The sequence below is a fragment of the Bradyrhizobium sp. genome (assembly GCF_004799405.1).
Lineage (GTDB): Bacteria > Pseudomonadota > Alphaproteobacteria > Rhizobiales > Xanthobacteraceae > Bradyrhizobium.
The window spans coordinates 1-47627 of record NZ_SSMW01000028.1 but is presented as its reverse complement, the minus strand read 5'-3'; the positions used below and the strand labels follow the sequence as shown (position 1 = coordinate 47627).

The 47627-nt window shown below is 59.6% G+C and carries 44 protein-coding genes, 1 tRNA gene and 2 pseudogenes; 18 read left to right on the top strand and 29 right to left on the bottom strand.

Annotation, left to right across the window (positions count from 1 at the left end; translation table 11 throughout):
- Nucleotides 1–289 precede the first annotated feature (289 nt).
- The 4 genes from E7813_RS05080 to E7813_RS05065 all read right to left on the bottom strand — a co-directional run bounded on the left by E7813_RS05080 (nt 290) and on the right by E7813_RS05065 (nt 3816).
- Nucleotides 290–1345, bottom strand: coding sequence for a tyrosine-type recombinase/integrase (locus E7813_RS05080; RefSeq protein ID WP_291571484.1), 1056 nt, complete (start codon nt 1343–1345; stop codon nt 290–292).
- Between the two features lie 6 nt (nt 1346–1351).
- Nucleotides 1352–3073: a tyrosine-type recombinase/integrase gene (locus tag E7813_RS05075; RefSeq protein WP_291571483.1), complete on the bottom strand. Its 1722-nt coding sequence runs from the start codon at nt 3071–3073 to the stop codon at nt 1352–1354.
- Between the two features lie 161 nt (nt 3074–3234).
- Nucleotides 3235–3408, bottom strand: coding sequence for a helix-turn-helix domain-containing protein (locus tag E7813_RS05070; RefSeq protein WP_291571482.1), 174 nt, complete (start codon nt 3406–3408; stop codon nt 3235–3237).
- Between the two features lie 36 nt (nt 3409–3444).
- Nucleotides 3445–3816 (bottom strand): helix-turn-helix domain-containing protein, encoded by a 372-nt coding sequence (locus tag E7813_RS05065; RefSeq protein WP_291571481.1) that lies wholly within the window; start codon nt 3814–3816, stop codon nt 3445–3447.
- 105 nt (nt 3817–3921) lie between these two features.
- Between E7813_RS05065 and E7813_RS05060 the strand changes: the two genes are divergently transcribed.
- From E7813_RS05060 to E7813_RS05050, 3 genes are all read left to right on the top strand, one after another.
- Entirely contained in the window at nt 3922–4527 is a 606-nt protein-coding gene (locus E7813_RS05060) for a hypothetical protein (protein WP_291571480.1), read from the top strand.
- Complete coding sequence (locus E7813_RS05055) at nt 4524–5681, top strand: tyrosine-type recombinase/integrase (protein WP_291571479.1); 1158 nt, start codon at nt 4524–4526, stop codon at nt 5679–5681. Before E7813_RS05060 ends, E7813_RS05055 begins: the two co-directional genes overlap by 4 nt.
- Before the next feature lie 68 nt (nt 5682–5749).
- Nucleotides 5750–5839 (top strand) — tRNA-Ser (locus E7813_RS05050).
- Nucleotides 5840–5863: 24 nt separating this feature from the next.
- Here E7813_RS05050 and E7813_RS05045 read toward each other — a convergent pair.
- Nucleotides 5864–6238 carry a cation-transporting P-type ATPase gene (locus E7813_RS05045; protein WP_291571478.1) on the bottom strand — a complete coding sequence of 125 codons (375 nt, stop codon included), beginning with the start codon at nt 6236–6238 and terminating at the stop codon, nt 5864–5866.
- Between the two features lie 152 nt (nt 6239–6390).
- Here E7813_RS05045 and E7813_RS05040 point away from each other — a divergent pair, with 152 nt between their 5' ends.
- From E7813_RS05040 to E7813_RS05030, 3 genes are read left to right on the top strand one after another with little or no spacing between them, the layout of a single operon-like run.
- Nucleotides 6391–7398, top strand: coding sequence for an HlyD family efflux transporter periplasmic adaptor subunit (locus tag E7813_RS05040; RefSeq protein WP_291571491.1), 1008 nt, complete (start codon nt 6391–6393; stop codon nt 7396–7398).
- Nucleotides 7395–10127: a ribosome-associated ATPase/putative transporter RbbA gene (gene rbbA, locus E7813_RS05035; RefSeq protein WP_291571477.1), complete on the top strand. Its 2733-nt coding sequence runs from the start codon at nt 7395–7397 to the stop codon at nt 10125–10127. The genes E7813_RS05040 and rbbA overlap by 4 nt, the downstream gene beginning before the upstream one ends.
- Before the next feature lie 10 nt (nt 10128–10137).
- Nucleotides 10138–11262: an ABC transporter permease gene (locus tag E7813_RS05030; protein WP_291571476.1), complete on the top strand. Its 1125-nt coding sequence runs from the start codon at nt 10138–10140 to the stop codon at nt 11260–11262.
- A 63-nt stretch (nt 11263–11325) separates the two neighbouring features.
- Here E7813_RS05030 and E7813_RS05025 read toward each other — a convergent pair whose 3' ends face one another.
- A complete protein-coding gene (locus tag E7813_RS05025) occupies nt 11326–11628 on the bottom strand; it encodes a hypothetical protein (protein WP_291571475.1) in 303 nt (100 codons plus the stop codon).
- A gap of 121 nt (nt 11629–11749) precedes the next feature.
- Here E7813_RS05025 and E7813_RS05020 point away from each other — a divergent pair, with 121 nt between their 5' ends.
- Both E7813_RS05020 and mgtA read left to right on the top strand, forming a co-directional pair.
- Nucleotides 11750–12310, top strand: coding sequence for a hypothetical protein (locus tag E7813_RS05020; protein WP_291571474.1), 561 nt, complete (start codon nt 11750–11752; stop codon nt 12308–12310).
- 167 nt (nt 12311–12477) lie between these two features.
- Nucleotides 12478–15024 (top strand): magnesium-translocating P-type ATPase, encoded by a 2547-nt coding sequence (gene mgtA, locus E7813_RS05015; protein WP_291571473.1) that lies wholly within the window; start codon nt 12478–12480, stop codon nt 15022–15024.
- Between the two features lie 17 nt (nt 15025–15041).
- On the opposite strand, the pseudogene E7813_RS05010 reads toward mgtA, so the two are convergent.
- From E7813_RS05010 to E7813_RS04955, 12 genes and pseudogenes are all read right to left on the bottom strand, one after another.
- A pseudogene (locus E7813_RS05010) lies at nt 15042–15740 on the bottom strand (VIT family protein).
- A complete protein-coding gene (locus E7813_RS05005; protein WP_291571472.1) occupies nt 15737–16963 on the bottom strand; it encodes an acetate/propionate family kinase in 1227 nt (408 codons plus the stop codon). The pseudogene E7813_RS05010 and the gene E7813_RS05005 overlap by 4 nt, the downstream one beginning before the upstream one ends.
- Before the next feature lie 20 nt (nt 16964–16983).
- Entirely contained in the window at nt 16984–19398 is a 2415-nt protein-coding gene (locus E7813_RS05000; RefSeq protein WP_291571471.1) for a phosphoketolase family protein, read from the bottom strand.
- A 157-nt stretch (nt 19399–19555) separates the two neighbouring features.
- On the bottom strand, nt 19556–20392 hold the full coding sequence (locus tag E7813_RS04995) for a trypsin-like peptidase domain-containing protein (protein WP_291571470.1): 837 nt from the start codon (nt 20390–20392) through the stop codon (nt 19556–19558).
- Nucleotides 20393–20470: 78 nt separating this feature from the next.
- A complete protein-coding gene (locus E7813_RS04990; RefSeq protein WP_291571468.1) occupies nt 20471–21220 on the bottom strand; it encodes a CBS domain-containing protein in 750 nt (249 codons plus the stop codon).
- 163 nt (nt 21221–21383) lie between these two features.
- Nucleotides 21384–23774, bottom strand: coding sequence for an endopeptidase La (gene lon, locus E7813_RS04985; protein WP_291571466.1), 2391 nt, complete (start codon nt 23772–23774; stop codon nt 21384–21386).
- A gap of 2 nt (nt 23775–23776) precedes the next feature.
- Nucleotides 23777–24184, bottom strand: coding sequence for an Hsp20/alpha crystallin family protein (locus E7813_RS04980; protein ID WP_291571464.1), 408 nt, complete (start codon nt 24182–24184; stop codon nt 23777–23779).
- 148 nt (nt 24185–24332) lie between these two features.
- A complete protein-coding gene (locus tag E7813_RS04975) occupies nt 24333–24815 on the bottom strand; it encodes a hypothetical protein (protein ID WP_291571463.1) in 483 nt (160 codons plus the stop codon).
- Entirely contained in the window at nt 24812–25075 is a 264-nt protein-coding gene (locus tag E7813_RS04970) for a hypothetical protein (RefSeq protein WP_291571492.1), read from the bottom strand. The genes E7813_RS04975 and E7813_RS04970 overlap by 4 nt, the downstream gene beginning before the upstream one ends.
- Nucleotides 25076–25137: 62 nt before the next feature.
- Entirely contained in the window at nt 25138–25827 is a 690-nt protein-coding gene (locus E7813_RS04965) for a helix-turn-helix domain-containing protein (protein ID WP_291571462.1), read from the bottom strand.
- A 436-nt stretch (nt 25828–26263) separates the two neighbouring features.
- On the bottom strand, nt 26264–26668 hold the full coding sequence (locus E7813_RS04960) for a translational machinery protein (protein ID WP_291571460.1): 405 nt from the start codon (nt 26666–26668) through the stop codon (nt 26264–26266).
- A 24-nt stretch (nt 26669–26692) separates the two neighbouring features.
- Nucleotides 26693–27421, bottom strand: coding sequence for a CBS domain-containing protein (locus E7813_RS04955; RefSeq protein WP_291571458.1), 729 nt, complete (start codon nt 27419–27421; stop codon nt 26693–26695).
- A 302-nt stretch (nt 27422–27723) separates the two neighbouring features.
- On the opposite strand from E7813_RS04955, the gene E7813_RS04950 reads away from it, so the two are divergent.
- A complete protein-coding gene (locus E7813_RS04950) occupies nt 27724–28572 on the top strand; it encodes a TIGR00730 family Rossman fold protein (protein WP_291571490.1) in 849 nt (282 codons plus the stop codon).
- Nucleotides 28573–28650: 78 nt separating this feature from the next.
- Nucleotides 28651–30039, top strand: a complete 1389-nt coding sequence (locus E7813_RS04945) for an MBL fold metallo-hydrolase (protein ID WP_291571455.1) — start codon at nt 28651–28653, stop codon at nt 30037–30039.
- A gap of 31 nt (nt 30040–30070) precedes the next feature.
- Here E7813_RS04945 and E7813_RS04940 read toward each other — a convergent pair whose 3' ends face one another.
- Nucleotides 30071–31285, bottom strand: a complete 1215-nt coding sequence (locus E7813_RS04940) for a cyclic nucleotide-gated ion channel (protein ID WP_291571454.1) — start codon at nt 31283–31285, stop codon at nt 30071–30073.
- Between the two features lie 47 nt (nt 31286–31332).
- Nucleotides 31333–32175 carry a universal stress protein gene (locus E7813_RS04935; RefSeq protein WP_291571452.1) on the bottom strand — a complete coding sequence of 281 codons (843 nt, stop codon included), beginning with the start codon at nt 32173–32175 and terminating at the stop codon, nt 31333–31335.
- 169 nt (nt 32176–32344) lie between these two features.
- On the opposite strand from E7813_RS04935, the pseudogene E7813_RS04930 reads away from it, so the two are divergent.
- The 4 genes and pseudogenes from E7813_RS04930 to hemN all read left to right on the top strand — a co-directional run.
- Nucleotides 32345–32770 (top strand): annotated as a pseudogene (locus tag E7813_RS04930) (SDR family NAD(P)-dependent oxidoreductase); the annotation flags it as partial.
- A 50-nt stretch (nt 32771–32820) separates the two neighbouring features.
- A complete protein-coding gene (locus tag E7813_RS04925) occupies nt 32821–33123 on the top strand; it encodes a DUF1476 domain-containing protein (protein WP_291571450.1) in 303 nt (100 codons plus the stop codon).
- Between the two features lie 37 nt (nt 33124–33160).
- Nucleotides 33161–33646, top strand: coding sequence for a CBS domain-containing protein (locus E7813_RS04920; protein ID WP_291571448.1), 486 nt, complete (start codon nt 33161–33163; stop codon nt 33644–33646).
- An 11-nt stretch (nt 33647–33657) separates the two neighbouring features.
- Complete coding sequence (gene hemN / locus E7813_RS04915) at nt 33658–35010, top strand: oxygen-independent coproporphyrinogen III oxidase (RefSeq protein WP_291571489.1); 1353 nt, start codon at nt 33658–33660, stop codon at nt 35008–35010.
- Nucleotides 35011–35061: 51 nt separating this feature from the next.
- Here hemN and E7813_RS04910 read toward each other — a convergent pair whose 3' ends face one another.
- The 5 genes from E7813_RS04910 to fixL form a co-directional block, all read right to left on the bottom strand.
- Nucleotides 35062–35274, bottom strand: a complete 213-nt coding sequence (locus E7813_RS04910) for a hypothetical protein (protein WP_291571446.1) — start codon at nt 35272–35274, stop codon at nt 35062–35064.
- A 34-nt stretch (nt 35275–35308) separates the two neighbouring features.
- Nucleotides 35309–35998 carry a helix-turn-helix domain-containing protein gene (locus tag E7813_RS04905; protein WP_291571444.1) on the bottom strand — a complete coding sequence of 230 codons (690 nt, stop codon included), beginning with the start codon at nt 35996–35998 and terminating at the stop codon, nt 35309–35311.
- A 118-nt stretch (nt 35999–36116) separates the two neighbouring features.
- Nucleotides 36117–36512 (bottom strand): response regulator, encoded by a 396-nt coding sequence (locus tag E7813_RS04900; protein WP_291571488.1) that lies wholly within the window; start codon nt 36510–36512, stop codon nt 36117–36119.
- 74 nt (nt 36513–36586) lie between these two features.
- Nucleotides 36587–37204, bottom strand: a complete 618-nt coding sequence (fixJ, locus tag E7813_RS04895; RefSeq protein ID WP_291571442.1) for a response regulator FixJ — start codon at nt 37202–37204, stop codon at nt 36587–36589.
- Nucleotides 37194–38726, bottom strand: a complete 1533-nt coding sequence (gene fixL / locus E7813_RS04890; RefSeq protein ID WP_291571440.1) for a sensor protein FixL — start codon at nt 38724–38726, stop codon at nt 37194–37196. The genes fixJ and fixL overlap by 11 nt, the downstream gene beginning before the upstream one ends.
- A 362-nt stretch (nt 38727–39088) precedes the next feature.
- Between fixL and E7813_RS04885 the strand changes: the two genes are divergently transcribed.
- Nucleotides 39089–39919, top strand: coding sequence for a universal stress protein (locus E7813_RS04885; protein ID WP_291571438.1), 831 nt, complete (start codon nt 39089–39091; stop codon nt 39917–39919).
- A gap of 114 nt (nt 39920–40033) precedes the next feature.
- Nucleotides 40034–40462 carry a CBS domain-containing protein gene (locus E7813_RS04880; RefSeq protein WP_291571436.1) on the top strand — a complete coding sequence of 143 codons (429 nt, stop codon included), beginning with the start codon at nt 40034–40036 and terminating at the stop codon, nt 40460–40462.
- Between the two features lie 278 nt (nt 40463–40740).
- Here the strand turns inward: E7813_RS04880 and E7813_RS04875 are convergent, their stop codons facing one another.
- Nucleotides 40741–41469 (bottom strand): CBS domain-containing protein, encoded by a 729-nt coding sequence (locus tag E7813_RS04875; protein WP_291571434.1) that lies wholly within the window; start codon nt 41467–41469, stop codon nt 40741–40743.
- 203 nt (nt 41470–41672) lie between these two features.
- Between E7813_RS04875 and E7813_RS04870 the strand changes: the two genes are divergently transcribed.
- Nucleotides 41673–42041, top strand: coding sequence for a hypothetical protein (locus tag E7813_RS04870; protein ID WP_291571433.1), 369 nt, complete (start codon nt 41673–41675; stop codon nt 42039–42041).
- A gap of 158 nt (nt 42042–42199) precedes the next feature.
- Complete coding sequence (locus tag E7813_RS04865; RefSeq protein ID WP_291571487.1) at nt 42200–43969, top strand: alpha/beta fold hydrolase; 1770 nt, start codon at nt 42200–42202, stop codon at nt 43967–43969.
- Between the two features lie 13 nt (nt 43970–43982).
- On the opposite strand, the gene E7813_RS04860 is transcribed toward E7813_RS04865, so the two are convergent.
- The 3 genes from E7813_RS04860 to E7813_RS04850 all read right to left on the bottom strand — a co-directional run bounded on the left by E7813_RS04860 (nt 43983) and on the right by E7813_RS04850 (nt 47456).
- Nucleotides 43983–44825 carry a CHAD domain-containing protein gene (locus E7813_RS04860; protein WP_291571486.1) on the bottom strand — a complete coding sequence of 281 codons (843 nt, stop codon included), beginning with the start codon at nt 44823–44825 and terminating at the stop codon, nt 43983–43985.
- An 87-nt stretch (nt 44826–44912) separates the two neighbouring features.
- Nucleotides 44913–46463 (bottom strand): bifunctional aminoglycoside phosphotransferase/ATP-binding protein, encoded by a 1551-nt coding sequence (locus E7813_RS04855; protein WP_291571431.1) that lies wholly within the window; start codon nt 46461–46463, stop codon nt 44913–44915.
- A 9-nt stretch (nt 46464–46472) separates the two neighbouring features.
- On the bottom strand, nt 46473–47456 hold the full coding sequence (locus E7813_RS04850) for a zinc-dependent alcohol dehydrogenase family protein (protein WP_291571485.1): 984 nt from the start codon (nt 47454–47456) through the stop codon (nt 46473–46475).
- Nucleotides 47457–47627: the final 171 nt, after the last annotated feature.

Genomic DNA, 47627 nt, shown 5'->3' with positions numbered 1-47627 from the left:
CGTTTGCGTCCTCGCGATCACGATTGTCTATGCCCTGATCCTGCCAACCCTCTTGCTGGTGCCCCGAGGCCTGATCGCCACCGCCGACGGGCAAACGCTCGGCTGACGGATGTTCTCGGGGGTGCAATACAGACATCCCATTTCAAGGGCGTCACGACTGCTCGCCGATCTAAACCATGAGCTATTTTTTTCATTTACAACGGCAAGAAGTGCTGGGAGTCGAAGCGTTCGACGCTCAGAATGTATTTTTGATTAACGTACTTCAAAGCTGATGGGACAGGCAGCGAGTTTAGCTCCTGCGAAAAGGTCGTTTTGTACGCATTGCAGCAGTCACCTGATGGTATGCCCGACTGGCCTCGATCCCTCTTGCCCGATTGTAATGCCTCGTGGTGGTGCGCAGATCGCTATGAGCAAGGAGGTCGCGTGCAATGCCGATCTGACCGGGCATTGCAATGGCCCAAGTTGTGGCAGCCGCATCTCTTGCGTCGTGCGGAGTGATGCGGAAGCCGACGCGGATCGAGAGCCGATTGAAGCTTTTTTCGAGTCCCACCTCTGAGAGAGCGCGGTTGCCTATGGGACTCACCCAGAGTGCAGAGCAGGTCGCACCCCGGAGTATCCGTGGACGAACGACATCCAGATAAACGGTGAGATACAAGACCAGCAATTCGGGGAGCAAGAACTCAATGGGCGTGCCTGTTTTTGTCTCCTCGCGTGGAATTACGACAAACCATCGACTACCTTCCCGGACAAGGTGGCGATCGATCTCAAGTGCAGCAAGATTCTTGCGTCGAATCGGAACAAAGGCGAGGAGCGCAACCATCAAGCCATCGCGGTAGCGGATGGCATCATGCAGGCTGATCGGAGCGCCCGGTTCTGGTTTGTTTTCGTCCATCAACTGCTGACCAATGTCGAGCAATTGGACGCTGGTGATTACGGGCCTGGCTTGAGATCGGGCGGGTGCGGCCGCGAGGAGCCGCGCTTTGATAGCCTTAAGCCAGCTCCAATCGTGTTCCGGCATCATCACCCGAGCGCCCAGATAGAGCGCATTAACATGGCTCACGACCGATCTTGGTGCGTTGGTCTCGGCAAGATGGGAAACGACGGCTCGTACGCGCTCGGCAGTCAACCGTTCGTTCGGCGCTATTTCCAGTGCGGTCGGCTCATAGATTGCCAAGAACCCTAGGAATCGTCGCCAAGCCCACAGACAACCCTCCTGCGAGGCCTTGGCCAAGCGCGTTGCCTCGGCGAAGGGATCATCGTTGCAAAAGGCTCGTTCCCAGAGCAACCGGTCGGCTACCGGCCATTGATTATAGGTTAGATGGAGTCGCGGTTCACGTCCGGGCATGACAAATTAGTCCTCCCGCGTTCGTGGCTTACGGTCGCGGCGCCGACGGCTCAACTTGGGCTGTCGCAGCTTCATAACGAGGTTGGCATGTGCGCGTCCGGCTCTCCTCGTGTCGATGCCGGCATAAAATGAGGTAGTGGTTTTCATGCTCGTGTGGCCCAACAACTGCCGGACCAGCTCGAAAGCGCCCGGGCTGGCGTCCAGAATTATTTTTGCTGCCAGATGCCTGTACTGATGCGGGGTGAGTTTCACGCCCAAATGTCGGCGAACCGTCTTCTCGATGGCGACCATGATTGCCGCCTGACTCCTAGGCTTGCCTGTCCTCGTAACGAACACTGCGTTGGGACGCGCGCCGATCACCGCGGGTGCGATCTCGTTGCGATAGACGAGGAGGCGGTCGGCGAGCGCGGTTGGGATCTCGAATTCAAGCCGGACGTCATTCTTGGTCTCGTCGCTCGCAAAGGTGAGGAGTGCCGGCTTTCCTGGTCCCTGAGGCCAATGCAGATGGCGCTCAAAATCCAATGCAGCCAAGTTGTGCATGCGAAGTGGCACATGGAGCAGCAGATCGATCGCGAGCGCACTCTGCAAATCGGTAAATGGCGACTGTGATGTCGCCAGACCCCGCCGCGCTGCATTCCAGAGGCGATCGGGCAACGCAACCAAGGCCGCCAGCAGGCGCTGGTCGTCGAAGGTGCGCAGCAACGCCTGGTTCTTGTCGGTCAAGCCGCCCGGCAGCGTTCCGAGCTTGCCCCGAAGCGCCTTGAGAGCTGCGACAGAATCCGGAGGCGCTTTCACCCATTCCGACGCGATTGCGATCAACGTCACTGCAAGGCCATGCGTGTAGGCCGACAGCTTGCCTCCATCCTCGCGCCAACGATGGCGCAGGATGACTCGGAAGGTCTCGACGTCGACCAGGCTGGCCAAGGACGTCAGCTGTTCCAGTGGGATGCCGGCCGCAACCGCGGCAGCTGCGGCTGAATGGATGTGCTGTTGCTGCAGGCGCAGGGACCGCGGCGAGAGGGCCCTGGCCCGAGCCCCCTCGTCGAGCGGGTCGGGCATGGAGGCCCAGGTCTTATACCGTTCAACGTTCTCCTGGAATGACGGTGGTAGTTGCCGCCAAGGAATCCGGATCAGCAGACGCCCGTTCGCCGGGATGGCAACAGGCTGCAGACCGGCGTCCCCATGGAGAGCGACAAGGGCGTTCCATCCTCTGGCAACGTTGCGGGAGAGGTACTTCAACTTTCGCACCAGGGTTGCCGCATGCAACTCGGCAATGAAGCGGTCAATCGTGGCGGCGTTGACGTCCTGCGGAGCAATCCGGTTCTGGCTCGCCCATCGGGCGAGGCGTGAGAGGCGGAGGCGGATCCACCGGTCGGCAGAAGCAAGGAGGTCACTCCAGGCATCATCAAGACCGAGGTCGCGGGTCGTGAGCATCGGCAGTAGGCCCGAGGCGTCGATGGCGGCGGCGAGGTCACTGCGCAGGTTCGCCCAGCGCTTGCGCGTGACCTTTGCCCACGCCGGTTCCATCGCGTCGAGAGTCCGCCGAATCTCAGCGAGATCGAGCCGGATTTCCGAGGCCGGCTGGCCACGGAGCTTTGCGAAGGCGGTGACGGCCGACCTCAGGTCGCGCCTGCGGTTCTCCGATAGCCCGCCAGCATCGGCAAGCCTGTCGAGGACGGTTTGCAGCGTCGCCGGGATGGAGGTATCTGGATAAGGGATGGTTTTCATGGGCTTCTCTCCAGTAGACCGCGGGGGTCAGGGTCGGACCCGGACGGACAGGGGGTGACATTCGGGAAGACATATGGGGAGTAGATGGCAATTCTATACCGTAGATGTCTTCCCGACTTCGTTTATCCTATTGATTTATTGTGAGAATCTGAGATGCACTTTCACGGTTCCTCACCACGGTGCGCTTCGAGAAACTCGTTCAGATCGGCTGCGCCAATCCTCACGAGGCCTCGAAACCGGTACGCGACAAGATCGCCGGATTTGATCCAGCGTCGGACTGTCCGGGTCGCGACTTCGACAATCTCCGCCACCTCCGCGATGGTGAAGAATTTCATCGGCTCACCGGGTTTCGGCTTGCGCGGGGGCATCGGTCATCGCTTTCGATTAGCCGCTGGAACGCTAGTTTCGACGCCATCGGGAGGCGTCCAATCCCGCGGTTCCTCACGAGAAGCAGTTCTTTGCCTGATGGTCAGACCTTCACCTTTTCCAGATACTGAGCGCTCGGCCGCGGCCTCGCGCGCGCGTTCCCAGTCGGCGCCTGCAGCGGCGAGCATTTGGTGCAGCGCGATCTTGGGCACCAACTTGCGGCCACCCATCTCAAGCACTGGGATTAACCCAGCTTTCGCGGCCGCGTAGGCGCCGTTGCGGCTGAGCCCAAGCAGTCGACCAGCTTCGGGCACGTCGTAAGTCAGACGCTCAGCCGCCGCGGCTGCGTTCCGGCGATCTGTCGGCTTTTCGTTCACGGCGGTGTCTGCCCATTTGACGTACGTTTCGTATGTTATTATGCCAGAGCGATCTTGACTGCACAACGTCTGTTTCGTATGACAAATTCGGCAGAGAGGTAACTAATGGCGAAGCGCGGAAGGCGGCCGAAAGGTGAATACCCCGAAAAGAAGCGGGTTTTTGCCTCGCGGGTCCGGGAGGACACTTGGACAAAATTACAGCAGGCCGCGGTGAAATCGGGCCGCAGCGTCTCTCAGGAGTTCGAACACCAGCTTCGTCGTGGCTTAGATGAAGACGAGGAGATCGAAGGCACTTTTGGTGATCTACGCACTTATGCGCTCATGAAGCTCGCGGCACAGGCTGTGAACTCGCTGTGTAGCCTAAAGGATCCGAAAATTCATTGGACAGCGGATGCGAACTTGTTCGCCCAAGCGCTTGAAGTAATCACGCGGACGTTGAAAGTTTTTCATCCGCATCAGTTGACCTCGACTGATCTAATGGTCGAGTCGCCGCAGTTTGATGCGCCCGTTCTGGAAATCGTTCGGGAAGTTCAGACCGCTGATCCCGCGCGCCAACTCAAGAAGAGCACCAAACGCCAACGGGCTATGGCGCGACTTAAGGACCAGTTGGGCGAGCTAGCCGACCGCGCAACAGGTCAACTGCCCGAAATGACCTCTGCGCCGCAATCGATGCGGCCAACAACGCCAAGATCTAAAGGGAGGAAAGTATGAAGGGCCATATTCGCGAACGGTCCCCGGGTCACTGGGCAATCATAATTGATTTGCGCGACCCGGAGACCGGAAAGCGAAGACGAAAGTGGCATTCCTTCCACGGGCCCAAGCGCGAAGCACAGGTTGAATGCGCGCGCCTGATATCCGAAATGACGGGTGGGACATACTTAGAGCCGGGTAAGACCACCGTTGCTCAGTTTTTGGAACGCTGGCTTGATCACGCGAAATCACAGGTCTCGCCGCGGACGCATGAGCGTTATTGCGAGATAGTTCGCAAAAATATCGTCCCAGCGCTTGGCGCCGTCTTCCTGACCAAGTTGCGGCCAGCACAGATTTCAGCGGTCTATAGCAGGGCCCTCACGAGCGGACGCCGGGACGGCAAGGGCGGCTTGGCTCCGTCCACTGTCGTATATATGCATCGCCTTATTAAGCAGGCCCTGGGACAAGCGGTTCGGTGGGAGTTGCTGGCGCGAAACGCAGCTGATGCGGTCGATCCTCCGAAAGTCGAGCGCGGAACACTAACGACGTATGACATGACCCAGACCGTCAAGCTGTTAGAGGAACTGCGTGAATCGCGGCTTCGTTTGCCGGTTCTCCTCGGAGTGATGTGCGGGCTGCGGCGAGGGGAGATTGTCGCGCTACGATGGGGCCACATCGATCTCGCTGCGGGTAAGATGATGGTGGTGGAGAGCGCGGAACAGACAGCCGCGGGTATTCGATACAAGCCACCAAAATCGGGCAGGGGGCGCACAGTCGCGCTTTCGGCAACGGTGACAGCCGAATTGCGCCAGCATCGCCTCGCCCAAGCTGAAGAGCTGTTAGGGCTCGGCGTGAGGCAATCCGACACGACGTTTGTCTACACCCGCCAAGACGGAGAGCCGATGCAGCCACGGAGTCTCTCTCAGATGTGGTCAACCATTACGACGGCGCTGCCGCGCATCCGTTTCCATGATCTTCGCCACGCCCATGCTACGCATATGTTGGCTGCCGGCGTTCACCCGAAAGTCGCAAGCGAGCGCCTGGGCCATTCCCGCGTCGGCATTACGCTCGATCTCTACAGTCATGTCCTACCGGGAATGCAAGAGGACGCCGCCGCGCGCGTTGACGAGGCCTATCAAATCGCAGAAAAGAAGCGCGCCGAAAACATTGGGTAGCAAAGCGGTAGCAAACGCCGATTTTGGAATTGACCATTCCATTATTTATTTAGTGTTTTCAATGGCTTGGAGAGGTGGCAGAGTGGTCGAATGCACCGCACTCGAAATGCGGCATAGGTGCAAGCCTATCGGGGGTTCGAATCCCTCCCTCTCCGCCAGTTTTTAAGTGTCCGGCCCGGGCGCTACAATCCGAGTGCGGTATTGAATACGAGAAGTGCCGCTATGATCGATCCTTGGACATATTCGCCGAGCGCCAGTTCCAAAACGATGGCGATCTCAAGCAGGACAGAGACAGGCGCCATAAATTTGCCCAGCACCAGCCGCACCGGATGAATGGCCACATCCGGGGTCGCATTCGGACCGACCTGGGCGCGAATGCGTTGCGCCTCGACGCTGGAAAGTCCCACCACAGAATTTTTCATGGGTTTTGCGGGCCAAGCGCCGATATCTCCGCTCGGTTCCAATAAGTCAACGGTGGCTCGATTTGCGCCATTTAACGTCTGCAGCTTTCCTATCGTTTGATATCGCTCAATACTGACCCGGCCAGGCAATGCCATTTTTAACAAAGAAAATGAACTGGTTGGCGGAGCAGACCTTGCAGCAGCTAATTGAAAATATCGACGAGAAACCGCGGGTGGGCGCGCAGGCAGGCGATGCCGTGCTCAAAAGCGAGAATCCTCATCCGGTCGGCGGTGCCGGCAACTTGCCGATGACCTTACCTTCAACGCGAGTCCGAAAGGTGCGGCGGCTGCGGTTTTCGATCGGGCTTTTTGTGGTTCTTTTTGCCGCTGGTGGAGCTGGCTTCTATTGGTGGAAGCACGCCCAGCCGCAGTTGCCCGCCGGGATAAGTTGGGGCAATGGTCGGCTGGAGGCCGACGAGATCGATATCGACACCAAGTTTCCAGGCAGGATCGCGGAATTGGGTGTCGACATCGGTGATATGGTCACTGCCGGCCAGCTGGTTGGCCGCATGGATACCAGGGACCTTCAGGAGTCACTCAAGAAAGCGCAAGCGCAGGTCAAGCAGGCGCAGCACGCCATCGAAGAAGCCAGCGCAAATCTCGAACAGCAGCGTACGCAGCAAACCCTGGCTGCGCAGGAACTGGATCGTACGCAAGCGCTGTTGAAGAATGGCTGGGCGACGAAAGAGCTTTTTGACCAGCGCAAGCAGGCGCTGGACGGCGTTAATGCCGGGTTGAGCGCTGCCACCAACAGGGTAGCCGAAACCGAACGCGCGCTCGAAGCATCCGAGCACGATGTCGGGCTCTACACCGTCAACATCAATGACAACGATCTGGTGGCCCCGCGAGACGGCCGGATCCAATATCGAATCGCCAATATCGGCGAAGTGCTCCCGGCCGGCGGCAAGGTATTTACGATGCTGGATATCTCGTATGTCTACATGGACATCTACCTGCCGGCCCCGGAATCCGGAAAGATCAAGGTCGGCACCGAAGGCCGGATCTTGCTCGACGCTTATCCGAATTCGCCGATTCCCGCGAAGGTTTCCTTCATTGCCAGCCAGGCGCAATTCACGCCTAAAACGGTTGAAACCAAGAGCGAGCGGGACAAACTGATGTTCCGCATTCGGGTGCGGATCGATCCCGATCGCTCGCGCGTTCACGCCGCTTCCGTCCGCAGCGGATTACCGGGCGTCGCGTACCTTCGCGCGGACCCCAGCGTCGCCTGGCCCAAAGATCTTCAAGGCCCGCCATGAACGAGCGGAGTCGAGCTGTTGCCGTCCTCGACAGCGTCACGCAGAAATACGGCAAGGTTACAGCGCTGGACCACGTCACGATCAGGATACCGGCCGATTGTATGGTTGGACTGATCGGTCCTGACGGGGTCGGAAAATCCACGCTGCTCGCCATCATCGCCGGCGCGCGTCAAGGTCAGTCGGGCAGTGCCACCGTCCTCGATGGGGACATCTCCGACGCGAAGCACAGGGCGTCGGTATGTCCGCGGATCGCCTACATGCCGCAGGGGCTTGGCAAGAATCTCTATCCCGATCTGAGCGTCCGCGAGAACATCGAATTTTTCAGCCGCCTGTTCGGACAATCACGTGACGAGCGCAACTGGCGAATTGCCGAACTGCTGGAAAGCACGGGTCTGGCGCCTTTTGAAGGTCGGCCGGCCAAGAAGCTATCCGGAGGCATGCGTCAAAAACTTGGCCTCTGCTGCTCGCTGATTCACGATCCGGATTTGCTTATTCTGGATGAGCCCACCACCGGGGTCGACCCGCTCTCGCGCCGCCAGTTCTGGGAATTGATCGACCGTATCCGCGCTCGCCGGCCAGGTATGAGCGTCATCGTGGCGACGGCCTATATGGAGGAAGCTGAACGCTTCGACTGGCTGGCGGCCATGAACGCCGGAAGGGTGCTGGCGACCGGATCTCCGGCCGAACTCAAGACAAGCACCGGCGCCACCACGGTCGAGGAAGCCTTCATTGCACTGCTTCCGGGGCAGCATGGCGGTCACCACGGACTCCAGATCCCGCCGCGCCGGATGTTCGACACCGCGCCCATTATCACGGCGCGAGACCTGACGTGTCGTTTCGGTGATTTCACCGCCGTTGACGGAGTCAACTTCACCATCGAACGCGGGGAAATCTTCGGCTTTCTCGGCTCCAATGGCTGCGGCAAGACCACCACCATGAAAATGCTCACCGGCCTGCTGCCGCCCACCGCCGGCGAGGCGCTGTTGTTCGGAAAACCTCTCGACGCCGACGACATGAGTTCGCGTTATCGCGTCGGCTACATGTCGCAGTCGTTCTCGCTCTATACCGAACTTACAGTCCGGCAAAATCTCGATCTTCATGCGCACATTTTTCATCTATCGGCCCAAAAGGCCGCGGTCCGCATCGCCGAACTCATCGGAACGTTCGACCTTGAGAACTATCTCGATCAGCGCACCGCCGATTTGCCCTTGGGGATTCGTCAACGGCTGTCGCTGGCGATCGCCATCGTCCACGAGCCGGAGATCCTTATCCTGGACGAGCCGACTTCGGGCGTCGACCCTCTGGCGCGGGACCGCTTCTGGGAAGCGTTGATCGATCTTTCGCGCAATCACGGTGTAACAATTTTCGTTTCGACCCACTTCATGAACGAGGCCGAACGCTGTGACCGGATATCGCTGATGGATTCGGGCCGCGTGCTGGCGACCGGCACTCCGGCGGAATTGGTCGCGGCCCGCGGCGCCGACACGCTCGAAGATGCCTTTATCAGCTATCTTGAGGCGGTAACCGAAATACGGGTTCTCACGATAGATCATCCAACCCTGCCGGATGACGGTCCAATTCGAAGTCGGACCTATGCGCGTTCCGTGTTCAGCCTGCAGCGCCTCTTGGCCTATACCATCCGCGAGGCCCTCGAACTCCTGCGCGACCCCATCCGGCTGGGGTTTAGCTTGCTCGGCACGACCCTTCTGATGCTGGTGTTCGGCTTCGGGGTTTCCACCGACGTCAATAACCTGTCGTTCGCTGTGCTGGATCGCGATCAAAGTCCCGAGAGTCGCGCCTATCTGGAAGAGCTTCGGGGTTCGAGTTATTTCGTCGAGAAGGCGCCGCTGACCACCTACGCCGAACTCGACAATCGGCTCAAGAGCGGCGATATCTCGGCTGCGATCGAAATTCCGACGAGTTTCGGCAGCGACATCAAACACGGTCGTCCCGTCTCGGTCAGCGCGCTGGTGGATGGCGCGATGCCGTTCCGGGCAGATACCATTCGCGGCTATCTGCAGGGCATGCATCAATTATATCTGGTCGATCCGGCGGTGAAGACGACGATTCCTGCCGCGCCGCCGCTCGCCGATATCGAAGTCAGGTTCAAGTACAATCAGGATTTCGACAGCATCTATGCGATGGTGCCTTCAAACATGGCGATGTTGCTCGCGCTGTTTCCTGCAATCCTGATGGCGCTGGCGATCGTTCGCGAGAAGGAACTCGGTTCTATCACCAACCTCTATGTGACGCCGGTGAGCCGGCTCGAATTTCTGCTCGGCAAGCAGCTCCCTTATGTCGCTGTCGCAATGGCCAACTTTACCCTGATGTTGCTGCTGGCGTTGTTCGTATTCAAGGTTCCGTTGAAGGGGAGCTTTCCAACGCTGCTGGCCGGCGTGTTGATCTATGTGACGACGATGACCGGGTACGGCATGCTGATTTCCGCGTTCACGCGCACCCAGATCGCGGCGCTGTTCGGCACCGCCATCCTCACGGTCCTGCCCGCGACGCAGTTTGCCGGCATGATGACGCCGGTTTCCTCACTGGCCGCCGAGGCTCAGATCATCGGCCGCGGCTTTCCCATGACCTATTTCGTGCCGATCACCGTCGGCACCTTCACCAAGGGACTCGGGTTTGCGGACCTCAACCTCGATCTGCTGGCGCTGCTCGCCTTTGTTCCGGTCTTCACCCTGATCAGCGTGCTGCTGCTCCGCAAACAGGAACGCTAGAGCGAACGATATGCGGAAGGCTGCAAACATCTACTGGCTCGGCATCAAGGAGTTGCGCAGCTTTCTGCGTGATTTCGTTCTTTTGGGATTGGTCGCTTATGCTTTTTCGCTGGCGGTCATCCTGCAAGCGCGCAGCAGTTCGCAGGAGCTTCACAACGCCTCGATCGCAATCGTGGATGAGGACAATTCGGAGCTCTCGCGCCGGATCGCCCACGCATTCTATCCGCCGCTGTTCCAGCGGCCGCAGCCGATAGCCGAGCGGGATATCATTCCCATGATGAACAAGGGGCGATACACTTTCGTAATCGACATCCCGCCGGACTTCGAACGGTATGTTCTGGCGGCACACCAACCGGGACTTCAGGTCAACGTCGACGCGACCGCGATGGTCCAGGCAGGGCTTGGTTCAGGCTATGCGAAGCAGATTATCACCACCGAGATAGCGGATTTCGTCTCTCATACCGAGGGTGTGCCGCTATCGACGGTGAATCTCGATGTCAGAATTGCATTTAACCCGAACCTGACCACCGCCTGGTTTACCAGCGTGATGGGGATCATCAACAATATCACCATGCTGGCCATCATTCTCGCCGGCGCAGCGGTGGTGCGGGAGCGCGAGCACGGCACCATGGACCACTTGCTCGTCATGCCGCTGACCCCGTTCGAGATCGCCTTGTCCAAGGTCTGGGCAAACGGTCTGGTGATTGCGGTGGCCGTATGTGTCAGCCTTTATTTCGTCCTGCGCATGATGCTTGGCATTCCGGTCGCGGGCTCGATACCGCTCTTTATGACGGGCGTGGTGATCTACCTGTTCTTTGCGACGGCGATCGGCATTTTTCTCGGCACAATCGCGCGGTCGATGCCGCAACTGGGCCTGCTTTACATGCTGGTGTATTTGCCCATGAACATGCTGTCAGGCAGCAACACTCCACTGGAAAGCATGCCGGTCTGGCTGGCCCGAACCATGCAGGTGTCGCCGTCCACGCATTTCGTCGCCTTCGCGCAATCGATTCTCTATCGCGGTGCAGGGCTGGACGTGGTGTGGCCGCAATTCCTTGCGGTGGCCGTTATCGGTGCCCTGTTCTTTGGGTTTGCAATTCTCCGCTTCCGGTCGGTGACGGTTCAGGCGACGTAGATGTTTCCGGAAAGCCGGTAAGGCGATGGATAACCGCTACCATCGTTCAGCCGCAACATAGGGCTATTTCGGCGATTTCTTGACATCGCGAGCCATCTCCAGACACGTCAGCAATTCGACGTAGCTGGGGGTGCCGTCTATGCTGGTCTCCTGCATACAAACGGCTTTGTCGCGGGTGCTGAACTGCATCCATTGCGTTTGAAGTTGATCGCGGGATTGCGCTTCGTCCTCGGTGCATTTTTCCTGAATGGCCTGCGAGCCGCCTTCGGACCGGCATTCCCGTGCGATATCGAATTTCGGTGCGCTATCCGCGACCGTGGTAAAGGGAAGAGAAGCGAGAATAACAATCGGGAGGTGCATCAGCATTTTCCGTACTCCGAGCAAAGGAATGATCATGAGGCTAAAGATAATTTCTCATGATCATTCGGCGCGCATATTGATCGGCCTCAAGAGGTGGCCGGACCCGCCTCACGCAAAGCGGCGGACTTTGATCAAACGCAAAGCGTCCGCCGGGTATGGGAACTATCTTGAAGCCGAATTTATCGATACAAGTTGCGGGACAGCCGGAGTTTCGATGAAATTATGTAAATATATCATGGCGCTACTGGCGATCTGCTTATTGCCGGCCTTTGCCATCGCCCAATCCCCGACAGGGCAAACCGGGGCCACCGAGCAATACGTTCCGAGATTGTCCGACATCATGAGCACGGCTCAGTTGCGGCATATGAAGCTGTGGTTCGCGGGCCAAGCTCCCAATTGGGACCTCGCAGCTTTCGAACTTCGCCAGCTCAAGGACAGTCTGGTGGAAGCAGCTTCGCTATATCCGGGTATACCGGTGACGAGCGTGACGACGATGGCAAAGCCCGTTCAGGCCGTTGCCGATGCGATCGAAGCAAAAGATGGCAGAATGTTCGCGAGCACATTTGGTGAACTGACCGTCGGGTGCAACGCCTGCCATCAGTCGGTCGGACGTGGCTTTATTGTCATGCGGGTGCCCACTGCGTCGCCCTTCAGTAATCAGGTGTTTCCGCCCCAGAGCAAGCCTTAGAACACACCAGGTCCAGACAGAACGAAGATGAAATTGCCCGTCATAACCACGAGCAAATCCACGCTTGTGGCGACGGGGCTGTTTGCCGAGCGGGTCCAGATCGACCAGATTGTCATATATGGCGTTAAGTCCGCACAATAGACTCAGGTAAGGTCAGGGATGTCACGATGGACCCCGCAAACGAACTCGGCGCGGAAGAAATCTGGCAGGAGCCGGTCGACCGGCTTCTATCGCGACTTGCGACGACCGCGGCTGGTCTTGACGCAGCCGAGGTCCAGTCGCGGTTAGAAACATTTGGGCCGAACGATGCAGCAATCGTCAAGCGATCGCCGCTCTGGCTCCAATTTGTGTCGCGCTTCCGTAACCCCTTGGTCATTATCCTGCTGGTGGCGAGTGGACTGTCCGCGGCTACCGGGGACGTCGCGAGCTTTTTGATCGTTGTGACCATCGTCTCGATCAGTATGACGATTGATTTCGTCCAGGAAGTCCGCGCTCAAAATGCAGTTGAGGCGCTGCGCCGGTCAGTAGCGGTACAGGCAACGGTGCGACGCAATGGCGCCAGCGTCTCGATACCAATCGATCAACTTGTGCCCGGTGACATTGTCGAGCTGATCGCCGGCGATCTCGTACCGGCGGACTCACGGCTGCTCGAAAGTCGTGATCTCTTCATCAATCAGGCACTCCTGACCGGAGAGCCGTACCCTGCCGAGAAGCAGGCCAGCGATGCCCCGTCGGGCGCCGAGAATCCCGCCGGTGCGTCGAACGCCGTGTTTGCTGGCACCTCCGTGATCAGCGGCACTGCAACGATTGTTGTTTGCCGAACCGGCGGGAAGTCGGCTCTCGGCCATCTTGCGACGAGCCTGGCCGAAAAGCCGCCGGCCACCGATTTTGCGGTAGGCATTCGCCGGTTTGGCCTGCTGATCATGCGCCTTACCGTGTTGATGGTGCTCTTCGTGCTGGTGGTGAACATCTCGTTTCATCGACCGGTGCTGGAGTCGCTGATGTTCGCGCTGGCGCTGGCGGTCGGACTGACGCCCGAGCTGCTACCGATGATCGTGACCGTCACGCTTGCGCGCTCGGCTTTGGAGCTGTCCAAGCGGAAGGTAATCGTGAAGCGCCTAACCGCAATCCACGATCTCGGTGCCATGAACGTACTGTGCACCGACAAGACCGGAACGCTGACGGAAGCTACCATCAAGCTGATGCGCGCCATTGATGGGCGGGGCGTCGAGAGCAAGGCTGTATATGCCAACGCCTATATCAATAGCCAGTTCGAGACCGGGATGAAGAGCCCGCTCGATCAAGCAATTCTTTTGGCCCATCCCTTCGATATGGCCGAGTGGAAGAAGATCGATGAGGTGCCGTTCGATTTCGAGCGACGGCGTGTCTCGGTTCTGGTCGAGCACGGCGCCGAGCGCCGTTTGATTGTTAAGGGTGCGCCGGAGGACCTTTTGCGGCTGTCGGCACAATACGAGAACGCGGATGGCAAGGTGCTGCCGCTCGACGCTGAGACCCGCCGTTCCTTCGAGGCCACCCTTGACGGACTCGGTGCTCAAGGATTCCGCGCTCTCGGAATAGCCAGCCGGGTGGTCGATGCGAGCCACCAGACCGCCGCAATCAGCGATGAGAGCAACCTCGTCTTTTCCGGCTTCGCTGTCTTCCTCGATCCTCCGAAAGCCAGTGCTGGGGCGACCATCCAGGCCATGACCGCTGCGGGTATCTCGGTGAAGGTGCTGACCGGCGACAACGAACTCGTTTCGCGACACGTCTTCGCCGAGATCGGGGTGCCTGTCACCGGAGTACTCACGGGCGACGCACTGACAAATCTCTCGGACGAGGCGCTGATCGGGCAGTTGCCGCGGGTCAACCTGTTTTGCCGCGTCAATCCGCAGCAGAAGCTTCGTATCCTGCTGGCGCTGAAGCGGCTCGGCAATGTCGTTGGCTTCATGGGTGACGGCATCAATGACGCGCCGGCGCTGCATGCGGCCGACGTCGGAATATCGGTCGATGGCGCTGCCGATGTCGCGCGCGCGGCTGCCGACCTGCTTCTGCTTGAGCACGATCTTTCTGTGGTGCGCGAGGCGGTGGTGTGCGGGCGCAGCACGGTTCAAAACGTGTCCAAATATGTCCTGATGGGTTCAAGTTCGAATTTTGGCAATATGTTCAGCATGGCCGGGGCGGCGCTGTTCTTGCCGTTTTTGCCGATGCTGCCGATCCAGATTTTGCTCAACAACCTTCTCTACGACGTATCGGAGATCGCGATCCCCTTCGATCGGGTCGATGAAGAGGCTATCGCCGGGCCGGTGAAATGGGACGTCAGGTTCATCGAGCGGTTCATGCTGGTATTTGGACCAGTCAGTTCCGTGTTCGATTTTATTACATTCTATGTTCTGCTGTATCTATTTGGCGCCGGTGAAGCGCTGTTTCAGACGGGCTGGTTCATCGAGTCGATCACCACCCAGGTTCTGGTCGTCTTTGCCATCCGGACGCGGCGATCGGTCTTTCGGAGCAGGCCGCACATTTTCCTGCTCACCCTGGCGCTCGGAGTTATCGCCGTCGCAATCGCCCTTCCACTGCTCCCTGCCGGCGGGTGGTTGGGGTTCGTGGCGCCGCCGCCGCTGTTTTTCGCATTCCTGGTCGGCGCAACACTGGCGTACCTTGCCATCGTGGAAGTCACCAAGCGCGTTTTCTATCGTGTCATGGCCTTACAATAAAGGTCTTGAGATAATCGCTACACCACTGTCCCGAACAAGGCTCCTACGCCCGCGGTGATAGCCATGGCGAGTGCGCCCCAGAACGTGACGCGTATCGCGCCTGGCATCACGTCTGCGCCGCCGGCGCGCGCCGCCAATGCCCCCAACAGCGCGAGGAAGAGCAATGAGGTTCCAGACACGGAATAGATTATGCCTGGCTCAGGGGCCAGCGTAGCGACCAGGAGTGGCATGGCTCCGCCAGCGGCGAAGCTGGCGGCCGACGCAAATGCAGCCTGAATCGGGCGGGCTCTAAGATTTTCAGTTATGCCCAGTTCGTCGTGGGCGTGGGCGCCTATGGCATCACGAGCCATGAGCTGGTCGGCGACCTTTCTCGCGAGCTCGGGCTCCAGGCCGCGCCCAACGTAGATCCGTGCCAGTTCTTCATGCTCACCCTTGTCGTCCGCCCTGAGTTCAGCGATCTCGCGTTCAATGTCGGCATGTTCGGTGTCGGCCTACGAGTGCACTGAAACATACTCTCCCGCGGCCATCGACATCGCGCCTGCGACCAGACCGGCAACCCCAGCGATCAATACGTTACCGCGTGTCCCATGCGCGGCCGCGACGCCCAACATCAGGCTTGCTGTGGAAAGGATGCCGTCATTCGCGCCCAATACCGCCGCGCGCAACCATCCGGTGCTCTGCGCGCGGTGTTGTTCTCTAAGGGGGGCTTTGCTCATTTCCGGGTCTGACGGTCATTTGGAAGATTAGCATACTTTGCATCGCCCTCAGTCAGATGCCAGGTATGTCGGGCAATCATCAAATCCTCGTTCGTGGGAATGACCCAGGCGGAGACCTTGCTTGCGGGCGTCGATATCCTTGCCGCGCCGCTGGCGTTGGCCGCATCGTCCAGTTCGATGCCGAGCCAGGAAGCTTGCTGGCAGGCGCGGCGACGAATTTCCGGGGCATGTTCACCGATACCCGCGGTGAAGACCAACGCGTCCAGCCCGCCGAGGCTGGCCGCCAGTGACCCCAGCTCCCGACTGATCCGGTAAACGAACAATGTCACCGCGCTGGCGGCGAGCGGATCGTCGCTGGCTAACAGCGTCCGCATGTCGTCGCTGATGCCGGATACGCCCAACAGACCCGACGAATGATAGAGCAGGTCACTTACGGCCTGCGGTGTCATGCCCTTCTCCTGGATCAGATAGAGGATGACGCCCGGATCGAGGGTGCCGCTCCGGGTGCCCATCACGAGACCATCGAGCGCGGTAAATCCCATGGTGGTCGCCACGCTTTTGCGCCGATGCATGGCGCACATGCTGGCGCCGCTGCCGAGATGGGCCACCACGACGCGACCGTCGGCGACGGGGCCGACGACATCGGGCATCTCACTGGCGATATACTCATAGGACAGCCCGTGGAAGCCGTAGCGGCGGACGCCCTGAACCGTGATCGCACGCGGCAGGGCGAACGCCGCGGCGACCTCGGGCTGGGTATGGTGGAAGGCGGTATCAAAGCAGGCGACTTGGAGTAGTTGCGGATGCAGCTTGGAGATCGCGGCAATGGCCGCCAGATTGTGGGGCTGGTGCAGCGGCGCCAGCGGAATGAGACGGTGTAATTCGCCGATAACGGAGGAATCGATGCGGACCGGACTGGTATAGCGCGACCCGCCGTGCACTACGCGATGTCCGGCGGCGAGCAGGCGATGGTTTGGGAATTGGCTCTCGACCCAGCTCAAGAGTGTGGCAAGTGCGTCCTCATGGGTGGCGCCGCCCGTCAAATACTGATCGATGAGAGCCTTTTCCGAGTTGCTCCTGGCGACGAAATGCACGCGATGTCCGATGCCATCGAACTCGCCGTCGCAGACAAGTCCCTTGGGCCCCGGTCGCTCATGCCCTTCGAATATGGAGAATTTGACGCTGGACGAGCCGGCGTTGAGAACCAAGATGGCATCGCTCATGATGTGGCTCGTGTCATTCCTCAGCGGCCGGCCTGCGGAGCGGCATTGTCACTATAGGGCCATTGCCAGCCCTGGATTTCCGGCATGTCCTCGCCGTGCTGACGGACATAGCGCGTATGCTCGATCAACGCATCGCGGAATTGCTGCTTTATGTGCGCCGCCGCAACGCCGAGTTTGGGCACCCGCTCGATGACCTCGATCGCCAGATGAAAGCGGTCGAGTTCATTCAGCACCACCATGTCGAACGGTGTCGTCGTGGTACCTTCTTCCTCGAAGCCGCGAACATGCATTCCCGAGTGGTTGGTGCGGTTGTAGGTCAGGCGATGGATCAGGTAGGGATAGCCGTGATAGGCGAAAATCACCGGCCTGTCGCAGGTGAAGATGCCATCGAAATCCCGGTCGCTGAGACCGTGCGGGTGCTGGTCTTTCGGCTGCAGGGTCATCAGATCGACCACGTTGACGACGCGAATCTTCAGGTCGGGAAACGCCTTTCGCAAAAGATCGACCGCGGCCAGGGTTTCGAGCGTCGGTACATCGCCGGCACAGGCCATCACTACGTCGGGTTCGGCGCCTTCGAGTTCGGTACCGGCCCATGCCCAGATTCCAATGCCGGCGTCGCAATGCGTTGCGGCCTGCTGCATGGTCAGCCATTGCGGCGAAGGCTGCTTGCCGGCGACGATGACGTTGATCCGGTCATAGGTCCGCAGGCAGTGGTCGGTAATCCACAGCAAGGTATTGGCGTCCGGCGGAAAATAGACGCGGACGATATCGGCCTTCTTGTTGACGACCAGATCGACGAACCCAGGGTCCTGATGGCTGAAGCCGTTATGGTCCTGTCGCCAGACATGCGACGTCAGGAGGTAGTTGAACGACGCGATCGGACGCCGCCAGGGCAGGCCACGCGACACCTTCAGCCATTTGGCGTGCTGGTTGAACATTGAATCCACGATGTGGACAAAGGCCTCGTAGCAGGAGAAAAAGCCGTGTCGGCCGGTCAGCAGATATCCCTCGAGCCAGCCCTGGCAGAGGTGTTCGCTCAGGATTTCCATCACCCGGCCGTCCTGGGCAAGATGGACATCGTAGGGTTCGATGCGTTCCATCCACACCCGCTCGGTGACTTCGAACACCGCGTCGAGCCGGTTCGATGCGGTCTCGTCCGGTCCCATGATGCGGAAATTCCGTGCCTCGGCGTTCAGCGAGACCACCTCGCGCAGGAATTGTCCCATAATGCGCGTCGCTTCACCGTCGACGCTGCCCGGGCGCGGGACGTCGACGGCATAAGCGTGAAAATCCGGCAATTTTAGTTCGCGCTTCAGCAATCCGCCATTGGCATGCGGATTGGCGCCCATTCGCCGCTCGCCGGCCGGCGCGAGCATCTGCAAATCCTGGTGTAGTCGGCCACTCTCGTCGAACAGCTTTTCCGGCTCATAGCTTCGCATCCACCGCTCGAGCAACTGCAGATGCTGCCGATTGCCGCGGGGATTGGCGATCGGCACCTGGTGGGCGCGCCAGAAACCTTCGACTTTCAGACCATCGACTTCCTTTGGACCTGTCCAGCCTTTGGGACTGCGCAACACGATCATCGGCCATTTTGGGCGCGCGCTTGTTGCGCGTCCGTCGCGCGCCGCAGTCTGGATGGCGCGGATCTTCTCGAATGCGGTATCCAGCGTCGCCGCCATCAGACGATGCATCGTGGCCGGGTCGTCCCCTTCGACGAACAGCGGTTCGTGACCATAACCGAGAAAAAGATTCCTTACCTCGTCGTCGTCCATCCGGCCGATCACCGTCGGGTTGGCGATCTTGTAGCCATTGAGATGAAGAATCGGCAGCACGGCGCCGTCATGCGCGGGATTCAGGAATTTATTGGAATGCCAGGAAGCGGCGAGCGGACCGGTTTCGGCCTCTCCGTCGCCGACCACGCAGGCGCAGATCAGGTCGGGATTGTCGAATGCGGCACCATAGGCATGCACCAGTGCATAGCCGAGTTCGCCGCCTTCGTTGATGGAGCCCGGGGTTTCCGGTGCAGCATGGCTCGGAATTCCGCCGGGAAACGAGAACTGGCGAAACAGCTTGTGCAGGCCATCGGCATCGCGGCCGATATCGGGATAGATTTCGCTGTAGCTGCCCTCAAGATAGGTATTCGCGACCATGCCCGGTCCGCCGTGGCCGGGGCCGCAGACATAGATGATATTGAGATCGCGCGCGCGGATGGCGCGATTGAGATGGGCGTAGATGAAATTCAGTCCCGGCGTGGTCCCCCAATGTCCGAGCAGGCGCGGCTTGATGTGTTCGGGCCGCAGCGGTTCGCGCAAGAGCGCGTTGTCCAGCAAGTATATCTGGCCCACCGACAGATAATTGGCGGCCCGCCAGTACCGATCAAGCAGCGCCAGCTCGCCGGCCGTTGGATCGGCATCGTGTGCATTGTGGGTTCGCATCCAGACATCTCCAGGGCAGACACGGCGGCAACAATGTCGAGTGACGATCGTTCCGTCCGTCACGGCTGACACCGACGGGCGCCGAATAGCGTAAACCCTTTCGGGTCCAGGGCGCTGGCGAGGCAGTCGGCTTGAACAGAATTTGATCAGACCCGGCCTAGTTTCTGGCGTGCCTGACGGACCGCATCTCGGCGTACTTCGCAGCCCGACTGACGGCCTCGCGTACCCTGTTGACCGGGATGGCAAAGCCAATCCCGACATTGCTTCCGGTCGGCGCGGTAATCGCGGTGGTAATGCCAACGAGTTCTCCGCGCAGGTTTAGCAGCGGGCCGCCCGAGCTGCCCGGATTGAGCGACGCATCGGTTTGAATGAAATCCTGATAGCCGCCCAGGTGGAGTCCGGAGCGGTGCAGGGCGCTCACAATTCCATGACTGACGGTTATTCCCATGCCGAACGGATTGCCGACGGCGATAACGTAGTCTCCAACTTCCAGCATATCCGAATCACCCATCGGAAGTGCGACAAGGTCGGCAACCGCGATCTTTATCACCGCAATGTCTGTGTCTGGATCGGCATCGACGCGGGACCCCTGAAAGCGGCGTCCGTCCGGAAGGATGACAGCGATGTCGTCGGCTTCCTCGATGACATGAGTGTTCGTCACGATAAGTCCCTTGGGGCCGTCAACAACAACGCCTGTAGCGCTGATCTCGCGATCCGTGGATCGATACGGGGCATCGGGAAACCCCGTCTCAGGATCGACAAACATGGGCTGCACCGGAGCGCTCGCCCTGACCGTAATACTGACCACGCCTGGAATGACTTTCTTCACCAGCGGCGCGAGTGTCGGAGACGACGATGTTTCAGCGAGAACGCCAAGCGCTTGAGCCCGACCTGCCGTCGTCAATACAGGCAAGAGCGTCAGCGCCAAGATCAGGCAGGCGATTGCCGTCGACGCCGGCCTGGCAAACGGCGCCAGACCTTCCCGCCACGTCAACGGCCGGCCATTTCGTCTTATTTGCATCCCGCACATCCCTTGTATCGTTGTCGTCCGGCGGTTCGGCCGGTTGAGTGCTCAGAGCGGTGCGTCATCCGTTGTCGATGGGTCGTACTGCACTGAAACAAAATCGCCGCCGCCAAGGTCCTCTTCGGGAGGCGGGTAGCTGCAGAGCTCATCCTGTACGTGTCTGACGCCGGGTACATTCTCGGCTGCCACAATCGCAGCCTGCCGGCAGCGTTCGTCGGTTATGATGCCGCCGAGATGCACGACACCATCGCGTACAATGACGTTGAACCGGGAAGGCGACCAGTCGCTGCCATCGATCGCCGCCACGATGTGACTGCGAATTTGATCGTCGGTGGCGGTCGGATCCGGAACGTCGGGAACGAGTGCGGCGACTGCTTGCAGCAGATTGGATCTGGTCACGATGCCGACGAGTTGATCGCCGCGCATAACGGGCAGGCGCTTGATATGGTGTCTCTCGATCAGCCGGACTGCGTCTTCGAGAGACGCATTCTCTGCAAGGGTAGCCGGATGCGGTGTCATGATCTCTCTGACCTTGCGACCCCGCTCATGCACGAATTCGGACGCGATCTGACCCGGTCCGATCAAGAACTGCAGCCAGCGGCCCCGCTTGCGCTCAGTCCCGATTTCCGCCCGGCGAATAAAATCGCCTTCTGAAACGATGCCGACCAGCTTGCCGGCCGTGTTGACCACCGGCAGTCCGCTGATGTGATGCCGCAGCATGGTTTTCGCGGCCTCAAACACCGAAGTCTCGGGGCCGACCGTGACCACATTCCGGCTCATTACTTGATGCGCGCGCATTCAGTGAGTCCAATCCCGAAATTAACGCCACAACGCTAAGGGAAAAGCCACGCAAGGGCTTGATCGAGATCAATCGGGATTGTCGCGGGGAAATTGCGGGGGTTGCCGCGCTTGTGGCGCGGGCTCGGCAAAGCGGCTACGGCGTGCGAAGGGGTTCTGCCGTTTACCTCGCCGCTGCGATCGTGGGTGCGTTCTCCTCGAAAGCTGCAGCGATCGCATCATCAACCCGCTCGAGCCAGATGAATTCCAACTTGTCGCGGGCGCCCTGTGGAATTTCATCGAAATCCCGCCGATTTCGCGCCGGCAGCATCACCCTGGTGAGGCCGGCAGCCGCGGCCGCGACCACCTTTTCCTTGATGCCCCCAACGGGCAGCACCAGACCGCGCAGGGATATCTCGCCTGTCATGGCGGTGTCGCTTCTGACCGTGCGGCTGGTGAGCAGGGAGGCCAGCGCGGTAAACATCGCAACCCCCGCGCTTGGCCCGTCCTTGGGCGTGGCGCCGGCCGGCACATGGACGTGGATGTCGCTTTTTTCAAACACCGAGGGATCGATACCGAGCTGCGCGACGCGGCTTTTTACCAAGGTCAGGGCCGCCTGCGCGCTCTCTCGCATCACCTCGCCAAGCTGACCCGTCAGGATCAACGCTCCTTTTCCCGGAATGCGGGTCGCCTCGATGAAAAGAATATCGCCTCCGACCGGGGTCCAGGCCAGTCCGGTTGCGACGCCGGGAACACTGGTGCGCATCGCGATCTCGTTTTCGAACCGGGGCTGGCCGAGAACGCCCGTGAGGTCCTTTGCGGCAACGACGACACGACTTGAGCTGCCTTCGGCGATCTGCACCGCCACATGACGCAGCACCTTGCCGATTTCCCGCTCGAGAGCACGAACACCGGCCTCGCGGGTATAACCCTTGATCATCAGCCTCAATGCTTCAACGTCGATCTCGGCCTGCTCCGGTTTCAGGCCGTTCGCCTCAAGCTGACGGCGAACCAGATAGCGTCGCGCTATCTCAAGCTTTTCATCCTCCGTATAGCCCGGCAGGCTTATGATCTCCATGCGGTCCAGCAACGGTCCGGGAACGGTATCGAGCATATTGGCCGTGGCTATAAACGCGACCCGGGACAGGTCGAACGGCACTCCCAGGTAATTGTCGCGAAACGTCGAATTCTGCTCCGGATCGAGAACCTCCAGCATCGCGGCCGATGGATCGCCCTGAATTCCCCGTCCCATCTTGTCGATCTCGTCGAGCATCATGACGCAATTGCGCGATCCCGCCTTTTTGATCGCCTGAATGATATTGCCGGGCAGCGCACCGATATAGGTCCGCCGGTGGCCGCGGATTTCCGCCTCGTCGTGAACTCCGCCCAGACTGACGCGGACAAACGGCCGGCCCATGGCTCGTGCGATCGACTGTCCCAGCGATGTTTTGCCGACGCCGGGCGGGCCAACGAAGCACAGGATCGGCGCTTTGCCCTGCGGCGCCAATTTCCGAACCGCCAGGTATTCGATAATCCGGCTCTTGATTTTTTCCAGGCCGAAATGATCCTCGTCGAGAACGCGACGCGCCTCCGGGATATCTATTTCTTTCTCGGCCGGCGAACTCCAAGGCAGCTCGATCAACCAATCGAGATAGCTCCGGACCATGCCTGCCTCTGCGGCTGATTCCGGCATTCGCTCGTAGCGCCGCACTTCCTTTCGCGCCTGGCTTTCCGCCTCCGCCGGCATCTGCGCTTTTGCGATGGCCTCGTTCAACTCCGCGACTTCCTGCGCCTTTCCGTCTCCTTCCCCCAATTGGCGCTGAATGGTTGCCATTTGCTCGCGCAGGATCGCTTCGCGCTGGCGTTCATCGAACGTGGCTTTGGTCTTTTGGCCGATCTCGGCCGTCAATCGAAGCACTTCGAGCCGCTCGGCCAGGTAGTGCGAAACCTTCTCCATACGGAGTGACAGGTCGATCGTCTCCAGGATCTCCTGCTTGTCCTGTGGTTTGATGTCCATGTAGGAGGTGGCGAGGTCGGCGAGGGCCGCTGGAGAGGTGACCGATTGAAACGCACCGACGAGTTCGGGCGGCGCCTGAGGAAGCAATCGAATGGCCTCGATGGCTTGCTGTTGCAAATTCAGAAACCGCGCCTCTATCTCCGGTGAACTCGTCGCGGGTTCCGGGATATGGAGAACCCGAGCCGCCGGAAACGGCGTGCCAGGAAGGAAGTCAAGGACGCGGCCGCGCTGGACGCCCTGGCAGATGATGTGATGGGTTTCATCGGGGCCGGTAATGTAACGCACGATGTTGGCGACGGTGCAAATCCGGTAAAGATCCTCGGGACCCGGATCGTTCGCTTCGATGTTTCGCTGGAGCAGAATTCCGATCGGCCGCTGCTCGCGCAGCGCCTGTTGGGCGGCGGCGATCGATTTCGGCCGAGCGATCGTAATCGGAGCCACGACGCCCGGAAACAGCACGGTATTGCGAACCGGGACAATGATAAGGGCATCGGCGGGAATAGCGACAGGCGCAGCCTCACTCGCGGCGTGTTCTTCGTTGACTGGCGGCATGGCCATCCTCAAGCAGACTTTGACAGGCGTAGCGCAATGCATCCGTTCACGGCGAAGCGGCTGACGGCGTAACGCCCCGTGGGCAGTACGATACGGCGCTCGAACCGGCCTTGCGGGAGCTCGAGCCGGTGAATCCGGGCATTGCGCAACTCGACCGGCAGCACCCGGTGTCCGCTGATGATCAGCGTGCCGCTATCGATCACGGCCTCGACCTGATCGGGATCGACGCCGGGCAGCGCCACCAGAATGAGAATTTCCCGGTCGGTCTCCAGGACATCGATGGGAGGCTCCCAGCTGGGTTCCCGAGAGCCCGCCGACGACCGCAAGCTGAAGAACTGCTGATGCAGCCGATTGGCGCGGGCGAGCGAATCGACGGCTTCGGCCAACATCCAGTTCATGGGATTTTTTGACGACATTGGCGTCCTCGCGTTCACGAATTCCTGAAACGGCCGCTTTCGCGCCATGCGGCCATGCTCTTGCAAAAGCATCCCGCTGGATTGCCGGAATAGTTCTACGCTTGGGCCATCTCGTCAATCGGAGGACGAAATAGTGCAGGAGCCTGCCCTAGGACGTGCCGGCAGCATTTGCCCGCATTCGCGCAATGATGCCGGCGGCAATCTGCATGGTGGTGCCTGCCGCCCAGCCGACGCCAATCAGCAGGGCAGTGCCTGGGCGCGCGGTCTCGTCCAGAATAATGCTGGACACGGACGCCACCGCCTCTACCGCGGCGAGGAAAGTACCGGCCGCGCTGAGCAGTTCCACGGCGTCCCAACTGGAACCCAGTCCCTGCCGGAGCGGCAAGTGCATTCGGTGGTCTGGAGGAACAGGGGGCAGATCAATCCCAAGATAGAAGCCGACGGCTCCATAAAGCATCAGGGCCAAGACGGCAGCAGCCGAACCAAGCAGATCAATGTCAGCCCTTCCCACATGCGCGGCGACGAACAATCCGCATGCTGCCCCGGTCAAGGCGAGCCCCGTCCGTTCCAGGACGTGCGCCGACCGGCTGATGGTGGAGCGGGTATGCCATGGATCGCTGCGCTTGATCATTTGATTTGGATACCAGAAAGAGCCTGAGAACTGTTGATCAAGGTCAAGTCGGACACAGTGTCCTGGCGGCCAGGCAATGCGACGGCAAACCTCATGCTGGGCTTGGCGGCTTTGACCACATATGCCGTCTGGGAGTATTGGTCGCCGGCCTTGAGGTGGGCCGCGATTCCAAAGCTGGTTATTCCGATACTTGCCGCCAGCCCAACGACCACGATTTTAAGATGGGTCGTGCGATCTGCGCTGTAAATCGAATAATTCATCAACGCCTCCTAGTGCTTCCACGGTTTCAGAATTGGGACGACCGATCTTTTGGAGAAGGCTCTCAAGCGTCCATGTTGCGCAGGCGCTGGCGGTTTCGCAGGACGATCTGGCGCGCGCCGGAAAACCCGAGCACCCCTTCGCTGTGCAGTTGCGAGAGCGCCCGCGAAACGGTCTCGATGGTCAACCCCAGATAATCGCCAATATCCCTGCGGCACATCGGAAGCGCCATCATGCCTGTTACGGTCAGGCGGCGGTCCATTTCCAGAAGAAAACTGGCCACACGCTCCATCGCGTTTTTGCGGCCGAGAAGCAGCATGTGGTTTTCGGCGTGCCGAAGTTCTCCGGCGGTCATCGACCAAAGGCTGTGGGCCACCTGGACGGTGATACCGGCCGCCTGCTCCAGGCTCCGCCGTTTCACCAGACGCACGGTCGTGTCAACGATGGCCTCCGCCGTGAGGCGGTGCGCTGGTCCCGACTCCAGCCCGAACACGTCCCCGGGAAGGTAAAACGCGCCGATCTGACGCCGGCCGTCGGAAAGCAACTTGTAGCTCCGAACCGAGCCGCGGATGACCTGGTAGACATAGTCGGAAGGTTCGCCCTCCCCGTAAATTTCCTCGTCCTTTTTGTAGGAGAATTCCGTCGCCACGAGGCCCGCCTGGCCGGCGACCATGTGGAATTGGTCGGGGGCGGAGAGGGCCGCTGGGCTGATTTTGCCAGCCATATCGGAAGTGCTGATCGATTGGGTGAGCATGGTGCCATCTCCTGCCGGGGTTGATGGCTATTTCCTAATTGATATGACCGGGCTTCGATATTTCGCTTCTTATCTTAAGGGGGCACCCCTAAGTAACTGACCGGAGGCAAGTTCGGGTCTGGGACCGGACAGAGAGGCGCGTTGTGCCGGGGGCGGGCGTAGCGTGCCCAGGCGGAATCGGCGATGAAAAAAACTGCCTTTAGCGAAAGTCTATCAGTTGCTTGAACCGGGTCCGGTCGTCCTGCTGACGACCGCCCGCAACGGCCGCGCCAACGTCATGACAATGTCCTGGCATATGCACAACGCAATCCGAAGACCATCCACCATCACGGCTACGGCAAGTTCGTGGTGGACGGCGATACACTCAAGCTCAAGTCGAGGATGCGATAAGGAACGCGCTCCCGAAAAGATACTAAGAGTCCCACCGATCGGCGGATCATTTACGCTGATCGGTGGCCGAACGGACGATGCCAATCTTGAAATACCGCTTCGCGTAGGCGACGATCTGGGGATCGCTGGGATGGTCGGCGGCTTCCACCGCGGCTATTCGATTGCCGACCTGCGGATTATGTTCGCGAATATACTTGGCTAGTTCGATCTTAGTGCCGGCCGGCCCGAGGATCAGGATCTCACCGGCATCGCTGACGGCGTCCAGTACCTGTTTAAGGAATTCCCCGCTTTCATGGACATGGCCGCTGCCGATCGAGTTGGCCTTGTGATGAATATGCCGCGTCGGCATATGGGGGTGCAGGACGACCTCATCGAGACCGGAAAAGCCGATGTGGAATATCTTGGCCTGAAGGTGGTCGATCCACACCACCGCGTGAAAATGTGACTGCATGATCCTGATCCGTTCGCTGGCGAATTAAATCGCCCGTTTCCATTGCTCATCTTCGGGAGAGTAGAGATATACCCCCGAGTTGGGTTCAAACCAACAAAGATGATCGTGAACCTTCATAACGCCGGAAACGTTCTCGGCCGCGACAATTGCCGCCTGCCTCGATCGTTCGTCCAAGATGACGCCGCTGAGGTGGACGATGCCATCGCGTACCGTGACGCTGAGCGCGATTGGTCCCCAATCGTTTTTTTCGATCGCCGCAAAGACGCGGTTGCGAATGCGGTCATCGTCGGCGGTCGGATCCGGCACATTGCGGGCAAGGTCTGCGACAGCTTGAAGAAGGTTGGCGCGCGTCACGATACCGACCAGCCGATCTCCACGCAGTACGGGAAGGCGTTTGACATGATTCTTTTCCATCGCCTTGACGATCTCTTCGAGCGTGACATCTTCCGTCACGGTGAGGGGCTCCGGTGACATGATTTCGCTGACCTTGCGGCCTTGCTCATGCACGAAGTCAGTCGCAGCCCGACCCGGTCCAACCAGTATCTTCAGCCATCGGCCGCGTTTCCGCCCGGTTGCTATTTCCGCGCGGCGGATAAAATCACCTTCCGAGATGATGCCGACCAGTTTGCCGGCGTCATCAACGACCGGAAGTCCGCTGATGTGCTGCTGCAACATTGTGTTTGCAGCATCGGCAATGGAGGTGTCGGGTTTCACGGAGATGACCTTGCGGGTCATGATTTGATGGGCGCGCATTGATAGGCTCCAGCTTTCGGATCGCCGATAACATTAATAATGTTACGCCACCGGACTTTCGTGCACTTGACGCAGGTCAAGTCGCAAGATCGAGAAGGAGGAAATCTTCCAGTGCTTGATCCGCATCAACGCTTCGCGGGTTTCCATGCTGCAATCAACGCACAATGGTGCCGTCGGCAAGCCGGAGCGATCGAAAGTCAATGAAACAAGGTCAACAAATCCCGACGCCCGCTCATCCCTATCGACGTCGCGAGGCGTTGCCATGGCAACGGCCGAAGGCCCTCGAGGAAGACCCCGAGGCGATGCGGCGGGTGCAGGCGATCCTCAAAAGCCCGAGCTACCGTCCCGCCGACACCGATCCTGCGTTTCTTGCACGGGATGACCTGCGCGGCGTGCGCTTGCAGATCGACTACCTCAAGCCTGAATTGCTGCTCCGCGAGCATGACATCGAGCAGACCATCGTGGTTTTCGGCAGTACGCGGATCGGCGAACCCGCCGCGGCGCTTCGCAAGGTGCAGGAATTACGTGCTTTGCTGAAGGTCGACAAAAGCAACGACGAACTTCGGCGCCGGCTGGCGGTTGCCGCGCGAGTTCAGGCCAACAGCCGGTACTATGACGTCGCCCGCGAATTTGGACGTCTGGTAGCGACGGCAAATCGAGGCGCCCGCAAACGCCATACCGCCATTGTGACCGGCGGCGGCCCGGGGATGATGGAGGCGGCCAATCGCGGAGCGTTCGACGCGGGAGCCAAGTCGGTCGGGCTGAACATCAGCCTGCCGCATGAGCAATATCCGAACCCCTATGTCACGCCCGAACTCTGTTTCAGTTTTCATTATTTCGCTCTGCGCAAGCTTCACTTCCTGCTGCGGGCCAAGGCGCTGGTCGCGTTCCCTGGTGGTTATGGCACGCTGGACGAACTGTTCGAGGTGCTAACCCTGATACAGACACGAAAAATCAAGCCGATGCCGGTGGTGCTGGTGGGCGAGGCCTATTGGCGTCGGGCCGTCGACGTGGATTTCCTCGTCGATGAGGGCGTTATCGATTCCGAGGATCGGGAATTGTTCTGGTTTGCCGAGACGGCCCAGGAAGCATGGAACGGCATTTTGCACTGGCACGACGCGAGCGGCGATCCTTTGCACACCGCATCATGAGCGACGGCTTTACGTCGGTCGATCCTGTGATGCCCCATGCGAATCCGGTCTCGATGAACGAATGCAAGGGAGCGTAATTTGAAAATATCCTTTCACGGCGCGGATCGCAACGTCACTGGCTCCTGTCACTTGGTTGAATGCGCCGGGAAGCGGATCTTGATTGACTGCGGGCTGTATCAAGGCAGCCGAGAGTTGGACGAGGAAAATGCCCAACCGTTCGGCTTTGACGCCGCCAGCATTGATTATGTATTGCTAACCCATGCACATCTGGATCATTGCGGCCGTTTGCCTCTATTGACCAAGCGCGGCTTTCGAGGGGAGATCATCACGACATCCGCCTCGCGTGAGTTGACGCGACTGGTCCTGCTGGATGCAGCCTATCTGTTGGAAGAAGAAACGCGTCACCTTGCGCGCAGGGGCAGTCACGCAGGTGCACGTAGTCACGCGACAAGCCCGCTCTATTCGACCCTCGACGCGCTGAACTGCCTCGACAATTTCGGGCGGACCGCAACCTACTCCGAGGTTTTGGAAGTTAGCCCCGGCGCGAGCGCGACTTTCATCGATGCCGGGCATATTCTGGGCTCCGCCAGCATCTTTCTGCAACTTTCGGAACAGGGCCGTTCGACCAGCGTGCTGTTTTCCGGTGACCTGGGCAACGGCGGTCATGGGCTGCTGCGCAGCCCGGCGACGCCGCCCCGCGCCGATAATGTCGTCATGGAAACCACGTATGGAGACCGGCTGCATAAGCCATTAGGTCCATCCATCGCAGAGCTGTTTGAAGCGATAAGCCAGACCTTCAAACGAGGGGGAAATGTAATCATTCCGACCTTCGCCCTGGAGCGAGCGCAGGAGTTGCTCTATTTCCTGAATGACGGCATCAGCAAGGGGCAGCTCGCGAAATCGACGCAAGTGTTCCTCGATTCGCCCATGGCGATTTCGGCTACCGAGATATTCCGGCGCCATCCCGAGTGTTTTGAGCCTGCAACCGCAAAATTATTTCAAGGCGGGCACGATCCATTTTATCTGCCAGGGCTGCATTTCACCCGAGAAGCCGCCGAATCCGTCGCGCTGAACAACATTCATGGCGGCGCCATCATCATGGCCGGGTCGGGCATGTGCACCGGCGGCCGCGTGCGGCATCATCTGCAGCATAATCTGGGCTGCGATAAGTCGGCCATCGTATTCGTCGGCTACGCAGCCAGTGGTACTCTCGCGCGACAGATCATCGATGGCGCCAAGCAAGTGAGAATATTCGGCGAGGACATTCCGGTCAGGGCACGCATTTATACCATCAACGGCTTCTCCGCTCATGCCGACCAGGCTGAATTGCTGGCCTGGCAAAAGCAGACCGGTGCAAAGCGGACGTTCCTCGTTCACGGTGAAGAAAACAGCATGAACCAGTTCGCGACAAACCTTGTTGATGCCCGAGTCGAAATGCCGCAGCAGAATCAGAGTTTTGAATTGTGAGATAGCAGACTTTGTACTTGTCGGCCCGGTTCTACGGGCTTTGAACTTGGTCGCCGCTACCTCCTGGCTCGTGGGTCAACTCTTCGGACATCAGATCGCTGTCTGGTTCATCGATTGCATGTCCAAGCTTTTCACGTGCTGCTTCCTCGATCCGGGCCGCAAGCGCCGGTTGGCGGTCCATCAGCGCGTGAAGGTCCAGTGCATCCAGAACCAACAGCCGCGTCGTCGTCACGGCTGTCACCGTCGCCGAGCGGTGCGTTCGGCGCAGCGCCGCGATCTCGCCGAAAAACTGGCCGGTGCCAAGCTGTAGATGCTTGTGCCGCAGTTTTACTTCCACTTCGCCGTCCGCAATGAGATACATCGCATGGGCAGGCTCGCCACGGCGGGCGATGACCGTCCCGGCATCCACTTTCTGAGCCCGCAACATCGTCATTACATCCGCGATCTCACTCGCGGTCAGGGCACGGAACAGCGGAATACGGGCGACAAGGCCCCAGGTTATAATGAAATCCCTGCGGTGTACCTCGTTGGCAAAAGCAGTGGCGAAAATACCCACCGGCAGCGCCATCATGAGCAGTCCGGCGAAAATGGTGAAGCCTGCCAGAACGCGTCCCAGCACGGTGACTGGAACGACGTCACCGTAACCGATCGTCCCGAGCGTCACGATCGACCACCATAGCGCATCCGGAATCGTTCCAAACCGCTCGGGTTGCGCCGCGCGCTCGGCCAGGTGCATCAGTGCTGCCGCGATAAGTGCCGTGCCTAGCAAAATGACAAAGCATCCGCTCAGCGCGCGGCGCTCGGAATACAGGGCGTCCAGAAGCGAACGCATCGCGGGCGAATAGCGCGTCAGCTTGAAGAAGCGCACCAGGCGAAGAACGAGCAAGATCCTGAAATCGGAAGCAATGAAAATGCTCAGCCAGAATGGCAGAATAGCCGCAAGATCGATCAGCCCGGAGAAACTCAGCGCGAAACGCAGCCGTCCGAGAACTGCGCCGCGTTTCAAGAGGGGATGTTCGACCGCGCACCAGATCCGCGCGGCATACTCCAGCGAAAACACCAGCGTCGCGGTCCACTCGATTACGCTGAGCGGCAGGGCGTAAGTCCTTGCCATCTCCGGTACGGATTCGATCACGGTTGCGGTCAGCGTGACAACTATCAGCAGGATCAGGAACCGATTGAGCGCAAGGCTTGCGCCCCCGGCACCATCGCCCTGCTCAAGCACCGCGTAGACGCGACGGCGCAACCTGCCGATCGACCTTTTCGGTTGCGACGGGGCTTTCAGGGCGGAAGTCAATGGGACATCAGTGTCGGCACGGTCATGGATTGAAACATGCCGCGCGTGACACCGCCCAGGATACGCTCGTTCAGGCGCGAATGACCGTAGCCGCCCATGACGATCAGATCGATACCGGTGTCGGCCGCAATCGAGAGGATCGTCGGCTGAATATCCGCCCGGTCAGCGCTCATGCTCTCGATGCGCGCGGTAAGCCCGCGCCTTGCGAGATGAGCCACCAGGGCCGCTGCAGATACTTCGGCGGGTATTTCGGGTATTTCCGTCCCATTCACGGTGATGACGGTGATGGCCTGCGCACGCGTCAGAAACGGCATGGCGTCATGAAGGGTTCGCGCGGCCAAGCGGCTGCCGTCCCAGGCAATGCCGATGTGCTTCGGTTCAAAAGGACCTTTATGGGTGTATGGAATCAACAGAACCGGGCCGCCGGACTGAAAGAGAATCTCTTGAGGTACGGTGTTGTCGAACGTATCGCGACCAGCCTCGGGCTGCAGCACGACCGTTAAGTCGTGGAGCCGTGCCAGGCCGCTCACGGCTGCCGCGGCGTCGGCAGACACACTTGGAAGCGGCTGAAGGGCATAGCTGATGCCGGCGTTGCGGGCTTCGGCTTCAAATACCGCGAGCGTGGCGTTAGCTCGCGCAAGCGCTCGTTCACACTCGATTTCAACCAAGGCTGCGAGTGCCGCGCCCCCATCAGGAGCCAAGTCCACGTTTGTGTATTCAAAGCCAATCGAAACTGCGTCGAGATGCGCTGCATGAGTCATTGCCAGCGAGACGGCGGCGTCTACGACCGGCCTTATCGGCCGTTCGGAAGGGATATGGACGAGAATATCTCTAAGCATGACGGCTCTCCGCGCATTCATAACAGGCGTCCGCCCCTGCGGTCCGCATTCCAACTAAAGAATAAAGCGGTTGCCCGATTTGATCCACCTCAACCCAGTCTGATCCCCCCGCGACTAACTATCAACCATCTCCCGCGCACCCGGCGCAGGGTGGTCGAAGGATGGAAAGATGGCAAGAGTTGCACTGGTCTCGGGCGGAACGCGCGGTATCGGCGCCGCCATTTCCGAGGCGCTGCTCCAAGCCGGGTATCGGGTGGCTGCGACTTATGCCGGCAACGTCGCCGCCGCAGAAGCGTTCCGGGCAAAGACGGGAGCCGCTGTGTACCGCTGGGACGCCGCGGATTTCGAAGCCTGTACCGCCGGCATCCGCGAGGTTGAAGCGGCCATCGGGCCGATCGATGTGCTGGTCAACAATGCCGGGATCGTCCGGGATAGCTCGCTGCACAAGATGACCAAGGCCCAATGGGGTGCAGTCATCGCCACCGACCTCAATGCCCTCTTCAATATGTGCCGCCCGGTGATTGAAGGCATGCGGACCCGCAAGTTCGGTCGCAAGGCGGGGGATCTCGGCTTTACCCGCGCACTGGCGCTGGAAACTGTCGATCAACGGCGGACAATACATGAGCTAAGCGAGGGAGAACGAATATGACGAGCTTTGACCGCAGGGAAGAGGCTTTCGAAGCGAAGTTCGCGCATGACGAGGAGCGTGCATTCAAGGCACGGGTGCGCGCTTTGCGCATGCTGGCATTGTGGGCCGCCGAAAAGCGCGGCGAGACGGGGAACGCCGCCGAAGACTACGCGCGAGCCTTGATCGAGGCCGATCTCCGAACGCCGGATGCCGCCTTCAAGCAGCTCGTTGTCGATCTCGCGGCGCACGGCGTGGATCCCCGGCAGATCCGGGAGAAGCGGGACGCGCTTTTCGCCATCGCGCAGGGCGTTTCGGCCTGACGAGCACGGTATCGATGCAGCCTGGAAGGATGAGCCGATGAACGTATCTGATGTCATGCGGCGTTCGTTCGCAACGATCAAACCCGAGGCGTCGTTGCTGGATGCCGCGCGTTCGCTTCTGGAAACCAACCAACGCGGTCTGCCGGTGATCGACGACGAGGGGAGTCTGGTGGGGATCATTTCCGAGAGCGATTTTCTGCATCGGGTTGAACTCGATATAGCCGCGCCGCCCGGAAATTGGCTCGAAGAAATCCTCGGCATCGAAGAGGATACCCCGGCGCGCCGGCGGATGCGGGCGCGTCTCGTCCGTGAAGCGATGAGCCCGGATCCTGTCTTTGTCGATGATGAAACAACTCTCGACGAGGTCGTCACGTTGATGGATGCGCGTCATGTGGCGCAGCTTCCGGTCGTTTGCGGGGCGACCGTAGTAGGCATCGTAGGCCACCTCGAATTGCTCCGTGCGGTCGCGCGCGCACTGGGCTCGACAGCACAGAACGGTTCCGCAACGGCAGCGGATCGGTGACGGGATTGATCATGAAGTCGGCACTTGCGGCAAGCTACGGACAGGAACGGCTGCCACGCTATACGAGCTATCCAACAGCCCCCAATTTCAGCAGTAACGTCGGCGAAGATATCTATCGCAACTGGCTTGGTGCGATTTCGCAACACCGGACCGCATCGCTCTATCTGCACGTCCCGTTCTGCCGCTCGATGTGCTGGTATTGCGGCTGTCATACCTCGGTGGCGCGGCGCAACGAGCCAATCGCGGTCTACGCAGCGGCGCTTCGCTGCGAAATCGATCTGGTCGCGAAGGCGATACCGCACAGAGCCAAGGTCGCCCACATCCACTTCGGCGGCGGCACCCCTACCATCATGACCCCCGAGTTGTTTGCCGATCTTGTCGGATCCCTGCGCTGCTCCTTTTTCGTGCTGCCGGGCGCCGAAATAGCGGTGGAGATCGATCCCCGGACGCTGACGCCGCCAATGATCGAGGCCATGGGCTACGGCGGTGTCAACCGCGCCAGCCTTGGCGTGCAAAGCTTTGATCCGGTCGTCCAACGCGCAATCAACCGGATTCAGAGGTTCGAGCAGACGGCGGCCGTCACTGATGGACTGAGAAAGGCTGGAATTAACGCGATCAATTTCGACCTGATCTACGGTCTGCCGCACCAGACGATCGAATCCTGCGTGCAGACCGTCATGCAGTGCGTTGCGCTACGCCCGGACCGCCTTTCCGTGTTCGGGTACGCTCACGTGCCATCGTTCAAGAAGCACCAGCGCAAGATATCCGAATCCGCCCTTCCCGGGAGCCTGGAACGGTACCGGCAGTCCGAAGCGATCGCCGATGGGCTGCAGAGCGCCGGCTATGTCCCGATCGGGCTGGACCACTTTGCGCTGCCGGATGACCCATTGGTGGTTGCTCAACGCAATGGCCTCTTGCACAGGAATTTTCAGGGATACACGGATGACCGCGGAGATCTCCTGCTCGGCTTCGGCGCAAGCGCCATAGGCCGTCTTCCCCAGGGCTACGTCCAAAACATGGTGCCGACACGCGATTATTCGGAGCGGATCGCGAGCGGACGGCTGGCGACGGCCAAGGGGTACGCGTTGACCAACGACGACCAGTTCCGCGCCGAAATCATCGAGCGCATCATGTGCGACTTTGCTGTCGACCTGGACGAGGTCTGCCGCCGGCACGGGCGAGGACGCGAAACGCTCTCGCCGGAACTGGCGAGACTGTCGTCACTGGTATCCGACGGCGTCGTCGCAATGAAGAACGGCAAGCTGAAAGTCGAGAACGATTCGCGGTTTCTCGTGCGTACCGTGGCATCGACATTCGACGCTCATATCGGAAGATCCGCCGCAATCCATTCGCGCGCAGTTTAGACTACGCCGGCGAGGTCTCGATTGCCTCCGGGACGCAATTCGCTTTAAGATTCAAGACGGGAATTCCGCTTCGACGACTTGAACGCGATCTGCGTGAATGAGCCAGTTCTTTACATTCTCGGTTTCGCAGAACATGCGCTTTGCAACCTCCGCCGCATGCGCTTGAGACACAGCTTCGACCTCAAGCGAGCGTTGGCAGATTTCCGCCTCACATCCATTTTCCCCGAGAACATTCTTTAAAAATCGAGCGACGTACCGTGCCATTGCAACCTCCACTTTTAGCGCAACCCCATCCGTTTTACGCGTCCATGTTGCGCAGGCGCTGGCGGTTGCGAAGGACGATTTGACGGGCGCCGGAAAATCCGAGCACGCCTTCACTATGAAGTTGCGAAAGGGCCCTTGATACAGTTTCGAGTGTCAGGCCCAGATAGTCTCCGATATCGCGCCGGCACATCGGCAGCGCCATCATGCCTGTGACGGCAAGGCGCCGGTCCATCTCCAGAAGGAAGTTTGCCACCCGCTCCATGGCGCTCTTGCGCCCGAGAAGCAGCATATGGTCTTCGGCATGCCGAAGATCACCGGCGGTCATGGTCCAAAGCTTTTGCGCAACCTTGACGTCAGTTCCCGCCGCCTGCTCAAGATTGCGGCGTTTCACCAGGCGCACGGTGGTATCGACGATGGCTTCCGCCGCCAGCCGGTGGTTGGTTCCCGATTCCAGTCCGAAGACATCGTTCGGCAGGTGAAACGCTCCAATCTGACGCCGTCCATCGGAAAGCAGTTTGTAGGTCCGAACGGCTCCCTGGATAACCTGGTAGACGTATTCCGCCGGCTCGTCCTCTCCGTAGATTTCTGCATCCTTGCCGTAGGAGAATTCCGTGGCAACAAGGCCCGCATGACCTGTGAGCAAGCCGAACTGATCGGCTGTGGGGCAGATAACCGGGCTGATTTTGGCGCCAATAACCGACGGGATGAGGGGTTGGGTATGCATTTGCCATCTCCTTTGCAGCGGATGGCTGATGTCTACGCGGGTCGGTCGAGGCTGGAAATTTCGTCCGATATCTTAAGGGGAAGTACTTAAGTAGTTTACCGGAGGTCGTCCCGGTTACTCAAGGTTGGCCAGGATGGGCTTCCTGAATGGCTCCCCGAATACGGGCAACGAGGCTCTCCTCAAGATGGGGCTTCAACAGCACGTCATGCACGCCAACGACCGCAGCCTTCGTCGGTATGCTGTCATCGGGGTAGCCGGTAATGAGGATAATTGGTGCGGCGATGTTGCGGTTACGCAGCCGATTTACGAGATCGATACCGTTCATTGTCGGCATTTTGTAGTCGATCACAAAGCAGTCAGCTCTTTTCGAAGCGACCGCATTGAGCAGCGCTGACCCGCTCCTGAACGTCTCGACGTCGAATCCATCTGTTTCCAGCAGAAATCGCAGCGAGCCGAGGACCGCCGGGTCGTCGTCGACCACGTAGACGACGGGCTTGGGCGGTGACGGGGACATCACCGGGGTTGAGCTTTTTGCCTGATCCATGAGCCATAGAAAGCCCATTTTGGGCGGGCGCGTCTTGACTTGGCTCAATCTTTGAATACGCCGCCCCGCATCGCCATCCGGACGAGTTCCGAGAGGCTGGCCGCGTGCATCTTGGTCATCACGTTGGCCCGGTAAACCTCGATCGTCCGCGGGCTGATGTCGTACTCCCGTGCGATCAGCTTGTTCGAGAGTCCGGCGATGAGGCCGTCCATCACCTGACGCTCGCGAGGACTGAGGCTCGCTATCCGCGACTGTATCTCTGACGTGACCGCTTCGCTCATTACGTCCGGTTCTGCCTGCTTCAGCGCCGCCTCGATCATTCCGATCAACCGGTCATCTTCGAAGGGCTTTTCAAGGAAATCCATCGCGCCAAGCTTCATCGCCTCAACGGCAAGTGGGACATCGCCGTGACCGGTCATGATCACCACGGGAAACCGGCTGCCGCCGGCCTTGAGGCGTTTCAAAAGTTCAATGCCGTCAATGCCGGGCATGCGCACGTCAGAGACTACGCATCCAAAATCGATGGTGGGGAGAGTATCGAGAAAATTCAGTGCAGATTCAAAGAGTGTGACGTGGAAATCGGCCGCCCCGAGAAGAAAGTCGAGGGAGTCGCGCATCGCATCGTCGTCGTCGATGACATAGACTTTTCCCCTATGTAGCATTCGTCACACTCTCATTTGATGCGGCAGGCAACGTGAAGCGAAAGGTTGCGCCGCCCAAAGAATTGGCTTCGGCCCACATCCGGCCGCCATGAGCCTCGATAATCGAACGGCTTATCGATAGCCCCACCCCCATGCCAGTTTCCTTGGTCGTATAGAAGGTCTGGAACAGGTTGGGCATGACATCATCCGGGATTCCAGCGCCGGTATCAAATATCGCAACTTCAATCATGTCATCCGCGACCTTGGCGTTCGATGCGATAAGCTCACGTTGCAGCGAGTGAGCCATCGCTTCGAGTGCATTACGAAACAGATTAACCAAGACCTGCTGGATCTGGACCCGATCGACCAGAACCAAATCATACTCTGGATTCAGGTTAAAGCGAAGCTGGACCCCCTGCTCGCGGGCGCCGGAAAGGCCGAGGGCGCCGGCCTCTTCAATCAATTTTGAGAGACTTTCGACACGTTTCTCCGACTCCCCTCGCGCAACGAAATCGCGAAGGCGCCGAATGATCTGACCGGCGCGAATCGCCTGCTCGGCCGCACGATCCAGCGCATTTTCAATCTTCGATCTGTTGGGATCGGGATTGTCAGCCAGAAGCCGGCGTGAACCCTTCATGTAATTGCTTATGGCGGCAAGCGGCTGATTGAGCTCGTGGGCGAGTGCGGATGCCATCTCTCCCATTGCGCTCAAACGCGAAACGTGGACGAGCTCGGATTGCAGTTCCTGAAGTCGCGCCTGCGTCTGCTGATGCTCGGTGAGATCGCGGATAAAACCGGTGAAATACGGAACCCCCCCGGTCTGCATTTCGCCGATCGACAGATGCATCGGAAACGTCGTGCCGTCCTTGCGTTGGCCGGTTACGATTCGTCCGATGCCAATGATGTGTCGTTCTCCCGTCGACTCGTAGCGCGCCAGGTAACCATCGTGGCGTGCCCGATCCGGTTGTGGCATCAGCATGCTGACATTCTTGCCGATACCTTCCTGCGCGGTATAACCGAATTGCCGTTCTGCGGCTCTGCTAAAGAACTGCATGATACCGGTCCCGTCGATCACGATCATCGCGTCGGGAATGGTCTCCAGGATCGAGCGGAGGTGACTTTCCCTGATTCGAACCGTTTCTTCGATCTGTTTCTGATCGTTGATTTCGATTACGAGCCCGCTGAGGTGGAGCGGTACCCCCTTTTCATCCCGTATGATGCTGCCAAGCACGCGAACCCATTGGTACGGTGGAGACCCACCCAGCCGGTACTGCATATCAAAAGTGCAGCCGGTTTCGATCGAGCGCCTTATGGCCTGATCGGTACGTTCGCGGTCCTGCGGCTCAAGCAGTGAAAGGAACAGGTCGTAGGTGAGGGGCAGGTCTTTGGGGACGCCAAAAAATGTCCTGGCGGCACTGGACCAGAGCAGTCCATGCGTAACAAGATCAAGATCCCAGATACCGATGCCGGCTCCTTCGATTCCCAGCCGAAAACGCTGGTCCCGAACAGGATCATCTGACGCCGGATGTACGATTGTGGTCACGTTCCGCCTTCGTGCCAGTTATCCCCTTCTGGCGACGGCAGAATACCCAGATGTTCAATTGGAGGCTACTACTTTGCGGCCGCAACCCCTCTGGCGATCATCGGTCTGGGGTATTGGATCAAGTCGAAATCGGCGGCTTACTGCCGAGTGATCTTTGACTAAATGCTGATTTCACCTTGAAGTTGAGCGTTCTGATACACCTCAACCTGCCGCGATAAAGCCCGCGGACTTGCGCCGGTAAATGGCAATGAGGCAACGACCCAGGACGAGCGGACGGTTGTCAATTCCTTGATCTACCTCATCATCTCCATCAAGCGCTGCGCTAAATAGGAAAACTGCAGGATACACGTCGGGAGGGACGAATGACTTATAAGACGGTGATGGTCAATCTGGCGCTGGACCGGGCGAATGATGCCCGCCTCGAGATAGCTGGGCAATTGGTCGAGCGGTTCAATGCGCATGCTATCGGAATAGCCGCAGGTGAATTCAGTCCGCCGCTTTATTTTACGACGGGTGAGCAGGCCCAGCAAATCATTGACCAGGGCCGGGCAGCGATCAAAAATCGTGTTGCCGAAGTCGAAGCACAGTTTCGCGCCGCGATGCAGAACCGGGCGGCAGCAGTGGAATGGCGTTCCGCTGAGGACTTTCCGACCAGATTTGTCATTCAGCATGCGCGCGCCGCCGATATTATGGTGGTCGGCGGGGAGGCCGGCGAAGCACTCGCCGATCCTTTCACCGAGACCAACCCAAATGATCTGGTGATGCAACTGGGCCGGCCCGCGCTCGTTGTTCCCGATTCCTGTAACTGGCTGGATTTGCGAAGTGTCCTGATTGCCTGGAAAGATACGCCCGAAGCCCGGCGAGCCATCGTCGATGCGATGCCCATCCTTCGGCAGGCCAAGAATGTCGCCGTCCTCGAAATCATCGAGCAGGAGCCGAACAGGCTGGCGGCGTTGTCGGGAATCAGGGACGTCGCCGTCTGGCTTTCGCGTCACGGCGTTGTCGCTTCCGAACAGGTACCCGCCGAGAAGGGTAACGCCGCCGAGCAAATCGAACGAATTGCATCGGAGGTCGGCGCCGGCGTGGTTGTTGCCGGCGCCTATGGTCATTCGCGGCTTCGCGAATGGGTTTTCGGCGGCGTGACGAGGCGCCTTCTCAATCCGTCGGATCGCTGTTCGCTGCTGTCGCGGTGAACCCCCGAGCCCGCGACGCCCTTTTCGGGGCCGCAAGCGAATTGACCTCAATCAATTATCGCGTGCGCGGAGCATGGTTAAATGTTGTTTGCGCCCGAATGAAGGACCAGGCCTTTGCAGACGTTCCTCGAACAGACAGTCGCCGACCATATGACACCCGATGTTAAGGTGGTTTCGCGCGATGTCACGTTGCGAGAGCTCGAAGGTTTATTCGAAAAGGACGATTTCAACGCTTATCCGGTCGAAGAAAGCTCGCAAGTCGTTGGGCTGGTTTCGAAGTTCGACTTTCTCGCCTGTTTCGTGTTTTCGACGGCTACCATGGTTCCGCGTTATGACAACCTGATGAAGCAGACCGTCGCGAATATCATGACACCCGACTTCATCTATGTCCGCAGGGACACCAAACTGACGCGGGTGCTTCAGCTCATGGTCGATCACCGCATCAGGAGCATGCCTGTGATCGCAGGCGACCAGCGGTTGGTCGGCATGATATCTCGCGAAGACGTGATGCGCGCATTGCAGCGCTGTTGTGGCGGCACGTAAATTTCACGGATGTCCGCGAGTGACGCCAAACCCGCGGGAAAATTGGCAAAATGTCGCGCTATGTCTATCCACAGCATGACGGCGGGAAATGCCGCAGATCTATCCCGCTGGTCAGTAACTTCCAGCCCTTCCCAACACGACGACAGACGTGTCGCATCAGAAAAGAGATCCGAACCAGCATTGGTGAGCACTTGCGGAGTGCGGCGACTGCCTTTGGAACAGCCGTCATGCCCACGTAAAATCGATGGAACATCGCCGCGGACCCGGTATCGGCCATCTCAGCTTGCCTTGGCGTAGCCTTCGTCCTCCGGAGAGTTCAGGTACATCCCGGACATCGTATCGACCCAACACAGATGGTCGTGAACCTTCTTCACGCCGGCGATATTCTCCGCGGCGACGATCGTGGCTTCCCGCGAACGCTCCTCGGTGATGACACCGGAGATGTGGACGATGCCGTCGCGCACCGTGACGCCGAGGCCGAACGGACACCAGTCTTTCTTCTCCAGGTCATTGATGATCCGATTGCGGATATGGTCATCGTCAGCCGTCGGATCGGGAATCTGGCGCGCCAGGCTGGCGACCGCCTGCAGCAGATTGGAACGCGTCACGATGCCGACGAGCTTGTCGGCTCGCGTTACCGGCAGCCGCTTGACATGGTGCTTTTCCATCAGTTCCACGATCTTCTCGAGATCGGTGCCTTCGTCGATGGTGAGCGGTTCCGGCGTCATGATCTCACCCACCTTGCCGCCATGCTCGTGCACGAAATCGGTTGCCTCCTTTCCCGAGCCAAGAATGAATTTCAGAAACCGGCCGCGTTTGCGCTGGGTGCCGATTTCGCTGCGGCGAATGAAGTCACCCTCCGAGATGATGCCGACGAGCTTGCCGCCCGCGTCAACCACGGGAAGCCCGCTGATGTGCCGGCGCAGCATGGTGTTGGCGGCTTCGACGATCGTCGTCTCGGGCGTGACGGTGATGACCGGTCGGGTCATAATCTGATGGGCGCGCATGGGTGGCTCCGCTGGTTCAGGATTAACTTGTCATTTTGCAGGTTATTCCAGGCGGCGGGCCCGCGATTTGAGGAAGATCAAGGGGTGAGGAGAATTCGCCGGCTTGATCCAACTCAATTGGGATTACCGATTGAAGTCGTATCATTTTCCAGAGACGCGAAAACGGAAAACGGAGAGAAAAGCGGAAAACGGAGATCATCATCATGCTGGAATTTTATGAACCTGGCGCTGCGATTATCGAAGATTCGATCGCGAAAACGGTGGAGCGAGTGAACAAGACAAACAAGAACGTCCTGGATTTCATGTTCGGCGTGCAGAAAACGATGCTTGAAGAGCTGATCTTCGTCGGCAACGAGATTCTCGACCGGGCGCGAGTCGAAACGCACTTGTTCAGTGAATTTTACTCGAAAATGGCCGAAGCGCATTCGGTCAAGAACCTGAACACGATGTGCAAGGAATGCGGTCAACACCAGATCGACTTTGTTCGCCGTGACAGTGAACGCATCTTCAAACATGGCCAGCGGATGATCGAGACCGCAGCCAATCTGTTCAACCGCCAGCCACCGGCCTGATTAGCGTCCAGGCTGGTGTGAATTTGAAGTCCGGCAATCGGGGCGAGGTTTTGAAAGAGATGAATTCGGTGCAGCCAATATCGACCATGCCAGGGGCCGACGAGGCAAGATTGCGTTGTCGCGCCCATGCCCCGGGCAATGGCAAAGCACATGGCTCGCTGCCGGGCCAGCCGGCCAACCCGCAGGAGACTGCAACTCCCCGAGACCAGCAACCGGAGCCGTATCAAGCCGATCGCGCCTTGCACGCCATGCTGGCACGGCTGACCGGGGGAGTATCGCCGGTCGCGTTGTCGCTGGCCTATATGGATTGGGTCTCCCATTTGATGGCGGCGCCGCAGCGGCGAATGGAGTTATTGCAGGACGCCATGCGCGGCGCGAGACAGTTCCTCGACGCTGCGCTTCGCTGTTTTTCACCCCAATACAGCCCTTGGTCCCTGATCAAGCCAAAGCCTCAGGATCGGCGCTTTGCCGGGCCGGACTGGGAGCGCCCGCCGTTCAATTTGCTCGCGCAGGCTTTTCTGCTGAGAGAGCAATGGTGGCACGAGGCGACCACCGGCGTGCGCGGCGTGACACCGCGGAACGAGGCGATCGTCGAGTTCTCGGTGCGGCAGGTGCTCGATATGCTGGCGCCATCCAATTTCGCCGCTACCAATCCGGAAGTGCTGGACAAGACCTTCCGAAGCCGGGGCGAGAATTTCGTGTCCGGCTGGCAGAACTGGCTCAGTGACTGGATGCAATTGCAGTCCGCCGGCAAGCCGGCCTCGGACAAGGATTTTGTCGTTGGCAAAACCGTGGCGGTGTCTCGCGGCAAGGTGGTATTCCGAAACGACCTGATCGAGCTGATCCAGTATTACCCAACCACCGGCAAGGTGCATCCGGAGCCGATCCTGATCGTTCCGGCTTGGATCATGAAATACTATATCCTCGACCTGTCGCCGCAAAACTCGCTGGTCAAGTTCCTGACCGGGCAAGGCTTTACCGTCTTCATGATTTCATGGCGTAATCCGGGGGCTGCGGATCGCAATATCGCCTTCGATGATTATCGCAAGCTTGGCGTGAAAGCCGCAGTCGAGACCATCGGCGATATCGTGCCGGACGTTCAGATTCATGCGTTGGGCTATTGCCTGGGCGGGACATTGCTGTCGATTGCTGCCGCAACCATGGCACGAAACGGAGATGACAGGTTGAGGTCGGTTACCTTGCTTGCGGCGCAAACGGATTTTACCGAGGCAGGCGAGCTGACCCTGTTCATCAACGAAAGCCAGGTCGCTTTTCTGGAAGACATGATGTGGGAACGCGGCGTTCTCGACACCGCGCAGATGGCGGGCGCGTTCCAGTTGCTGCGCTCGAATGATCTGATCTGGTCGAAACTTACCCGCGACTACCTGATGGGAGAGCGAGCGCCACCCAGCGATCTGATGGCCTGGAACGCCGACGCCACCCGCCTGCCATACCAGATGCATTCGGAATATCTGCGCAAGCTGTTCCTTGACAACGATCTGGCCGAAGGCCGCTATCTGGTCGAAGGAAGGCCGGTGGCTCTGTCAGATATTCACGTGCCGATGTTCGTGGTTGGAACGATTCGCGATCACGTGGCGCCCTGGAAATCCACCTACAAGATAAATTATCAGGTGGAAGCCGATGTTACGTACCTCTTGACCAGCGGCGGTCACAATGCGGGCATCGTGGCGCCGCCGGATGAACCCGGACATTTCTATCAGGTCAGGACGAAAGCGGCGGACGCCGCCTATATCGGGCCGGACGAATGGCTGAAGGTGGCCCCAAAGGTTGAAGGGTCGTGGTGGCTGGAATGGGCCAGGTGGCTCACGGCGCAATCCGGCGAGTTCCGCGAACCGCCCCGGATGGGCATCGAGCGCGGAGAAGCTCAGATTTTGCCAGATGCACCGGGCGACTATGTCCGCATTTGACCAGCGTCGCTCGCTAAACCCGAAGCGGTTTCAGGGCAGCTAGTTTCCGGTAGGCCGCGGCGGCGCGGTGTATCAATCGCTCTTGACGCTTTCGGCCGGGAAATTGCAACGATACGCGAATGCCGTCCCGTTCCAGCGCGGCGGCGAGAGACTGGCCTTTTGCAACATCGTTCAACTCTCCGAGCGCCTTTTGCGCCCGACGCAAATACTTGAGCGCAGCCCGCTGCCGCAACAGCCCTTCATTTCCGAACAGGTCTGCGAAAAACTCGGTCGAATAGTGGCATTTCTTGTTGAGCAGGCGCAGCCGATGTCGCTTCTTCACGCCCAAGTCCCGCAGTTTTCGGCTCTTCTTCACAAGTTTTTCCTGCCATCGCATCAATTTGTCGGCGCTGTATGCCGCGATCGGGAAAGCGCGTCTCGCAACGGATCGCGTTCCCTTCTTGATGGCCCATGGTCCGCTCTCCACCCAGTCTGACGCATCTTTGATCAGATGCCGATATCTCGGCGACCGAATCGCGTGGGCCAGACGCCGATGGCGCTCCGCCCGCTTTGCCTTCCAGGATCGACAGTCTTGCGGTCGCACTTTGCCGGTAGTCTCGATCCGCTCGATCGCGACATCGAGGTCTCGCACGGTGCCGAGATGGGTGTGCAGCCACTTCAGTTCGCGTCTTATTCGCATTCGTTGAGGATCGGAAACCATCGGCGAGAAAAACGAGATGGCGGTTCGCAAGCGAGCGAGCGCAACGCGCATTTGATGCAGCGCCTCGGGATCGCCTCTGCATGTCGCGGCATGATTTGCCGTCAAATCCAGAAGACAGCGACGCGCCACCACGCGAAAGGCCGTGTCGCACGCCATCGCCGGACTCGACAGCGGGTACGGCCGCGGCATCCGCGCGATGCGCGACGCGCCTTTACCTCCTGATTTAGGCAATGGCGACATGTCCTAGGCCGCCTCACGATGCGTGATGCGGGCTTGGCACCGCTCCAGGGTCTGCTCGGGCGTTCCGGAGGCATCAATGATGTCCCAGTCGACCGCGCCAATATCATATTGTTCCTGTAGCCCGGCGATCTCGGGCGTAGCGTCCGACGCATCGCGCTTCCGGCGAACCACCCGGCTCTGTCTGGTCGCAAGGTCGGCCCGGAGAAAGAAGCCGTTAAACCGGACCTTGAGCTGACGCGCGGTCTGGGAAATCGCGTTTCGATCGGCCTGTTCGGCGAATACCGCGTCCACCACGACGGAATGGCCCTGTGAAAGCGCCCGGCGAGCACGCTGCACCATGATTTGGTAAATCTGCGCCGTAATCTCCGGCCGGTAAGCGCGCTCAGGCAACCGATCGGTTTCGTTGATCTTGAAAAGCTGCTTGCGCAACACATCGCTGCGCAGCACCACGGCGCCCGGCTGCGGCAGGACGGATGGTGCGAGCGCGCGTGCCAGCATCGACTTTCCGGTCCCGGACAAACCGCCGATTGCGACCAGGGTCGGCGCCGGCGGGTGGATCGCTTCGCGCGCGAGTTCGAAATAGGCCGATGCGGATCGCAACACGCCGGCCTTGTCGCGGGAATTCACGCCCATGCGCGCGAGCAGCACCTTGGCGCGGATCGCCGATCGCAGCGACATGAACAGCGGAAGTGCCGAAAGCGCATCGAGGGTTTCGCTCGCGGTCGATACCAGATAACGGTTGAGCAGCGCGTTGGCGGCAGCGCCGCGGCCGTACCGAAGAAAATCCATGATCGGAAAGGCAAGGTCGTAGAACACGTCGACCGAGGCGATGCTGGCGTCGAACTCGATCGCGTCGAACAGCACCGGCCTGCGATCGATCAGCGCGATGTTCGCCAGATGCAGGTCGCCATGACAACGCCGCACATATCCCTGCCTGCCGCGCTGCTCCAGCAACTTTCGGATCCGGCACAACGCCGACCGGGACGCGCCGTCGAGGTCGTCTACATCGCTGGCGGGAAAGCAGGCTGCGGTTCGCAATGCCGCGGTATTGTCATCGATGAACGCCGAGATAGATTCGATCCAGCGTTCAGCCGGCGCCGGTTGCGCGACGGCATGGGAGGCCGCGATCGCGTCGGCAATGGCGTCGACGAGCTCGCGATCCGGCTCGCCGGCTTCCGCCAGACGATCGATGGTCTGACGCTCGTCGAAGCGGGTCATTTCAACCGCGAATTCGACCGGCGTTCCGCTTCCGCCGATGCTCAGGGATCCGTCGGGATTTTGGGTGATCGCAACAACCCGATGATAGATTTGTGGCGCGAACGGACGATTTACCCTCAGCTCTTCATCGCAGGCCGCCTTGCGTTTCGCCAGAGTCGAGTAGTCGAGGTATGGGAATCGGATGGCGCGCTTGATCTTCAGGGCGCGGGTCCCTTCGAGGAAAACCGCTGCTGCGTGCGTATCGATCCGCTGCACGCCGGGATGTGTCGCCGGGTCCGTCAGGAATGCGAACACCCGGTCCTGCGCGGCGGCATCGGCTGACGTCGAGGCTGTCATGCTGTGGACCTAAGGTTGGAGAACCGCGGCACCCAGGATTTGTCCCGTCCACAGCTTTTGCAGCACCTCGTTCGCCTCGACAAGCGGGAATGCCGTCGTCTGGGTCCGGATTCCGGCCTGCGGTGCAATTTTGAGGAAATCCAGCCCATCCTGACGCGTGAGATTTGCGACCGACACCAGTTGTCGCTCTTCCCAAAGAATGTCGTAAGGAAAGCTCGGGATGTCGCTCATGTGGATCCCTGCGCAGACCACCCTGCCGCCCTTGCGCACCGCGCGCAGCGCCGCTGGCACCAGTTCTCCTGCGGGAGCGTAGATGATGGCGGCATCGAGCGGCGGGTCGGGCACTTCGCCTGAGGCTCCCGCCCATGCCGCGCCCAACCGCCGGGCGAAGTCCTGCGCCGCGGTGTCGCCGGCTCGCGTGAAGGCGTAGACCGAGCGACCCTGCCAGCGCGCGATCTGGGCGACGATGTGTCCTGCCGCGCCGAAGCCATAGATGCCGAGCCGTTTGGCATTGCCCGCCATCACCAGTGATCGCCACCCGATCAGGCCGGCGCAGAGCAGCGGCGCGATCGAAACATCGTCGCCGGCTTCGCCGAGCGGGAAGGCATAGCGCGCGTCGGCGATGGTGTGCGTAGCGAAGCCACCGTCGCGGGTGTATCCGGTGAACAGCGGACGATCGCAGAGATTTTCCATACCCTCCTTGCAGAACCGGCAGACACCGCAGGTGTATCCGAGCCAGGGGATTCCGACCCGATCGCCGATCCGGTGCGTGTCGACGTTACCGCCGACGAGGTCGACGCGGCCGACGATTTCATGGCCTGGGACGATCGGATATTTGATGCCGGGAAGCTCGGCATCGACGACATGAAGGTCGGTGCGGCAGACCCCGCACGCGCTCACCTTGACGCGAATTTGCCCCTCGCCGGGGATAGGGTCCGCGCGTTCCTGCATTTGGAGAGGCACGCCCGGGGCCGAAAGCACCATCGCACGCATTTGCTTCTCCGGAATGAACCCCGTCGTGAACGCGGTAACGCCTACGGCGCCAAGCTGGCGAACCATTGACCTCGATCGGGGGCATCAGGGCCAGATTATCCGGGAATCGTCTTGATGAAGATCAATAAGGGCGGTCCGCAAACACTTATCGTTGAGACCGAAGGAGAGCAC

What these genes read in the sequence shown, in the direction of transcription:
- E7813_RS05060 (WP_291571480.1), top strand. Translation starts at nt 3,922, where the DNA reads ATGGCGAAGCGCGGAAGGCGGCCGAAAGGTGAATACCCCGAAAAGAAG.
- E7813_RS04925 (WP_291571450.1), top strand. Translation starts at nt 32,821, where the DNA reads ATGACGAGCTTTGACCGCAGGGAAGAGGCTTTCGAAGCGAAGTTCGCG.
- E7813_RS04990 (WP_291571468.1), bottom strand. Translation starts at nt 21,220, where the DNA reads ATGCGCGCGCATCAAGTAATGAGCCGGAATGTGGTCACGGTCGGCCCC.
- E7813_RS04870 (WP_291571433.1), top strand. Translation starts at nt 41,673, where the DNA reads ATGCTGGAATTTTATGAACCTGGCGCTGCGATTATCGAAGATTCGATC.
- E7813_RS04875 (WP_291571434.1), bottom strand. Translation starts at nt 41,469, where the DNA reads ATGCGCGCCCATCAGATTATGACCCGACCGGTCATCACCGTCACGCCC.
- E7813_RS04975 (WP_291571463.1), bottom strand. Translation starts at nt 24,815, where the DNA reads ATGATCAAGCGCAGCGATCCATGGCATACCCGCTCCACCATCAGCCGG.
- E7813_RS04900 (WP_291571488.1), bottom strand. Translation starts at nt 36,512, where the DNA reads ATGTCCCCGTCACCGCCCAAGCCCGTCGTCTACGTGGTCGACGACGAC.
- E7813_RS04910 (WP_291571446.1), bottom strand. Translation starts at nt 35,274, where the DNA reads ATGGCACGGTACGTCGCTCGATTTTTAAAGAATGTTCTCGGGGAAAAT.
- E7813_RS05025 (WP_291571475.1), bottom strand. Translation starts at nt 11,628, where the DNA reads ATGCTGATGCACCTCCCGATTGTTATTCTCGCTTCTCTTCCCTTTACC.
- E7813_RS04960 (WP_291571460.1), bottom strand. Translation starts at nt 26,668, where the DNA reads ATGCAGTCACATTTTCACGCGGTGGTGTGGATCGACCACCTTCAGGCC.
- rbbA (WP_291571477.1), top strand. Translation starts at nt 7,395, where the DNA reads ATGAACGAGCGGAGTCGAGCTGTTGCCGTCCTCGACAGCGTCACGCAG.
- hemN (WP_291571489.1), top strand. Translation starts at nt 33,658, where the DNA reads ATGAAGTCGGCACTTGCGGCAAGCTACGGACAGGAACGGCTGCCACGC.
- E7813_RS04970 (WP_291571492.1), bottom strand. Translation starts at nt 25,075, where the DNA reads ATGAATTATTCGATTTACAGCGCAGATCGCACGACCCATCTTAAAATC.
- E7813_RS05055 (WP_291571479.1), top strand. Translation starts at nt 4,524, where the DNA reads ATGAAGGGCCATATTCGCGAACGGTCCCCGGGTCACTGGGCAATCATA.
- E7813_RS05070 (WP_291571482.1), bottom strand. Translation starts at nt 3,408, where the DNA reads ATGAAATTCTTCACCATCGCGGAGGTGGCGGAGATTGTCGAAGTCGCG.
- mgtA (WP_291571473.1), top strand. Translation starts at nt 12,478, where the DNA reads ATGGACCCCGCAAACGAACTCGGCGCGGAAGAAATCTGGCAGGAGCCG.
- E7813_RS05030 (WP_291571476.1), top strand. Translation starts at nt 10,138, where the DNA reads ATGCGGAAGGCTGCAAACATCTACTGGCTCGGCATCAAGGAGTTGCGC.
- fixJ (WP_291571442.1), bottom strand. Translation starts at nt 37,204, where the DNA reads ATGCTACATAGGGGAAAAGTCTATGTCATCGACGACGACGATGCGATG.
- E7813_RS04955 (WP_291571458.1), bottom strand. Translation starts at nt 27,421, where the DNA reads ATGCGCGCCCATCAAATCATGACCCGCAAGGTCATCTCCGTGAAACCC.
- E7813_RS04885 (WP_291571438.1), top strand. Translation starts at nt 39,089, where the DNA reads ATGACTTATAAGACGGTGATGGTCAATCTGGCGCTGGACCGGGCGAAT.
- E7813_RS04905 (WP_291571444.1), bottom strand. Translation starts at nt 35,998, where the DNA reads ATGCATACCCAACCCCTCATCCCGTCGGTTATTGGCGCCAAAATCAGC.
- E7813_RS05040 (WP_291571491.1), top strand. Translation starts at nt 6,391, where the DNA reads ATGACCTTACCTTCAACGCGAGTCCGAAAGGTGCGGCGGCTGCGGTTT.
- E7813_RS05000 (WP_291571471.1), bottom strand. Translation starts at nt 19,398, where the DNA reads ATGCGAACCCACAATGCACACGATGCCGATCCAACGGCCGGCGAGCTG.
- E7813_RS05075 (WP_291571483.1), bottom strand. Translation starts at nt 3,073, where the DNA reads ATGAAAACCATCCCTTATCCAGATACCTCCATCCCGGCGACGCTGCAA.
- E7813_RS04965 (WP_291571462.1), bottom strand. Translation starts at nt 25,827, where the DNA reads ATGCTCACCCAATCGATCAGCACTTCCGATATGGCTGGCAAAATCAGC.
- E7813_RS04860 (WP_291571486.1), bottom strand. Translation starts at nt 44,825, where the DNA reads ATGGCGTGCGACACGGCCTTTCGCGTGGTGGCGCGTCGCTGTCTTCTG.
- E7813_RS04980 (WP_291571464.1), bottom strand. Translation starts at nt 24,184, where the DNA reads ATGTCGTCAAAAAATCCCATGAACTGGATGTTGGCCGAAGCCGTCGAT.
- E7813_RS04855 (WP_291571431.1), bottom strand. Translation starts at nt 46,463, where the DNA reads ATGACAGCCTCGACGTCAGCCGATGCCGCCGCGCAGGACCGGGTGTTC.
- E7813_RS05005 (WP_291571472.1), bottom strand. Translation starts at nt 16,963, where the DNA reads ATGAGCGATGCCATCTTGGTTCTCAACGCCGGCTCGTCCAGCGTCAAA.
- E7813_RS04935 (WP_291571452.1), bottom strand. Translation starts at nt 32,175, where the DNA reads ATGCTTAGAGATATTCTCGTCCATATCCCTTCCGAACGGCCGATAAGG.
- E7813_RS05045 (WP_291571478.1), bottom strand. Translation starts at nt 6,238, where the DNA reads ATGGCATTGCCTGGCCGGGTCAGTATTGAGCGATATCAAACGATAGGA.
- E7813_RS04920 (WP_291571448.1), top strand. Translation starts at nt 33,161, where the DNA reads ATGAACGTATCTGATGTCATGCGGCGTTCGTTCGCAACGATCAAACCC.
- E7813_RS04950 (WP_291571490.1), top strand. Translation starts at nt 27,724, where the DNA reads ATGCGGCGGGTGCAGGCGATCCTCAAAAGCCCGAGCTACCGTCCCGCC.
- lon (WP_291571466.1), bottom strand. Translation starts at nt 23,774, where the DNA reads ATGGCCATGCCGCCAGTCAACGAAGAACACGCCGCGAGTGAGGCTGCG.
- E7813_RS05080 (WP_291571484.1), bottom strand. Translation starts at nt 1,345, where the DNA reads ATGCCCGGACGTGAACCGCGACTCCATCTAACCTATAATCAATGGCCG.
- E7813_RS04850 (WP_291571485.1), bottom strand. Translation starts at nt 47,456, where the DNA reads ATGCGTGCGATGGTGCTTTCGGCCCCGGGCGTGCCTCTCCAAATGCAG.